Source organism: Microbacterium indicum DSM 19969 (assembly GCF_000422385.1).
Classification (GTDB): domain Bacteria; phylum Actinomycetota; class Actinomycetes; order Actinomycetales; family Microbacteriaceae; genus Microbacterium; species Microbacterium indicum.
Map to the genome: position 1 here is coordinate 171,738 of NZ_AULR01000003.1, position 57,671 is coordinate 229,408.

The window sequence follows — 57,671 nt, forward strand, 5'->3', positions numbered from 1 at the left end:
CTTGAGGGTGTCCTTGCAAAAAGCGGCTTCAGGACGGAGCGCGGTACCTACTCGAAACTTTCATTCCTCAAGCAGGCAGTACGGGACGACCCTGCGCTTGGAGCGGTCCGTGCCTGAACGGATCCTCGTCCTCTGTGATCTTGACGGGACGCTCTACGAGCGCGGTGTCCTCGTTCCCGGCGCCGCAGCTGCGGTCACCGCCCTCCGAGAGCGGGCGACCGTGCGTTTCCTGACGAACACTGACTCAACCGCAACTGCCGTGCTGGTGGATCGACTGCTGCAGCTCGGCCTGACCATCTCGGCTGACGAGGTCTTCACCCCGGTCGTAGCCGCCAGGTCTCGTCTACGTTCGTGCGATAGCGCGGTAGTGCTTGCGAACGAAGCAGTCCGTGCGGAACTCGCTGCAGACGTCGAGATCGTCACGTCCCGTCGCTCAGCCGACGCCGTCGTCGTCGGGGACACCCGGGACGTCCTCGACTACGCCGCGCTCGATGTGGCGTTCCACGCACTGCGCAACGGTGCGGTCCTCATCGCTCTGCAGCGCGGGAAGTACTTCCGGGCAGCGGACGGCGAGCACATCGACACCGGTGCAGTGGTGGCTGCGCTCGAGTACGCGGCGGAGGCGACTGCGGAGACCTTGGGTAAGCCCGCTATAGCGTTCGTGCAGCTTGCGATCGACTCGGCGGGTGGCCGCGACGCGTACGATCGGATCGTCGTTATCGGCGACGACCGCTCCACAGACGTCTTCATGGCGCAGCAGAGCGGGCTCGAATCGATCCAGGTGCTGACGGGCAAAGCTGCCGACCAAACGGGCCGTACCGACATGCCCGAAGCAGACCGCACCGCCGTGAGCATCGTCGAAGCGGCTCGGCTCGTTGGGGCAGGACAGTGAAGGTCCTTTGGCACATCTGGGACGGGGCGGCCGCGTGGATCGTTGACGAGTTGGTGGAACGCGGGCACCTGCCGAACGTTCGGGCACTCCGAGCCCGAGGAGAGTGGGGTGCTGCATCCGCGCCGTTTCCGAACTGTCAGACACCGGCGGGCCTCGCGACGCTCCTCACCGGCACCGACCCGAAGCGACACGGCGTGCACGGCTTCTGGGTTCCCGGCGCTGGGCCACAACGCAAGCGGATGCATCGCGGGTTCGACGACGGCATCCTCCAGACACGTCCAGCGTGGATCGGTCGTACGAGGAGGGCTGTGTCCGTGCATGCTCCGTGGACGCTCACCGCCGATGGTGTTCTCCCGCCGGGAGCGGTACTCGCTGCAGACGGCCTGAACGACCGAGTCGCGCGTGAAGGCGCGCTTGAGATCCCGGAGGTTTGTTCCGAGACGCCCTTCCCCGACGCAGCAAGCCCGGGCGCGGTGATCCGCCGCAACCGAGACGTCGTCGAACTCGTCGAGCGTTCTGAGACCATCCGGCTCGGCCAGTTTTGGACCCCCGTCTGGCGTGAGCAGGGACTTGGTCGTTGGTACCGAGCGATTCCAGATCCTGACACCGGCGCCGTCACTATCGTACGCTCCGGGGCATGGCGCACCCGCATCGTCGGTGCCTCGGACGCAGTTCGAGACGCGCGGCGGAGGGAGCGGACTGTCGGCCCGTTCCTTGGAGAGTCCATGGGCAGCTTCTACCGGAACGGAACGTTCGGACGACGCCTCGCGGACGGTGGAGATGGTGCAGCCGAGGATGTCCTGTTGGAGGTGGCTGAGATCGTGGTCCGAACCATGACGGGCCCCTTCGTTGACTACCTCGACGCGGATCTCGGGCTCTGGTACCTCCCTGTGGTCGATGACATTAGCCACGAGGTCGTCGGTCTGCTCGACTCGGACGACCCTGCGACCGTGGAGGCCGCGTGGGCGGTCATGGCCCGTGCCTATGAACTCGTCGACTCCTGCCTTGGAGAGACGATCGCGGCGCAGCGACCGGACGGTGTCGTCGTGTCGGCGGATCACGGCATGGCCCCGATTCGCAGTACCTTCCTGCCCAATGTCGCCCTTCGCTCTGCCGGGTTGGCGATCGCGGACGAGCATGGGGAGGCCGACACGGGGGCTTCCGACGCGTGGTACCACGAGGCCGGCACGGGGCTCGTGCTCGCCAATGCGCGGCATCTCGAGGGTGGGTACCTCGATACCGCCGCTGCCACACGGGCGCTCCGTACTGCAGTTGAAGCCATCTGCTCGGCGACGGATGAGGAAGGCAGGTCAGCCGTGATTATGGTGCTCGACGCCGACGGAAATATTGTGGAACCGGCAACTGTGTCTGGGGTCGAAGCCACGTTGGTGTTCCGCTCCGACGTACTGCCAGTTGCGGATCTCCCCGTCGACGACCGACCATGGCGGGAACCGCGCCGATCTGCAGCGCACGTTACAAACGATGGTGACACGCGGCTCGCTGCCACCTATGTGATCGCATCACCTGGGCGCAGCGCACGTTGTCTCGACCGAGACAACGGAGAGATCGCCGGTCTCGTGAACGCGATGCTCGAGGGGAAAGTCACGGTATGCGGATCGCGCTGATCGGACATTCTGGCGCTGGGAAGTCAACCGCTGTCGCTCTCCTCGCTGACGCTTTCGCCTCCCGAGGGCTGCGCAGTGAGATTGTCAAGCTGGCAGCCCCGCTGTACGAGCTCCAGCAGCGGTTCCGTTCCGCTGCCGGTGTCGAGCTCCCGCCTCGCGTCCAGGATCAGGTGCTCATGGAGAACATCGCCGCCCAGCTGCGGCGCCTCAACGATCGCGCGCTCGCCGACGATTTCCTCCGGCGGGTTGACAACTCGACCGCCGATGTCGTCATCAATGATGACCTGCGCGACCCTGACGTTGACGCTGCGGCGTTGCGTGCCAATGGCTTCCGGGTCCTGCGTGTGCAGGCACCTGAAGCCGTCCGCCTCCGGCGTCTCGAGGCGCGCGGCAACGTCTCGACATCAGACGAATCCTCGCAAGGAATTCACCGCATCCCCGTCGACGTGACCATCACCAATGGCGGGACAGTCGATGACCTTCGCTCTCAGATCAGAGACCTATTGGAGGTGCTCCTGTGATCCTTACCGGTGCACAGATCGCGTCTGAACGCCGTGAGGGAAGGCTCGTGATCGAACCGTTCGACCTTGCACACGTCGAACCGAACAGCTACGGGTTTACATTGGGCGACCGTGTCCTGACGTATACGGACCAGACGCTCGACCCGAACCGCGCCCCCGATGTCGTCGAGGAGTTCATCGGTGAAGATGGGTACCTGTTCCTGCCCGGCCGAATCTACCTCGCGTCGACGGCGGAACGGATGGGCAGCGACAACTATGCGGCTACGTTGCATGCGCGGCTTTCGACCGCGCTGCTCGGCGTCTGGATCCAGTACTCGGCTCCTCTGGGGCACTCTGGAGCAGTGATCCCATGGACGCTTGAGATCAAGGTGGCACAGCCGGTCCGTCTCTTCGCTGGTATGTTGATTGGGAAGCTCGCCTTCTGGTCGATGTTCGGTGCATCGCTCCCGTACCTGGGGAAGTACAGTGGCTCCACTGACGTCGTCGCATCGAAGATCTGGACCGAGCGGACTCCGGAGGTTGCGCGGTGAGGCCGACACTCGTCGTCCTCGGCACGAATAAGGCGCATGCAGCCGCGGATGCTGTTCGGGAACGTGACACGGTGGTCGTGACGGAGCCGTGGTACGCGGAGGACTTCCGCGCGCACGGCGCAGGGACGGTATTGGTCGTCCCGAACATTGCCGACACCGAAGCCACCCTGGCAGCATTGCAGAACTCCCGGACTGGAGACGCCGCGCTGCGAGGCGGGGCCGAACGGATCCGGATCCTGGCGACCTCGGAACGGACCGTCCAGCCCGCAGCGCTTCTGCGCGCCAGGCTTGGCGTGAGCGGTACGCCCCCGGAGATCGCCGTGGGGTTTGTCGACAAGGGAGTCATGGCAGATCGTCTCCTCGAGGCCGGGGTGCCGATGGCCGCCACTGTCACCGTATCGAACGCGTCGGAGGCGGTGGATGCGTTCCGGCAGATCAGCTTCCCCGCGGTAGTCAAACCAACGATCGGGAGCGGCAACAGCGGTGTGCGTGTGGTCGATAATGCGGACGCCGCGTCACGATTTATCGCAGCTTTCGTGCACGGGTCGCGATGGGTGGTGCAGGAACGCATCCACGCCGACGCGGAATATCATCTCGACTCGCTCGTCTCCGACGGGGGTTTGGTTGCTCCGATCGCGTCTCGGTACTCGGCTCCGTGTCTCGGCTGGCACGAAGAGTCGTTCCACGGATCGGAGACGATCGACTCTCGCGACGACGAGGCGATCGCCGTCCAACGCCTCGGGAGGGCGGCGATACGAGCGCTCGGGCTCCTGCATGGGGTTGTCCATGTCGAGGTACTGCGCGTCGGAGATCGCTTCGTCTGCAACGAGATTGCGTGCCGTCCGGGAGGGGGCGGCATCGGGCTCGCCCTCGATGCGACGCTCGGCCGGTCCTTCTGGTCGGAAGTGGCAGCACACGAGCGCACGGGCGCCACACAGCTGGACGAATACGAGAGGCGACCCGGGTATGGCTGGGTGGCATTGTCGACCCGCCCCGGACGAGTGCTCCAAATGAGCTCCGTAGACGATCTCCTCGCCATCGACGGCGTCGAACGGGTGCAATACACGGCGCAGGTCGGCGACCGTGTTCGCAGGACCGGAGGGGTTTATACAGCCGCGGGCTACTGCCTGACGCGGTCCACCACTGCCGCCGGTCACGCCGCGGTGCGAAGGGCCGTCGAACGGCGGTTCCAGATCGAGGTCGACTATGCCGAGTGAGTCTGCGGTTCATCGGCTTGCGGTGGTCTCCGACATTCACGGCAATGTCGCCGCGCTCGAAGCCGTCGTCAGCGACATCGCCCGCGTCGGGGTGCATGAGGTCCTCAACCTCGGCGATGTCGCGTCGGGGGCGCTCTGGCCGGCTGAGACACTCGAGCTACTGATGCGCGAGGGGTGGCGAAGCGCCCGCGGGAACCACGACCGTGTTGTCGTCGAGGGTCGACGGCTCGGGCCGTCCGATGCGCACGCACGAGCGTCGCTGGGACCCGAACAGCTCGCCTGGATGGCAGCGCTGCCAGAGCGGATCGACGTCACGCCCGGTATCGTGGCCGTGCACGGCTCACCGCGCGCTGATGACGAGTACCTGACGCATTCTGTGCAGGGCGGCACGTTGCGACTGGCGCGGCCAGCTGAGGTGGCACGCCGGCTCGATGGAACCCCGGCCGTCGCCGTCCTGTGTGGACACACGCACCTTCCTGTGTCCATGCAGTCGGACGACGGTACCGCCGTCATCGGGGCGGGGAGCGTTGGACTGCAGGCGTACGAGGACGACGCCCCTCCCAGCCCTCACCTCGTCCAGAATGGCACCCCGGATGCGAGTTACGTGGTCATCGACTTCGAGCGTGCACCGACCGGGGCGCGCATCGTCGGCGTGCAACACCGACGTGTCTCGTACGATCACGAAGCCGCAGCGCGCCGAGCTGAGACCGTCGGCCGTCCCGATGTCGCCGTCGCACTCCGCACGGGCCAGGTGTCCTGACGGCGTCACCAGTGGCGGCGGTCTCGGCTGCCCGAATTAATCGTGGCAGGCGCCCCGAGAGCTGGCTGTCGACGGCCGGGTGGCTGCCCACGCGGCCACTCCTGCTGCGATGAATCCTGCGCCGATGACCGGAGCGCCCCAGAACGTGCCGCTGGCGATCGCAACCGACCAGATTCCTGGTCCGAGCGCCGATCCGACACCGGAGGTCCAGGCGTATACGCCCTGGTAGGAGCCCATGTATCGCTGGTCAGCCAAGTCATAGGACAGGTCAAACGCCCCGGCCACCTGGACGATCTCTCCGAGCGAGTGAACGACGACGAGCGCGAGGATGAGCGCAACGCCGGCACTGCCGCCGCCCATCAGGAGAGCGAGCACGAAGCCGGCGGACGACGTTCCGAGTATCAGCCCCGCGAAGAGCATCGAACGGCCAGCCGCCGGTACACCGTCGACGCGCGCCGACACCGGTGCCTGACAGAGGACAACAATGGCGGTGTTGACCAGCAGTGCGGCCGGCGCGAGCCAATTAGGCAAGTCGGGGCTCGTCGCGACGAGGAGCGGTACTCCGACGGTCAGTGCTGCATACTGGACACCGAGAACGCCGTTCATGCTCATCACGACGACGTAGGTCTTGTCCGTCCAAGCGGCGATGGTGCCGGAGCGATGTGGTGATGCTGCGGCCCGCTGATCCGTGGCCGGCTGCACGTCCCGCAGCTTGGTGAGGTAGACGGCGGCGAGAACCAGGAACGTCAATGCGTTGCCGATCAGGAGCCACCGCAGTTCCGCACCAGGCAGGACGGTAACGGCCAACGCCGCGATCGCGGCCCCAGACGCGATCCCGAGGTTCGCGCACGAGCGGAGCTGCGCCCGGACCTTGCCTCGCTGCCCGGCCGGGGCGATGTGCGCGTTGAGGACGCCACGTGCGACCTTCGAGCCCTGCGCGGCAAACGCGGCGACGAGTGCGCCGATCCCAAATGCCACGATGGAGTCAGCGAAGGCGAGCCAGACCATCGCCGCGGCTTCAACAATGAGGAACGCGGTGCCGACCTTTACGGCGCGATGCCGGTCCAAGGTGCTACCCGCTGCGGGGAGGAACAACAAGCCCCCGACAGCGGCCACTGTCGAGACCACGCCGACCTGCGCAGCCGGCAGGTGGACGCCGCCGACGAAGTAGAGGATCAACACCGCGCCGTAGAGGCCCGTGCCCAACGAGTTGAACAGCAGCCCGAGTGCGAGCCACCTCGCCACCCGTTCGGTCGGTACGAAGGACAGTAACCTCACTCCTGGTCGCCCGCGTCGTTGCCGGAGGTCACGATGCGAACCGCATCACGGAGCGCATCGGCCTTATCGGATGCTTCACAGGCGTCCCGGCCATCGCCGATAACATAGCCAGGCCGGTCCCCGGACCGCCGCACCGGATGCACCGTGTCACCCGCGACGACCCCCACATGGATCTCCTGCGGTGGCGCGACGGTCGGTACCGATACGCTCGACACAGTACCCGGGGAAGCCGAGAGGAACCGCACGGCTGCGCCTCGGAACGCTGTCGGCGCAGGCAGGCCCGAGGCCCGGCCGACCGCTATGTCGACGAACAGCGCGGGGAGATCGATACCAGTGGCGATCCGCAGGAGGACGCGAATCTTGTCCCCGCCGATGCGATCATGCGACTCGATGATTCGTGGCCCTCGCCCGGTGACCTTAACTTCAGTGTGGGTCGGGCCATCGACGACGCCAACCGCATCGAGGAACCGGGTCACGAGCGCCCGCACCTCTGATGTGTCGGTGGTCGACAACCGCGACGGCATGGTGTGACCCATCTCGACGAAGTTGGCGTTGACCTGTTTGTCCGTGACGGCCAGCACATGGTGGATGCCGCCAATGGTGATCGACTCCACGCTGACTTCCGGGCCGTCGAGGAACTCTTCGACGAGGGGCGAGCTGGAGCCCGTCGCTATGAAGTCTCGCCACGCGGCTGGGGCGTCTTCTGGGGAGTCGATCCGGAACACTCCGCGGCTGCCGACGCCGTCGCGCGGCTTCAGGATCACTGGGCCGCCTGCGGTCCTGCAGAAGCGAACCAGGTCTGCGAGGGTCTCAGGAATCGAGGACAGGACCGGGCTTAGCCCCGTCTCTGTTAGTCGCTCCCGCATCGCGCGCTTGTCCTTCAGCGAGCGCACCGTTCGCAGGGAGTTTCCCGGCACCCCGAGATGTTCCCGCGCAGCCGCGGCTGGGATCAGACCGTGTTCCGTGAGGGACATGACTGCGGAGAACGGGTGTGCAGTGTGGAGTGGGAGCAGGACTGCACACACTGCATCGAGATCAGAGAGAGTGACTTCGAGGACCGTCTCGGCCATGGCCGCTTCTGCTAGCGGCGTTGTTCCTGCATCGTGCAAGTAGACGACATCCACGCCTCGCCCGGCGGCCGTCCTGATCAGGTGGCCGGTCCCGCCTATGACTGCGACGCGAGGACGCGAACTGACTGCCTGCGCGGGTAGCGCCTCGAGGTCGTACTTGCTCTGGTGCATGAGGACGCTCCGATTCCGGCCAGATTTGCTTCTCGAATGGAGTCGTGATCGTCCTTCGATGTTGTTGCGATCCTTCCAGACGCTCGGTTGACTCTGCAACTTCCGGAGGGCCGCACGTATGTGACCTCGGGCGTCTGCTTCACGCGTCCGTGCGTGTGGGGAGGATAGCTAGTTGCTGTTCGTCGCCGCAGCTGAAATGTCTGAATCATCATGAGTCGGCTCTCACCTCGACGACCTCTACGGAGAAGAAGCCCCGCATTGTGCATTGCGTGTCATAGGGTTAAATCTCGATCGTTGAGGCCGCCCGCCGTGAGAAGGTGCTGGAGTAGGCGATCGGGAACCTAAAACGCTAGGGGTTTTGATCGCGCTCATCGGCGTCGCGCCAGATGTCGTGCGGAACTCGCAGCCCGCGGCGGGCGAGCCTGGGGGCCCGGATGTCGACGCGTGGTCAGTCGGAGTCACAGCGTTCGGCGCGGTGCTGGTAGTGATGCTCTCGACCGTGTTAGTGAGCAAGAACGCATCACCGCACGACATTGATCAATGAGCTCTCGCCCGGTTGTCTCATGGGACGGAGATGAGACTTCTGGCGGGACGGGGCCTCCGGTCAACCACGGTCGTGCTCTCTCCGTCACACTCCTCGTGCATCATGGCGGGATGAGCCCCCGCATCTGGCGTGAGATCGGCGAGAGCACGACCGTCTGGCCCGGCCGCAACTGGCCGCTCGGCGCGACGTGGACGCCCGAATCGACGAACTTCGCGGTGTACGCGCCCGACGCGACAGGCATGTGGCTGTGCCTGTTCGACGCCGACGGATCCGAGACGCAGCTGCCCCTCACCGAGCACAACCTCGGGATCTGGCACGGTGCTCTGCCGGGCCTCGAGCCCGGGCAGCTGTATGGCTTCCGAGCCGACGGGCCCTGGGATCCCGCGCGGGGCCAGCGCTTCAACTTCCAGAAGCTCCTGCTCGATCCCTACGCCAGGGCGATCGCGGGCGACATCGCGCCCGAGGAGCCGCTCTTCGGCTACACCTTCGGCGACCCCGAGGTTCGCAACGACGACGACTCGGCGCCGTTCCAGGCGCGCAGCGTGCTCGTGGATCCGGCCTACGACTGGGGCGACGACCGCCAGCCGAAGACGGCCTGGCGCGACACCGTGATCTACGAGGCCCACGTCAAGGGCCTCACGAAGCTGCACGACCGGGTCCCCGAGGAGCACCGCGGCACGTACAGCGGCCTCGCCCACCCGCACATCCTCGCCTACCTCCAGGATCTCGGCGTGACGGCGGTCGAGCTGCTGCCGACCCAGCAGTTCTTCTCCGAGCCGGCCCTGACCGAGCGCGGAACCGTCAACTACTGGGGCTACAACACCGCGGGGTTCTTCGCGCCGCATAACGCCTACTCGTCGCGCGGCGACCGGGGCGGGCAGGTGAACGAGTTCCGCGACATGGTGCGCGCGTTCCACGGCGCGGGGATCGAGGTGATCCTCGACGTCGTCTACAACCACACCGCGGAGGCGGGCCCGCTCGGGCCGACGCTGTCGTTCCGCGGGCTCGACGACGAGGGCTGGTACCGCCGCGTGCACCCGCAGGGCGACGCGGGCTTCGACGACACCTACTGGGACGTGACGGGGTGCGGCAACACCGTCAACTCGTCCGAGCCCATGACGCTGCGGCTGATCCTCGACTCGCTCCGCTACTGGGTGACCGAGATGCACGTCGACGGCTTCCGCTTCGACCTCACGAGCGCCCTCACGCGCCGCGACCACGAGGTCGACATGACGAGCGCCTTCCTCACCGCCGTCGACCAGGACCCGGTCCTGCGCCACGTGAAGCTCATCGCCGAGCCGTGGGACGTGTCGATGGACGGCTACCTCGTGGGCCAGATGCCGGCCCCGTGGGTCGAGTGGAACGACCAGTACCGCGGCACGATCCGCGACTTCTGGCGCGGGCACGGCGACATCCGCGAGGTCGCGACCCGGCTTGCGGGATCCTCCGACCTCTACGAGGACGACGGGCGCTGGGCGTACGCGGGCGTCAACTTCATCACGGCGCACGACGGCTTCACGGCGCGCGACCTCGTGACCTACGAACACAAGCACAACGAGGCGAACGGCGAGGACAACCGCGACGGATCCGACGACAACCGCTCGGCGAACTACGGCGTCGAGGGCGAGACGGACGACGAGGCGATCGTCGCCGTGCGGCGCCGGCAGGCCGCGAACCTCATGGTGACGCTCGCCCTCTCGAACGGCGTCCCGATGATCACGGCGGGCGACGAGCGCGGGCGCACGCAGGGCGGCAACAACAACGCCTACTGCCAGGACGACGAGACGAGCTGGGTCGATTGGTCGGCCGACGACGCGTGGCTCGACGTCTACGAGCAGGCGCGGTGCGCCCTCCAGCTGCGGCGCGACCACCCGGCGCTCCGCCAGAAGCACTGGTTCGAGGGCGAGCCCACGATCGTCGACGGGCCCCGCGATCTCGCGTGGCTGCACCCCGACGGCCGCGTCATGACCGACGAGGACTGGGGCGACGGATCCCTGCGCACCTTCGGCATGTTCGTGTCGGGCGGCCCGCTGCGCGAGCCCGACGCGCGGGGCCGGCAGGTGATCGACGACTCCTTCGTCATCTGGTTCAACGCCGCCGATCACGCGGTGACGGTCACGAACCCGTCGACCGACGTCATCGCCGAGGGCGAGGTCGTCCTGTCGACCGACCCCGACGTCGCCGCGGGGACTCGCGCGGCGGGGGGATCCGCGCTGCCGCTCGCGGCCCGGTGCGTCGTCGTCGCGCGCTCGGCCGCGCTGGGGGAAGCCGGCTGATGGCCGCGCGCGCGGCCCTCGGCTTCCGCGCCGCGACGGCGTTCGGCGCCGCGTGGGGCTTCCTCTGGAGCACCGGCCGCGTCGAGCGGTACGGCGAGCTCGTGATCTTCCGCGGGATGCCGCGGTGGACCCACGCGCGCGGCGGCGTGTGCGTGGGGCGGTGCTACCTGACCCATGCCGCGTCGGAGCGCCGGGCGGTCCTCGAGCACGAGCTCGTGCACGTCGCCCAGTGGCGCCGCCACGGGATCCTCATGCCGTTCCTCTACGCGCTCGCGGGGCGCGATCCGCTCCGCAACCGCTTCGAGATCGAGGCGGGCCTCGAGGCGGGCGGGTACGTCAGGCGCGCCTGAACGCGGAGGCGCCCCGGGCGGATCGCGCGGATCCGTCCCGGGGCGCCTCCTGCCGGTCAGCGCAGCCAGACCGTCGTGGCCGCGGGCAGCTCGTCGTCGACGGGGCCGCTCGCCAGCAGGAGCTCGCCGGCCGGGAGCGCGACGGCCTCGTCGCCGAAGTTCGTCACGCACGTCCACCCGTTCGGGCGGCGGAACGCGAGGACGTCGCCGCCCGTGAGCGCCTCGATCCACTCGAGCTCCTCGCCCGTCTGCAGCTCGTGGCGCAGCGCGAGCGCGCGGCGGTAGAGGTTCAGGGTCGACGATGCGTCGTCGTCCTCGGCCTCGACCGACGCGTCGCCGAACCACGCGGGCTGCGGCAGGTGCGCCTCGCCGGATCCGAACCCGAACGACGCTCCTTCGCGCGTCCACGGCAGCGGCACGCGGCAGCCGTCGCGGCCCACGTCGACGCCGGGGCTGTGGAAGAACGTCGGGTCCTGGCGCGCCTCGGGGGCGATGTCGCCGACCTCGTGCAGGCCGAGCTCCTCGCCCTGGTAGAGGTACGCGGATCCCGGGAGCGCGAGCTCGAAGAGCGTCGCGGCCCGCGCGCGGCGCAGCCCGAGGTCGCGGTCGAGCTCGGCCTCGGGGGCGCCGCGCAGCAGCCAGTCGCGCGTCTGCTCGCCCGAGTCGGCGGCGTCGAGGATGAGGGGCAGGCCGTAGCGGGTCGCGTGGCGCACGCGGTCGTGGTTCGAGAACACCCACGTCGTCGACGACTCTGACTCGGCCGAGAGCGCGAGGTTCTCGGTGACGATGTCGCGGAACGGGCCCGCCGCGAACGGCGCCTGCAGCAGGTCGAAGTTGAACGCCTGGCCGAGCCCGTCTGCGCGCGCGTAGCGGGGGCGGCGGGGCGTCGCGACCCACGCCTCGGCGACGGCGATGCGCGGCGGGTCGTACTCGTCGAAGACGCGGCGCCAGTCCTGGTAGATCTCGTGCACCTCGTCGCGGTCCCACAGCGGGTTCCGCCCGGGCTCGGTGATCCGGGCGATCTCGGCGGCGCTCGGCAGCGGGTCCGTCAGGTCCTTCGCGAGCCCGTGCGCGACGTCGATCCGGAACCCGTCGACCCCGCGGTCCGACCAGAAGCGCAGCGTGCGGCGGAAGTCCTCGCGGACCTCCTCGTTCTGCCAGTTGAAGTCGGGCTGCTCCTTCGCGAAGAGGTGCAGGTACCACTGGCCGTCGGGCGTGCGCGTCCAGGCGGGCCCGCCGAAGACGCTCTCCCAGTCGGCGGGCGGCAGCTCGCCGTTCTCGCCGCGGCCGTCGCGGAAGACGTACCGGTCGCGCGCGGGCGAGCCGGCGGGGGCGGCGAGCGCCTCCTGGAACCACGCATGCAGGTCGGACGAGTGGTTCGGCACGATGTCGACGATGAGGCGGATCCCCGCCGCGTGCAGGGCGCGCGACATCTCGTCGAAGTCGTCGAGCGTGCCGATCTTCGGGTCGACGTCGCGGTAGTCGGCGACGTCGTAGCCGCCGTCGGCGAGCGCCGATGGGTAGAACGGGCTGAGCCAGACGGCGTCGATGCCGAGCTCCTGGAGGTAGGGGATCCGCGAGGTGATGCCCGTCAGGTCGCCGATGCCGTCGCCGTTCGCGTCGGCGAAGGATCGGGGATAGATCTGGTAGACCGCGGCCTGGCGCCACCAGTCGGCGCCCTGCAGCAGGCCGGTCTCGGACGGTGCGGTGAGAGAAGTCAACTCTGTCTCTTTCTGTGTGGGGTTTCGGTTGTCAGCCCTTGACGGCGCCCTGCGTGACGCCCTCCATGACCCAGCGCTGCGCGAACAGGTAGGCGATGATCGCGGGCGCCATCGCCATGAGGTACGAGGCGAACGCCACGTTGTAGTCGCTCGAGAACTGGGTCTGGAAGAGGTTCTGCCGCACGGGCAGGGTCTGCAGGTTCGCGTCGGAGATGATGAGCGACGGCATCATGAAGTCGTTCCACGCGTAGAGGAACGCGAAGATGCCGACGGTCGCGCTCATCGGTGCGAGCAGCGGGAACACGAGGCGCCAGAACGTCTGCCACGTCGTCGCCCCATCGATCCGGGCGCTTTCCTCGAGCTCGATGGGGATCGAGCGGAGGAACGCCGTGAACAGCAGGACGCTGAAGCTCAGCTGGAACATCGTCGCGAGCAGGATCACGCCGACGGGGTTGTCGAGGCCGACGCGCCCCGTCAGCTGGATCTGCGGGAGCGCGACGACCGGGAAGGGGATGAACATCGCGCCGAGCAGGTAGAAGAACGACCAGCGGAACGGCTTGCGATCCCAGTTGCGCACGATCGCGTAGGACGCCCACGAGGCGAGGATGATCGTGAGCACGACGGTGCCCGCCGTGACGAAGAGGCTCATCGCGAAGCCCACGGGGAACTTCGTGAGCTGCCACGCCTCGACGAAGCCCGTGATGCTGAACGGCATCGGCAGCGAGAACGCGTTGCCGTCGACCGACTGCCCCGACGTCTTGAACGCCATCGAGATCGTCACGTACAGGGGCAGCACGACCGTCACGGCGCAGAGCAGGAGGATGACCGTCGTCGGCCAGCTGACGCGCTCGCGGTGCGCGCGGCGCGGGCGGCCCGCGGTCAGGATGGTCTCGGTTCGCGTCGTCGTGGACATCAGACGTTCGCCCTTCCTCGGGTCACCGACAGCTGCAGCGCGGCGATGACGATCGTGACGATGAAGAACAGCGTCGCCGTCGCCATCTGGTAGGCGTAGTCGCCCGTCTGGAACCCGCGGATGATCGTCATCGCGATGCTGCGGGTGCTCGTGCCCGGGCCGCCTCCCGTCAGGCCGACGATGATGTCGTAGGCGTTGAGGAAGTTCTTGAAGCCCAGGATCACGTTGATCACGACGTATCCCGCGACGAGGGGGAGCGTGATGCGGCCGAGCTGCTGCCGCTTCGACGCGCCGTCGATCGCCGCCGCCTCGTACACGTCGCCGGGGATCGACAGGATCCCGGCGATGTAGATGAGGAGGGTGCCGGGGATCGCCTGCCACGCTGTCACGATGACGATGCCGAGCCACGCGAGGTCGGGGTTCGCGAGGATCGACTCGCTGAGGAACGGGATGCCGAGCGCCTGGCCCGCCGCGGGGAGCGAGTTCTGGAACAGGAACTGGAAGACGTACGCGATGATCAGGCCCGAGACGACCATGGGGATCACGAAGATCGCCCGGAGGCCCATCTTGAACCGGATCCGCGACGTGAGCCCGACGGCGAGGAGGAACGAGATCACATTCACGACGACGACGGTCGCGAGGGCGAAGCCGAAGGTGAACAGGAAGCTCGAGAGGATCGCCGGGTCGCTGAACGCGGCGATGTAGTTCGTCAGGCCGTTGAACTCCCAGTCGCCGATGCCGATCGAGTCCGTGAAGCTGAAGAAGATGCCGATGACGCCCGGGACCGTGATCGCCAGGGTGAAGAGGATCACCGAGGGCAGCAGGAACAGGTAGTAGATCGGCTCGACCCGCTTCGAGTTGCGCCGCACGCGGCGGTTCCCGCGGGTGACGATGGTCGTGGTCGCGCCGGTCGTCACGGCGTTCCCGGCGCTCATCCCGCGTCCTCCGTCGACGTGGCGGGTTGGCGGAAGGCGAGGCGCGACCAGTCGGCGTCGAGCGTCCTGAGCACGCTCTGCGCGTTCGCGCCGAGAGCGATCGACTGCGCGTAGTTCTCGGCGGGGATCGTGCGGGGGATCAGCACACCGGGACCCTGGTAGACGGCGCCGGAGTCGTAGTAAGGGATCATCCCCTCGACGCGCGGGTCGCTCGGGGCCTCGCCGTCGGTCGTCGGCACGAAGCCGAGCTGCGACTCGTTGTACGCCTGGATGATGTCGGGCTCGAAGAGGTACTCGAGGAAGTCGCGCGCGCCGTCCTTGTGCTGACCGTCCTTCGGGATCAGGACCGCGAGGTCGAGGTTCACTCGCACCTTGAGATCGTCGGGGTCGTCGGTCATCGGGAGCGGGAACGTGCCGAGGTCCGCGTCGGGGTTCGTCTTCGCGATCTCGCCGAACGCCCACGGCCCCTGCATGTACATCGCGCCGTCGCCCTGGGCGAAGCCGACGTTCCCGGCGTCGTAGACGCGGCTCGACGCCCCGTCCTGCGTGTAGTCGGCGGCGAGGGTCTGGAGCTTCTCCATCGGCTCCGCGAAGTCCTTCTCGAACGAGTACTCGCTCGACGCGTTCACCTGGTCGCCCTCGGCGGCGAGGCCGTCGAAGAACTCGAGCATGTCGAGGGATCCGCCCGCCGCGTAGTCGAACCAGCCCTGGTTGACGGTCCAGGCGTCGGCGAAGGTCCCGTAGAACGGGGCGACGCCCGCGTCCTTGAGGGTGTCGCAGACCTGGATCAGCTCGTCCCAGGTGGTCGGGACCTCGAGGCCGTACTCGGCGAAGACGTCCTTGTTGTAGATCACCGACGACGCCATGACCGAGTAGGGGAGCGCGGGGGTCGTGCCCGCGCAGACGCCGTACTGGTCGAGGAGCGGCTGCAGGTCGGGTCGGATCTCAGCCGCCGCGTCGGTGTCCGAGAGGTCGTCGAGCGCGCAGCGGCTGACGAAGCGCGAGACCTCGTGGTTGTAGTTCGAGAGCATGATGTCGGGCGGGTTTCCGCGCACGAAGCTCGCGGCGATGGGGTCGACGCCCGACGTGTCCATCTCGACCCGGTACTGATCCTGCGACGCGTTGTAGTCGGCGACGACCTGCGTCATGAAGTCGATCGCCTCGCGCTTGTTGAACGTGAAGTGGATCTCCTCGGGCCCCTGCGCCCCGCATCCGGTGAGCGCGGCCCCGACGATCACCGCCCCGGCCGCCGCTGCGACGAGGCGCAGCCTTCTTCTTCCAGACATCGTTGTCCTTCCGTGTGATCCGCGCATTGATTAAGAGCGTGAATCTAATGACGCTGGAACTCTGTCAGGTGCACGGGGTGCGCGTCAAGGCCGGGTACGTTCTCGGTATGGATCCCCGTGGCGCGAGTTCGCCGCAGCTGCTGCGACGCCTCAACGCGGGCGCCGTCGTGCGCTTCGCGCTCGGCGTCGGCGAGTTCGCCGCGGCCGAGGCGATGTCGGCGACGGGCCTCACGTGGCCGACGGTCCTCGGGGTGTGCGACGGGCTCGTCGCCGACGGGTGGCTCGAGGAGGTCGCCGATAGCCGCGCGGCCGGCCTCACGAGCAAGGGGCGGCCCGCCCGCCGGTACCGGCTGCGTGAGGCGGCGGGCGTCGTCGCGGGGCTCGACGCGGGGCAGCACCACTTCACGGCGGTCGTCGCGGATCTGCGGGGGCGCGTCCTGGCGCAGCTCGCGGTCGACGCGCCGCCCGTCGACGACGTCGCCGACATGCCGCAGCGGCGCCGGGCGGCCGGTGCGCGGCGCGCACTCGCCGCGTCGCTCCTGCGCGAGGCGCTCGCCGCCGCGGGGCGATCCGAGGGCGACGCGCTCATCGCGGCCGTCGCCGTCCCCGCGCCCGTCGACGCGCGCGGCCTCTCGCCGCGCGGCGAGGACGACTACTGGGCGACGATGAACCCCGGATTCGCGGGCGCGCTGCCGTGCGAGGTCGTCGTCGAGAACGACGCGAACCTCGCGGCCGTGGCCGAGCAGGCGCGCGGCGGGCACCCGTCCGAGGCCGGCGTCGCGACGGTCCTGGCCGGCGAGCGGCTCGGCGCCGGCGTGATCCTCGACGGCCGCCTCCTGCGGGGATCCCGGGGCGGCGTCGGCGAGATGCGCTTCCTCGGGATCGTCGAGGGCGTCGGGACGGCCGAGGGCGTCGGCGCGCTCGCCCGCGACTGGGGGCGCGAGGAGCTCGGCGACGGCGTCGACGTCTTCGCGGCCGCGGCGGAGGGGGATCCCTCGGCCCTCGCGATCGTCGACCGCCTGGGCGATCGCGTCGCCCGGGTCGCCGAGGCCCTCTCGAGCCTCCTCGACATCGACCGCGTCGTGTTCGCGGGCGCGATCGCGCCGGCCCTCGGTCCCGTCCTCGCGCGGGCGCGCGAGGTCATGCGATCCGAGTTCCAGGATCCCGTCCCCGAGCTCGCCGCGAGCGCCCTCGGCCCCGACATCGTCGCGATGGGCGCGGTCGACGCGGCCCTCGCGCGCGTCCGCGCGGAGCCCCTCGCCTTCGCCCCGCGCCGTACCTCGGAGATCTCGCCTACCCGCACATGATCCCGGCGGACCCGTGTGCGGGAAGCCGAGATCTGTGAGGTTGTGCGCGGGAGGGATCCTCGTCCTAGCACCGCCGTCGAACCGGCGTGTGAACACCTGTCGACAGCTCTGCTCCGGGGGTTCCCGCGCGGGGGCGCGCGGACTAATTTGGCGACATGGTCGGTCGCATTCCCGTCGTCGATGTGCACCCCCTCGTCCACGGCGGCGCGCTCCCCGCGAAGGCCGCGGTCGGCGAGGCCCAGCCCGTCCGGGCGACGGTGTTCCGCGAGGGGCACGACAGGCTCGGCGCCGAGGTCGTGCTCATCGCCCCCGACGGATCCCGCCGCGCCCCCGTGCGCATGGGCGAGATCGCGCCGGGGCTCGACCGCTACGAGGCGTGGGTCGCGCCCGACGAGCCGGGGGAGTGGGCGTTCGAGATCCGCGCCTTCAGCGACGCGCTCGCCACCTGGCAGCATGACGCGTCGGTCAAGATCCGCGCGGGCGTCGACGTCGACCTCATGTTCGCCGAGGGCGCGCTGCTCCTCGGCCGGTGGGGCGCCGACCCGCGCATCGTCGACGCCGCGACGGGCCCGACCCACACGGTCGAGAGCCGCCTCGCGTTCCTCGAGAGCCCCCAGCTCATGGCGCTCATGCGCGAGAAGCCGCTGCGCGACCTCGAGACGGTCGCGGGCCCGTTCCCGCTCTTCGCCGACCGCGAGCGCGCGCTCGCCGGATCCTGGTACGAGTTCTTCCCCCGGAGCGAGGGCGCGCGGATCGAGGGCGGCGTCGCGGTGAGCGGCACCTTCCGCACCGCGATCGCGAGCCTCGACCGCGTCGCCGACATGGGCTTCGACGTGCTCTACCTGCCGCCGATCCACCCCATCGGCGCGACGAACCGCAAGGGCGCGAACAACTCGCTCGACCCCTCGCCGACCGACCCCGGATCCCCGTGGGCCATCGGCTCGGCGGCGGGCGGGCACGACGCCGTGAACCCCGAGCTCGGGACGCTCGCCGACTTCGACGCCTTCGTCGCGGCGGCGGCGGCGAGGGGGATCGAGGTCGCGCTCGACCTCGCGCTGCAGGCCTCGCCGGATCACCCGTGGGCGACGGATCACCCCGAGTTCTTCACGACGCGCGCCGACGGCTCGATCGCCTACGCCGAGAACCCGCCCAAGAAGTACCAGGACATCTATCCCATCAACTTCGACAACGATCCCGAGGGGATCTTCGTCGAGGTCGAGCGGGTCGCCCGGCACTGGATGGCGCACGACGTGCGGATCTTCCGCGTCGACAACCCCCACACGAAGCCGCTCGCGTTCTGGGAGCGGCTGCTCGGGGCGATCAGGGCGACGGATCCCGACGTCCTCTTCCTCAGCGAGGCCTTCACGCGCCCCGCGATGATGCGCGGCCTCGGCGCGGTCGGCTTCCACCAGTCGTACACGTACTTCGCCTGGCGCACCGCGAAGGGCGAGATCGAGGACTACCTGCGCGAGGTCTCCTCCGAGACCGACCACACGATGCGCCCCGCGTTCTGGCCCAACACCCCCGACATCCTCCACGAGTTCCTGCAGACGGGCGGTCCCGCGGCGTTCCGGATCCGCGCGACCCTCGCGGCGCTCGGCTCGCCGACCTGGGGCATGTACGCGGGCTTCGAGCTCATGGAGCACGTGCCGGTGCGGCCCGGATCCGAGGAGTACCTCGACAGCGAGAAGTACCAGATCCGCGTGCGCGACTGGGAGGGATCCCCGTCGATCGCGCCGTACATCGCGCGGCTCAACGAGATCCGCCGCGAGCACCCGGCGCTCCGGCGGCTGCGCAACCTGCGCGTGCACTGGGCCGACGACGACCACGTGCTCGTCTTCACGAAGGGCGAGGGCGAGGACACCGTGATCGTCGTCCTGAACCTCGACCCGCGCGGCCAGCGCCACACGACGGTGCACCTCGACTGGCGCGCCCTGGGCCTCGGCGAGCGCTTCGCGGTGCGCGAGCAGCTCACGGGCGAGACGTGGTGGTGGGGCGAGCACAACCACGTCTCGCTCGACCCCGGATCCCAGGTCGCGCACGTCCTCACGGTGCGGGGTGCGCGATGACGAGCGAATCGGCGCCCCTGACGTCGGCGATCCCCGTCATCACCGAGGACCAGTTCCCCGACAGCCCCGGCGCCCTCATCGAGCCCGAGTGGTTCAAGACCGCGGTGTTCTACGAGGTGCTCGTCCGCTCGTTCCACGACGGCGACGGCGACGGGCAGGGCGACTTCCGGGGCCTCACGGCGAAGCTCGACTACCTGCAGTGGCTCGGCGTCGACTGCCTCTGGCTGCCGCCGTTCTTCCCGTCGCCGCTGCGCGACGGCGGCTACGACGTGTCCGACATGACGGGCGTGCACCCCGACGCCGGCACGATCGCCGACTTCGAGCGCTTCGTCGACGAGGCGCACGACCGCGGCATGCGCGTCATCATCGACTTCGTCGTCAACCACACGAGCGACCAGCACCCGTGGTTCCAGGAGTCGCGGCGCGATCCCGACGGGCCGTACGGCAACTTCTACGTGTGGAGCGACGACGACCAGCGCTACGCCGACGCCCGGATCATCTTCGTCGACAGCGAGCCGAGCAACTGGACGTGGGATCCCGTGCGCGGCCAGTACTTCTGGCACCGCTTCTTCCACCACCAGCCCGACCTCAACTACGACGAGCCCGCCGTGCACGAGGCGATGTTCGACGCCATGCGGGTGTGGCTCGACAGAGGCGTCGACGGGTTTCGCCTCGACGCCGTGCCGTACCTGTACGAGCGCGACGGCACGAACGGCGAGAACCTGCCCGAGACGCACGACTTCCTCAAGAAGGTGCGCCGGATGGTCGACGCCGAGTACCCCGGCCGGGTGCTGCTCGCCGAGGCGAACCAGTGGCCCGAGGACGTCGTCGACTACTTCGGGGATCCCGACACGGGCGGCGACGAGTGCCACATGTGCTTCCACTTCCCCGTGATGCCGCGGATCTTCATGGCGGTGCGGCGCGAGTCGCGCTTCCCCGTGACCGAGATCCTGGCCCGCACGCCCGCGATCCCCTCCGGGGCGCAGTGGGGGATCTTCCTCCGCAACCACGACGAGCTGACCCTCGAGATGGTCACGGAGGAGGACCGCGACTACATGTGGCGGGAGTACGCCGCCGACCCGCGCATGAAGGCGAACATCGGGATCCGCCGCCGCCTCGCGCCGCTCCTCGACAACGACATCGATCGGATCGAGCTCTTCACGGCGCTCCTCCTCTCGCTTCCCGGCGCGCCCGTCCTGTACTACGGCGACGAGATCGGCATGGGCGACAACATCTGGCTCGGCGACCGCGACGGCGTGCGCACGCCGATGCAGTGGTCGGGCGACCGCAACGCGGGCTTCTCGACCGCGAACCCCGGCAAGCTCGCGCTGCCGATCGTGCAGGACGCGATCTACGGGCACCAGGCGGTCAACGTCGAGGCGCAGCAGGAGGACCGCTCGAGCCTCCTCAACTGGACCCGCGCGCTCCTCGCGGCCCGCCGCCGGTACCCCGCGTTCGGCCTCGGCGGCTTCGGCGACCTCGGGGGATCCAACCCCTCCGTCCTGTCGTTCACGCGCGAGCACGCGTCGGCCGACGGCACGACCGAGGTCATCGTGTGCGTCAACAACCTCTCGCAGTTCCCGCAGCCCGTCGAGCTCGACCTCAGCCGCTTCGAAGGCCTCGTCCCGGTCGAGGTGCTCGGCGGCGTCCCGTTCCCGCGGATCGGCGAGCTGCCCTACCTCCTGACGCTCGGCGGGTACGGCTTCTTCTGGTTCCGCCTGCAGCAGCCGGCGGCCCCCGCGGAGGGCGGCGTCCTGTGATCGCCGCCGCCGACCTCGAGGCCTACCTCCCGCGCACCCGCTGGTTCGCGGGCAAGGGGAGGGAGTTCGCGGTCGCGACGGCGCCTGGCCTCGAGCCGGGGAGCGCGCCGCGCCCCGGCGAGGTCGAGCTGCGGATCCTGCTCGTGACGGTCGCGTACGAGGGCGGCGGATCCGAGACCTATCAGGTGCCCGTCTCGCTCCACGCCGCGCCGTCGGAGCACCTCGCGCACGCCTTCATCGGGCGCGACGGCGACGCGTGGGCGTACGACGCGGCGCACGACCGCGAGGCGATGGGGGCGCTCCTCGCGGGGTTCGCCGACGCGGCCCCCGGGGCGCCGACCTCGCTCGGGGGCGCGGAGATCCACCGCACCTCGGCGCCGGGATCCGCGATCGACCCGTCCTGGCCGTCGTCGCCGCTCACAGGCGAGCAGTCGAACACGTCGATCCGCTTCGGCGACCACGCGCTGCTCAAGCTCTTCCGCCGCGTCGAGCCCGGGGCGAACCCCGACATCGAGGTGCACCGCGTCCTCACCGAGGCGGGCAGCGGCGACGTCGCCGAGCTGTACGGCTGGGTCGAGGCGGGAGGGCTGCAGCTCGGCATGCTGCAGGAGTTCCTCGCGACGGCGAGCGACGGCTTCGACATGGCGCTCGCCGACGTGCGGGCGTCGTTCGCCGCCGCGGAGCCCGACGCCGCGACCTACGCGGGCGAGGCCGCGGGGCTCGGGCGGGCGCTGGCGCGGATCCACCTGCTCCTCGCCGACGCCTTCGGCACGGCGACGCGCGACGCGCACGCGCTCGCCGCGGCGATGCGCGACCGGCTCGACCGCGCGATCCTCGCGGTCCCCGAGCTCGACGCCCACGCGCCGCGCCTCCGCGCCGTCTACGACGCCGTCGCGGGGCTCGGCGAGATCCCGGTGCAGCGGATCCACGGGGATCTGCACCTGGGCCAGGCGCTGCGCACGGCCGCGGGCTGGACGATCGTCGACTTCGAGGGCGAGCCCGCGAAGACCCTCGCCGAGCGCCGCGAGCCCGACTCGCCGTGGCGCGACGTCGCGGGCATGATCCGCTCGTTCGACTACGCCCCCGCCGTCGTGCGCATGAGCGGATCCACGGGCGACGACGAGCGCTCGCTCGCCTGGTCGCTCGCAGCCGAGCGCGCCTTCGTCTCGGCGTACGAGGAGGAGAGCGGTTCGGACGGGAGCAGCGCGCTGCTCGCCGCCTACCTCGCCGACAAGGCCGCCTACGAGGCGGTCTACGAGGCGCGCAACCGGCCCACCTGGGTCGGGATCCCGCTCGCCGCCGTCGCCCGCATCGGCTCGCCCCGGGAGGAGACCCCGTGACACCCGCCCAGCCCGTCGACCCCCGCGCCCTCGCCCTGATCGCGGCGGGCGAGCACGGCGATCCGCACGCCGTCCTCGGGCCGCACCCGCACGCGGGCGCCGTCACGGTGCGCGTCCTGCGGCCCCTCGCCCGCACGGTCACGGTGCGCTGGCTCGACGGCGAGACGTGGCGCGACGCCCCCGCGGAGCACGTGGCCGAGGGCGTCTGGGCCGCCGTCGTCGAGACGGCGGACGTTCCGGCGTACGAGGTCGTCACGACCTACGACGACGGCGCCGAGCACCTCGCCGACGACCCGTACCGCTTCCTGCCGACGCTCGGCGACGTCGACCTGCACCTCATCGGCGAGGGGCGCCACGAGCAGCTCTGGACGGTGCTCGGATCCCGCGTCATCACGTACCCCGCCGTCGGGGCGGCCCCGGCCGTGACGGGCACGGCGTTCGCGGTGTGGGCGCCGAACGCCCGGGGCGTGCGCCTCAAGAGCGAGGCGTCCGAGTGGGACAGCCGCGAGCACCCCATGCGCCGGCTCGGCACCTCGGGGGTGTGGGAGCTCTTCGTCCCCGGGATCGGACACGGGGTGCGGTACAAGTACGACGTCCTCCAGACGGGCGGGGCGTGGCGCGAGAAGGCCGATCCGCTCGCCCGCTGGGCCGAAGTGCCGCCCGCGAGCGCCAGCCGCGTCTTCGACTCGTCGTACGCGTGGGGCGACGACGCGTGGCTCGCGGAGCGCGCCGCGAAGGGCCACGTCGATCAGCCGATGTCGGTGTACGAGGTGCACCTCGGATCCTGGCGGCAGGGCCGCGGATACGCGCAGCTCGCCGACGAGATCGTCGCCTACGTGCGCGACCTCGGGTTCACGCACGTCGAGTTCATGCCCGTCATGCAGCACCCCTTCGGCGGCTCGTGGGGTTACCACGTCACGGGCTACTACGCGGCTGACAGCCGGTTCGGGGATCCCGACGGCCTGCGCCTCGTCATCGACCGCCTGCACCGCGAGGGGATCGGCGTGATCCTCGACTGGGTGCCCGGCCACTTCGCGACCGACGAGTGGGCGCTGTCGCTCTTCGACGGGACGCCCCTGTACGAGCACCCGGATCCGCAGCGCGGCTGGCACCGCGACTGGGGCTCGTTCATCTTCGACTTCGGGCGCCCCGAGGTGCGCAACTTCCTCGTCGCGAACGCGCTGTTCTGGCTCGAGGAGTTCCACGCCGACGGCCTGCGCGTCGACGGCGTCGCCTCGATGCTCTACCTCGACTACTCGCGCGAGGCGGGGGAGTGGACCCCCAACGTGCACGGCGGGCGCGAGAACCTCGAGGCGATCGCGCTGCTCCAGGAGGTCGACGCGACGGCGTACCGGCGCGTGCCGGGGATCACGATGATCGCCGAGGAGTCGACGTCGTGGCCGGGCGTCACGCGGCCGACCTCGTCGGGCGGCCTCGGCTTCGGCTTCAAGTGGAACATGGGCTGGATGCACGACACGCTCGAGTACGTCTCGCGCGACCCCGCCCACCGGGCCTACCACCACGGGGAGATGTCGTTCGCGACGGCCTACGCGTGGAGCGAGAACTTCATCCTGCCTCTCTCGCACGACGAGGTCGTGCACGGCAAGGGCTCGCTCGTGCAGAAGATCCCTGGCGACCGCTGGCGGCAGCTCGCGACGCTGCGCGCGCTGTACGGCTTCATGTGGGCGCACCCCGGCAAGAACCTCCTGTTCATGGGAGGTGAGTTCGCGCAGGAGGGCGAGTGGGCCGAGTCGCGCGAGCTCGAGTGGTGGCTCCTCGACCTCGCCGACCACCGCGGCGTGCACGCGCTGCTGCGCGACCTCAACCGCTCCTACCGCGCGGCGCCCGCGATCTGGCGGGCCGACGACACCCCGTCGTCGTTCCGCTGGGTCGACCCCGACGACGCCGAGCACAACGTGTTCGCGTTCGTCCGCACCGACGGGGACACGAGCCTCGTGAGCGCGTCGAACTTCGCGGCGGTGCCGCATCACGGGTATCGGATCGGCTTCCCGCACGCGGGCACCTGGCGCGAGGTCGTGAACACCGACGCGGGCGACTACGGCGGATCCGGCGTCGGCAACCAGGGATCCGTCGAGGCGGTCGCGGGCGAGTGGTACGGCTTCCCGGCCTACGCCGACGTGACGCTGCCGCCGCTCGCGACGGTGTGGTTCGCGCCGGCCTGATCGGGCGGCGCGCAGCCGCGCGAGGCGAAACGCGGGGGTACGCCGCCGCGATCGCTCGCAACGCTGTGCCGACGAGCGTTCGCTTCATCCTGTCGAGTCCGGAATGCTCTGAGGGGAAGCTTGACTCCAGATTGCAGCTCGCAGTACGTTTCTCCGGGCAGGTGGTCGCGGAAATAGAGATATTGGTGCGGAGTCGAGGGCATGAAGAAGTCCTCGGAGCTTACGGCGGTCGCTGTCGAGCAGAGCCGCCAGTGCGGGATCGATCAAATTGGTTCAGGAGAGTTCTCGTAACGCCACGCAGAATTTCCTCTGGGGCGGCCATGGGCTGGAAGCAATGCGGTATACCTCGAACTGACCTGCTGGGACATGACGAACTGACGATACATAACCGGTTGGAGATTGCATCATGAATGACGTGACGAGGCGATCCGGGATCACTTCCGCCCCCGTGGTTGCGGGACTCTTGGATTCGGGTGTCGCGGCGCCTGCGGCGCGGGGTCTGCGTTGATGAGACTCGTCGTTTCGGTCGCCGGAGGGTTTCTGTCCGGGGTTCTCTACGCTTTTCTCATTTCTCTGCTGGCTGTGCAGTCCTTGGGGGTTGAAAGCGGTGCGATCTTCGACTTCTGGTCAAATGATGTCGTAGAGATCGCCGCTCCGGGAGTGCCGATTCTTCAGACCGCGTGTATTGGTTTGGCCTCAGCAGTTGTCATCGTCTCGCTCTTCGGAATTGCGATGGGATGGCGGCGTTCTCTGGGAGGTGGATTTGTCGTCGGCTTCGGGGCCTCGGTACTGAGTGCTGCGGTCGTCGGGGTCCTACTTGAATATGCGGCTGACGACGGGTCGTCGGGGCCGCCCGTCGGTCCCGGAATCGTGGGATTGCTGAGGAAGTTCGGTCTGGAAAGCGCAACATATGCGGTGCTCGTCTGCGTCGCTGTGCTGGCTGTGATCGTGCTCCGCAGGCGCGGGCGGGACACGGAGCGATCGAGCTCGTAACGTCGGTCTGATCACCGCGAGGGGCGCTTCAACGGCTGCCCGAGTGCTTCGCCACCGAAGCCGCCCAAGCAGTCGGCGCGCTCGCGTTCTCCGCAAACGCCGCGCTCGAGAGCGATCTCGTCCGTGGTGACTCACCGCGGCGACAGACCATGAGGCCTCGGCTGCTGCCGTTGACCGACTGCGGTTCGCGCCGGCGTGATCAGGCGGCGCGCAGCCGCGCGAGGCCCAGGTAGAGCATGCACCCGAGGCACACGCCGAACGCCGCGTTGAGGAAGGCGGCGACGAGCGCCGCGGCCGCCGCGACGGGCAGCGCCCAGGGCACGCCGACGAGGTGCAGGAGGACGCCGGCCGCCGTGACGACGAGGCCCACGCCCTGGGCGAAGCGCGGGGGTCGCGGATCCTCCCGCTCGGCGGGCGGGGCGAGCCGCGGCGCGACGGCGCGGCGGTAGACGACGCCCCACGGCGCCGTGCGCGGCCAGGCCACGCCCCACAGGAACAGCGCGGCGGCGACGGCGAGCACGACGAAGCCGGGGTCGGACGCGCGCTCCGCGAGCGTCGCGGATCCGAGCGGCCCCGTGGCCACGCCGCCGAGCGCAAGGAAGAGCGCGGCGGCGAGGATGACCGTCGTGATGCCGGCCGCGAAGCGCGGGCCGCGCGGGTCGATTCCGGGATCAGGCATGCGAGTGCTCCAGCGTGTCGAGTGCCGCGATGACGTCCTCGCGCCGCGGGGCGCCGCCGATCCGGGTGCGCGCGACGCCGGCCGCGTCGAGCACGAGGGTCGTCGGCGTCTGCAGCACCTCGAAGGCGCGCGCGATGTCGGGGCGGTGGGTCAGGTCGACGTCGACGTGCGCGACGCCGTCGACCTCGGCGGCGACGCCCGCGAGGACCCGCCGTGCCGCGGGGCAGCGCGAGCACATCTCGGTGCTGAACTGCACGAGCGTCGCGCGTGTGCCGAACGCGCCGGCCGCCTCGCCGATGTCGGCGGGCGCCACGGACCGCGCGCGGGTCGCGCGGGCGCGGCCGTCGCGGCGACGCAGCAGGGCGCCGATCGCGGCGGCGACGGCGAGGACGGCGAGCACGACGGCTCCCGCGAGGGCTGCGGACATGCTGCGACGCTACGTCGCGCGCGCACCCGCCGAGGCGTTCGTGACGCCCCGTGACGGCCTACGCGGGCGGCAGGCGCAGGACGTTCGACTCGCCGAGCTCGACGTCGTCGGCGAAGCGCAGCGAGCGCGCGAGGTGGTCGAGGTCCTCCGCGAAGGTGCCGAAGCGCTCGGGATCCCCCGCGACGGCCTGGAGCGTGATGAGGTGCGTCCCCGTGTCCCAGGTGTAGGTCGCGAAGGGGGCGCGGCCCTGCGGCGGCATGCTCATGACGAGCTTCTCCCCGGCGCCGAGGTACGGGTTCGAGAAATCCTCGGTGTCGTCGAACTCCATCGGCATCATGGCGCGGGCCGCCCGCAGCTGCTGCGTGAGCACCTGGGCCTGCGCCATCACGGTGAGCGCACCGGGGTCGCCCTTCGCCGCCCACGCGAGCGTCATGCCGTCGTCGGATCGCAGGCCCGCGCGGATCATGCGGCCCGCGAGGAAGCCCAGGACGCCTGATCCCGGCTGCCCCGGCACGACGCCTGCGCTCTGCACGAGCGTGTCCACGGCCGCGCGCCTCGCGCCGGCGCCGCGCAGCCCGCGGCCCGTGATCGAGACCCAGCGCTGGGGATCGGCGTCGGCCTGCAGTCGAGCGGTCATGCGCCAACTCTACGATCCGGGCGCCGCGTCACAGCCGTGCCACAGCCGGAGCATCGGGATCGCCCCGGCGGCCGGGCGGCGGCTCAGCGCGGCCGGATACCCTGGGGCCGTGACAACCGCCCTGCAGCGCGCCGAATCCCTCATCAGCGTCACCCCCGACTACCCCGAGCCAGGCGTGATGTTCCGCGACATCTCGCCGCTGCTCGCCGACGCCGAGGCGCTGCGCGCCGCGTGCGACGAGCTCGTCCGCCCCTTCGCCGGATCCTTCGACATCGTCGGCGGCATCGAGGCGCGCGGCTTCCTCCTCGCGGGGTTCATCGCCGCCGCGACGGGCGTCGGCGTCCTGCCGATCCGCAAGGCCGGCAAACTGCCCGAACCCGCGGCCGCCGTCTCGTATGCGCTCGAGTACGGCACCGCGACGATCGAGGCGCCCGGCGTGCTCGAGCCGGGCGAGCGCGTCCTGCTCGTCGACGACGTCCTCGCGACGGGCGGCACGATCGCGGCCGCGCGCGAGATCATCGAGAAGCTCGGCGCCGAGACGGTCGGCGCCGCGGCGATCCTCGAGCTCGACGGCCTCGACGGGCGCGCCCACGCGGGCGACGTGCACACGCTGTTCCACGCGCCCGCCTGAGCCGCGTTTTTTCGTTCACGCGTGGGGATCGATGCTATCCTCGAGGAAGCAAGGGGCATTAGCCCTGCGAAGTAGGCCTGGCAGTCTTCCGGACGGTACGACGAGCCGGGCCTGCGCCTTTTCTGACTACCTCAGCTGACGGCTTTTCGTGATGAGCGGACTGGCTGCTGCACGCCAAGTGGTACCCGCTTGTACACACCACGCAACTGCATCGCTGATCCACAGCAGTGGTTCTTCATACGGCGACAGGTGTTCATAGCGCAGGCTCTCGCGGTAGTCGATCCTGTCCAGAGCATCGCGTAAAATGCGCCGGTCTGCGGCCATGAGAGACTCATCACGTTCGAGCGAAACAGCCCTGACGTGGTGTGTCTGGGCGTCCTCAATCAATGCCTGCAGGCACATGCGCCGAGCGGTCGCGTCCTTCTCCCCATGGACGGAATACACCAGAGCGGCGACCGGCAGCCTGCGAATCTCCGCCATGAGCTTTCGGCGCGAGGCCGGGCTCTCGGCCTTGAAATGTAGTCGTCGCTGGCCGCTTCGCACGAGTGCGCGCATGCTCTTTCGTACGTGTTCAGCGTCTTCCGGACGGACCATCGTCGCCACGACGTGATAGCCACGCGCCTTCGTTTCGTCGATGAACCACGCTGTTCCGTCGTGACTCGACAACATCATTGGGCGTGAAGTCTCTCGCCACGCTTGGTGATGAGCCCGCGCGTCAACGCACGTCCGATCGCAGTGTTGAGGGCATTTCGTGGGTTCTCCCACCATGAGTCGCCCCACCGCTTGACGAACGAGGTATGGATCTCTTCGCGGGTCAGGCCGTGAGGTGCGTCACGCACCAACGTTACGACCATGTCCACGGTGCGAATGCCGCGTCCGGCCCGAAGCGGCTCGTCCGGCTTCTGACCGTCTGCTGGAGAGGAGTTGCTCTGCATGCCGAGGCTCGCAAGCGCCTCGAGGACTTTGGAGATCTGTGAGTGCCGAGCACGATGGGCATTGAGTTGAGACTCGAGGGTTGCCATCTCCGCCTCGAGGTGATTCCGCTGTTGTTCCAGGTCATCGACTCGAATTACGCGCTCGGTGGGTTCCATGTGTCGAACCGTACCACCAATTCGAGACTAGTGGGGATTTGTGGGGCGGAATGCGTCCTTGCGGTGTGTGATTTGTGTGTGTCGTGAGTGTAAGGTGCGTGTCGGTCACGGCGCGCAGCGGCGTTGTCATGTGCTCCGTGTGAGAGGCGGACAATCTCGCAGAGAGGTAGCTGTGCCCCCCCCGATCAGCGCGCAAGGGATCCGACGCGGCGCCGATGCGATAGGCAGGCCTGACCGCTTTCATGACGAAGGCCGTACTCGCGTGTGCGCACCTGACCGCGATCGACGAGGACCCTCACTCGGTGGACGTTCGGCGAAGACCTGATGAAGCCACGCGCCCGCCTGATCCCTCACCCCCGCACGAGCCAGAGCGGATCCTCGAGGTAGCGCGCCGCGACCTCGACGGTGCCGGGCTGGTTCTCGTCCCAGAGATCCGGCGGCAGGGCGTCGGATCGGTGCGTCGTCTGCCAGCCGAGCATCGTGAGCCGCCGCAGCATCGACAGAGCCGCGGCCCTCGCGATCTCGTCGGCGCCGAGGGCACGGACCTCGCGGTACCCGCCGAGCCAGTCGGCCGCCATCCCCGCGGCCTCGGGGCGGTGCTCGTAGAACGTCAGCGCCGCGGCGAAGTCGTAGAGATAGAACCCGTAGCCGCAGTCGTCGAAGTCGATGATCGACATCCGCGACCCGTCGGACATGACGTTCGACGGCCGCAGGTCGGCATGGATGAGGCCCCAGTGGCGGGCGTCGCGGGCCGAGATCCCCGCCGCGTCGAGCGCCTCGAGCGCGCGCAGCTGCGCGCGGCCGAGCAGCGCGGCGTCGGGACCTGCGAGCGGCGCACGCGACCAGTCGCCCCAGCGCGCCGACGGGCCGACCATGTCGGACGTCGCCCACGCGAAGCGCGTGAACCCGGCGGGCGGGCGCCACGCGCGCGCGTGCTCGTGCAGCCGCGCCGTGAGCGCGCCGATCTCGCGGAAGTGCGCCGCGACGTCGGGGCGGTCCTCGAGGGCCGAACCCGCGACGAAGTCGAACGCGACGGCCGTCCAGTCGCGGCCGTCGGGGTCGCCCAGGAGCTGGACGAGGTCGCCGTCGGCCCCGCGGATCGGCGCGGGCGTCGGGGCCCCGATGTCGCGGCGCAGCGCGTCGACCCACACCAGCTCGCTGCGGATGTGGTCGGTCGTCGCCGCGTATCCGGGCCGGCCGAGGCGCACGATCATCCGGGCGGATCCGCCGATCCGCACCGCGAAGGTGACGTTCTCGCTCAGCACGACGAGGGCGACCTCGGCGCCGGGATCGAGGCCCCACGCGCCCACGACGCCGTCGCGGATCCACGCGGGCGCGGCGTCGCCGCGGGCGAGGCCGTCGAACGACGAGAGGGCGGAGACGGCCTCGGCCTGAGGCGTGCCGACAGCGGGGATCATGGGCAGGACGCTAGCCGCGCGGGAGGGGCGCGCACGCCCCCGGCGGGCGAGGTTTCACACGCCATTCACACACGGGGCCAGACCGTTGCACGACGGAAACGCGGGCGGCCCGCGGCGTCGTGTTCACTGGCGGGAGACGACGCCCGACGAGCGCGCCGGGAGGCGCGCGAGCCACGAAGGAGCCCCCGATGACCCTGAGCGAGAGCACCACGACGCGGCGGGGCACGGGCGGCGCCTCGATCCTCGACGGCAACAGCTTCTCGGCCGCGAGCGCCGAGGCCCTCGCCCCGCGCGAACGGGAGCTCGTCGCGCGGCGGACGCGCGCGCTCGGCCCCGCGTACCGGCTCTTCTACCAGCGCCCCGTCGAGCTCGTCCGCGGGAGCGGGGCGCACATCGAGGACGCCGACGGCCGCGACTATCTCGACCTGTACAACAACGTCGCCTCGCTGGGCCACGCGCACCCCGCCGTCGTCGACGCCGTCACGCGGCAGATGAGCGCGCTCAACACCCACACGCGCTACCTGCACGAGAACATCGTCGACTACGCGGACGACCTGCTCTCGACGATGCCCGCCGCGCTCGACCAGGTCATGTTCGTGTGCACGGGATCCGAGGCGAACGACCTCGCGCTGCGCGTCGGCCGCGAGCACACGGGCGGGCTCGCGTACATCGCGACGAGCGAGGCGTATCACGGCAACACGGCCCTCGTCTCGGCGCACTCGCCCTCGCTCGCCGGGGCCGAGCGGATGGATCCGGCCCTGCGGGTCATCGATCCGCCCGACACCTATCGGCACGCCTCGGTCGCCGAGGCGGGCGCGGCGTTCCTCGCCCGGGTCGCGCACGCGATCGACGAGATCGAGGCCTCGGGCGACGGCCTCGCCGGGATCATCCTCGACACCTCGTTCTCGTCCGACGGGATCTACACGGGCGGCCCCGGCTTCATCACGGCGGCCCTCGAACTCGTGCACGCACGCGGCGGCGTGATCATCGCCGACGAGGTGCAGCCCGGCTTCGGCCGCACGGGCGACGCGTTCTGGGGCTTCGAGCGCCACGGCGTCGTGCCCGACCTCGTGACGATGGGCAAGCCGATGGGCAACGGGTTCCCCGTCGCGGGCATGGCGGCGCGGTCCGACGTGCTCGCGGCCTTCGCGTCGGCGCGCCCCTACTTCAACACCTTCGGCGGCAACCCCGTCGCGATGGCGGCGGCGCAGGCGGTGCTCGACACGATCCGCTCGGAGGGGCTGCAGGAGCACGCGCGCGTGACGGGCGACGCGTTCCGCGCGGCGCTGCGGGAGCTCGCGGGGCGGCACGACGCGATCGGCGACGTGCGCGGCGCGGGGCTGTACACGGGGCTCGAGCTCGTGACCGACCGCCGGGCGAAGGAGCCCGCGACGGATCTCGCCCTCGCCGTGCTCGAGGAGCTGCGGGAGCGGCGCGTCCTCACGAGCGTGTGCGGCCCGACCAACAGCGTCCTCAAGCTGCGCCCTCCGCTCGCCTTCGCCGAGGGCGACATCCCGCGCTTCGTCGAGGCGCTCGACGCGTCGCTCACGGCGCTCGGCGCGTGATCGGGCCATGGGCGGGGATCCGTCGCAGGCGGACCGCGACGAGCTCGCCGAGCGGGTGCGCTGGATCATCCGGCGCGACGGGTTCGCGCCCGGCGAGCGGCTCGGGAGCGAGCGCGGGCTGAGCGAGGCGCTCGGCGTCCCGCGCTCGGCGCTGCGGCACGCGCTCGAGGCGCTCGAGCGCCGCGGCGAGGTGCGCCGCGCGATGGGGCGCGCGGGCGGGGTCTTCGTCGACGACGGAAAGATCGACCGCCACCTCAACACGATCGAGGGCGTGCCCCGCATGCTCCAGCAGCAGGGACACCGGCCCGGGACGGTCGTGCTGCACTCCGAGATCGGCATCGCGACGCCGGGGGAGAGGCGCCGGCTCGCGCTCGGGCCCGACGCGCACGTCTTCCGGCTCGTGAGGCGGCGCGACGCCGACGACGCTCCCCTCTCGATCGACCGGATGACGCTTCCGTGCGACCGCCTGCCCGGGATCCAGCGGCTCGACCTGACGGGCAGCGTGTACGAGCTGATCCGCGAGCGGTACGGCATCGAGCTCTCCCACGCCGACGAGACGATCGACGTCGTCGCCGCGTCGGCCGAGCAGGCGGGCGTGCTCGGGATCGCGGCGGGCGACGCGCTCCTGGCGCTGCGACGCGTCTCCTTCGACGCCGCCGGTCGGCCGATCGAGGCGTCGGACGACGTCTTCCGCGCCGACCGCACGCGCATATCGATGCGCCGCGTCGGGGCGAGCTGGAAGCGCCTCCCGCGGCGCTGATTCACACGCCATTTACGTGCGGGGCCGCGGTGTAACAGACGCTTCACACCCGGGGATGGCGCGGTGTCCGGCGCCGGCGGGATTCTGAGGGGAGCCCCGGACCCACGCGGACGGGCCGAACGCTCTCGACAACGATCAGCTCGACCCGAAGGGGATCCCATGTCCGAATCCAGGAAAGCCGGCGTGACCTACACCCGGGCAGACGACGGGTACTTCGAGAAGCGCCGCCTCAAGCGCAGCGCCGGGGTGTGGGGGCTCTGGGCCCTCGCCGTCGCGGCCGTGATCTCGGGCGACTTCTCGGGGTGGACCTTCGGCATCGACTTCGCGGGCTTCGGCGGCATGCTCATCGCCTTCGTCGTCCTGACCGTCATGTACTACGGCCTCACCTTCTCGATCGGCGAGATGGCCGCCGCGATGCCGCACACGGGAGGCGCGTACTCGTTCGCGCGATCCGCGATGGGCCCGTGGGGCGGCCTCGCGACGGGCCTCGCCGAGACGATCGAGTACGTCGCGACGACCGCCGTCGTCGTGTACTTCTCGGCGAGCTACGCCGACGCCGTGACGAGCGAGCTCCTCGGCATCAGCCTCCCGGGCCCCGTGTGGTGGGCCCTCCTCTACGCCGTGTTCGTGGCGCTCAACGCGGCGGGCGCGAACGTGTCGTTCGGCTTCGCGATCGTCGTCTCGATCATCTCGATCGGCATCCTCGTCGTCTTCGGCGTCATGACGCTCCTGACCGGCGCGTTCTCGTGGGACGCGCTGTGGGACATGGTCCCGAACGCCGACGCCGTCGGCGCGTCGACCTTCCTGCCCGAGGGGATCATGCCCGTCCTGTTCGCGCTGCCCTTCGCGATGTGGTTCTTCCTCGGCATCGAGGAGCTCCCCCTCGCGGCCGAGGAGGCGCACGCGCCCGAGCGCGACATCCCGCGCGCCGGCCTCTGGGCCCGCGGGACGCTCATCGTGACGGGCCTCATCGTCCTGATCTTCAACACGGGCGTCCTCGGCGCCGACGCGACCGGCGTCTCCGAGGAGCCGCTGCTCGACGGCTTCCGCGCGATGGTGGGTGATCAGGCCGCCGCCGTCCTGGCGCTCCTCGCCCTCATCGGCCTCCTCGCGTCGCTCATGGGGATCATGTTCGCGTACGGCCGCAACATGTACTCGCTCTCGCGTGCCGGCTACTACCCGAAGGTCCTCTCGGTGACGGGCAGGCGGCAGACGCCGTGGGCGGCCCTCGTGTTCGGCGCCGTCATCGGGTTCGTCGCGCTCGTCGTCGTCGACGCGATGGGCGGGTCGTCGAGCCCCGCCGGCGCGATCGTGCTGAACATCGCCTGCTGGGGCGCCGTAGTCTCGTACTTCCTGCAGATGGTCTCGTTCATCGTGCTGCGGAAGCGCTTCCCGAACGCCGCGCGGCCCTACCGGTCGCCGTGGGGCCTCTTCGGGGCGTACTCCGCCGCGATCATCTCGGCCGCGGTCTTCGTCGGCTTCCTCCTCAACCCCGCCTACCTCCCGGCCATCGCCGCGATCATCGTGGTCTACGTCGTGATCTTCGTCGCGTTCGCCCTCTACGGCCGCCACCACCTCGTGCTCTCGCCCGAGGAGGAGTACGCGATGTCCGGCGGGCTTCACGGCGAGGCGCCCGCCGAGCCCGAAGCGGCCGCGACCGGCGCGCGAAACACCGCCGCAACGCAGGGCAGCTAGCGTTCCGGCCCATGAGCACCACCGAGCGCCCCTCACGCGACAGCAACACCGTCGATTCGATCCCGCCGCTCGCGCGGCTGTTCCCCCTCGGGCTGCAGCACGTGCTCGCGATGTACGCGGGAGCCGTCGCGGTGCCGCTGATCGTGGGAGGGGCGTTCGGGTACTCGGGCGCCGACCTCGCGTTCCTCATCAGCGCCGACCTCTTCGTCGCGGGACTCGCGACGATCCTGCAGTCGGTCGGGTTCTGGCGCTTCGGCGTGCGCCTGCCGCTCATGCAGGGCGTCACGTTCGCGGCCGTCGGGCCCATGATCGCGATCGGGCAGAGCTACCCGATCACGGCCGTCTTCGGGGCGACGATCGCGTGCGGCGTCTTCATGGTCATCGCGGCCCCGTTCTTCTCGCAGCTGCTGCGCTTCTTCCCGCCGATCGTGACGGGCACCGTGATCCTCATCATCGGCCTGACGCTCATGGGCGTCGCCGCCGGGTGGATCACGACGGGGACGGAGGACGGATCCGCGACCCCCGTGAGCCTGTCGTTCGCCGCCGGAACGCTCCTGCTCATCGTCCTCGTCGAGCGCTTCGCGCCGCGCGCCCTCGCCCGCGTCTCGGTCCTGCTGGGCCTCGTCGTCGGCACCGTCGCGGCGCTCTTCGTCCCCGGTATGGTCGACTGGTCGGGCGTCGCGGACGCCGCGTGGTTCGGCCTCGCGACGCCGTTCCACTTCGGCGCCCCGACCTTCGAGGTCGTCCCGATCGTGTCGATGATCATCGTGGGCCTCGTGATCATGACCGAGACGACGGGCGACATGATCGCGGTCGGCGAGATCGTCGACAAGCCCGTCGGGCGGCGCCAGCTCGCCGACGGCCTGCGCGCCGATGGCCTCGGCACGATCCTCGGCGGCCTGTTCAACACGTTCCCGTACACGGCGTTCGCGCAGAACGTCGGCCTCGTCTCGCTCACGGGCGTGCGCTCGCGCTTCGTCGCGACGGCCGCGGGCGTGATCCTCGTGATCCTGGGCCTCCTGCCCAAGGTGTCGGCGATCGTCGAGGGCGTCCCCCGCGCGGTGCTCGGCGGCGCCGGGATCGCGCTCTTCGGCATGGTCGCGGCGAGCGGCATCCGCACCCTCTCGAAGGTGAAGTTCGACAACCGCAACATCCTCGTCGTCGCGCTGTCGGTCGGCATCGCGCTGCTGCCCACCGTGAGCCCCGACATCTACGCGCAGATGCCCGACTGGTTCCAGCTGATCTTCGACTCGGGGATCTCGGCGGGCGCGATCGCGGCGATCCTCCTGAACCTCCTGCTCGGCGGCGCGGGCGCGAAGAAGCGCTTCGGGAAGGATCCGGCCGTCCCGACCTACGACGGCATGCGCGGGCCAGCCCCGGCCGCGCTGGTGCACCCCGAGGCGACGGGCACGGGCCTCATCCCGGTCCAGATGCTCGACGACCACGGCGAACCGCTCGACCTCGTCGACGCCGACGGCAGGCCCGTCGCGGCCCACGTCGTGATCCCGGAGAAGGACGCGCCGTAGGCCCCGGCCCCGACGCTCTGACGATGTGCCGGCTCCCGCCGAGACGGGGCCCGGATCGTCAGGGCCTCGCGCGATCGTCAGAGTCTCAGCGACGCGGGATCCGCGAGGAGCGGCGCGAAGGCGAGCTCGGCCGGGCCGATCTGCATGAGCTGTGATCGCATGCGCGAGCGCTCGAGGCGGATCTGGCGGCCCTCGGATCCCATGGGCTGCACCGTGACGGCGTCGGAGAGCCGCTCGCGGCTCGTCGAGAGCAGCACGCCGAGGTAGCCCGCGAGGACGACGGTCTGCGGTGCGAACGCGTTGACGAAGTTCGTGAGCGCCGTCGAGAGCAGGTCGACCTGCCGCTCGAGCTCGGCCGTGATCCGGGCGTCGCGCATGACGCCGAGCTCGATGTCGAGCTCGTCCTCGTCGAGCTTCTTCCTGCCCAGCATGTCGAGGACGCGGTTCGGGGTGACTTCGGCCGCGAGGCAGCCGCGGCGGCCGCACTCGCACCGCGCGCCGCCCGGGTTGACGACCGTGTGGCCCAGCTCGCCCGCGAACCCGTTCGTGCCGCGCAGGAGGTTGCCGTCGAAGATGAGCCCGCCGCCGATCCCGTGCCGGGACCCCGACAGGTAGAGCATGTTGTCGATGCCGCGGCCCATGCCGAACCGCGCCTCCGCGAACGCGCCGACGCCCGCGAGGTTGCCGACCGACGTCGGCACGCCGAGGGCGTTCGTGAGCCGCGCCGCGATGCCCTCGCGCTTCCAGCCGAGCGACGGCGCGACGAGGACGAGGCCGGACGGATCCACGAGCCCCGGCACCGCGAGGCCCGCGCCGACGAGGCGGTAGTGGCGTTCGATGTCGGCGCGCATGCCGTCGACGAGCGAGGCCGCGATGGACGCGAACCGGCGCGGGCTCGGCGCCGACGCGAGGTCGTGCCGCACGCGCGAGTGCACGGCGCCGCCGAGGCCCACGAGGCCGAGCTGCACGCCGTCGGGCTCGACCGAGATGCTCAGCGCGACGACGCTGTCGTCGGCCTCGACGCGCACCGAAGGACGCCCGACGCGGCCCGTCGGCGCCGAGGACGTCTCGCGCACGAGCCCGAGCTCGAGCAGCTCGGCCACGAGCGCCGCGACGGTCGAGCGGTTGAGGCCGACGGCCTCGCCGATCGCGGCGCGCGAGAGCGCCCCCTCGGAGTGCACGAGCCGCAGCACCGTCGAGAGGTTCTGCTGGCGCACCTGGTCGTTCGCGGATCGGGCCCCGAGGGTGCGCGGCGGCTCAGACGCCCATGGCGCCTGCGGAGCGGCGGACTCGGGCATCTCAGCCAACGCTACCCGCCGCTCCGATGAGGCTCATGAGCAGTTCCTGCGTGGCGTCGCGGCGCAGCGTCTCGCCCGTGATCCGGCCGCCCGCGACGGCGTAGATCCGGTCGGAGAGGCCCAGGATCTCGGGCAGGTCGGACGAGATCACGACGATCCCCTTGCCCTGCGCCGCGAGCTCGTTGATGATCCCGTAGATCTCGTAGCGCGCGCCCACGTCGATGCCGCGCGTCGGTTCGTCGAGGATGATCACGTCGGCGCTCGTGAAGAGCCACTTGGCGAGGACGATCTTCTGCTGGTTGCCGCCCGAGAGGCTGCCCGTGACGGCCCGGACCGACGGCGCCTTGATGTTCATCTTGTACCGGTAGGCGTCGGCCACCTTGTGCTCGCGCAGCTCGTCGACGAGTCCGACTCGGGTGAGGCGCTCGAGCGCCGCCGCCGACACGTTCTTCTGGATGTCGCCGATGAGGTTGAGGCCCAGGCGCCGCCTGTCCTCCGTCGCGTAGGCGAGCCCGTGGCGGATCGCGTCGTCGATCGTGCGCAGCCGCACCTCGACCCCGTTCTTGAACACGCGGCCCGACGCCGAGGATCCGTACGAGCGGCCGAAGAGGCTCAGCGCGAGCTCGGTGCGGCCGGCCCCGACGAGCCCCGCGAGGCCCACGATCTCTCCCGCCCGCACCGAGATGTCGGCGTGGTCGACCACGACGCGGTCGTGATCCGAGGGGTGCCGCACCGTCCACCCCTCGACCCGGAGGAGCTCCTCGCCGATGTCGCGCTCGCGCGGCGGGAAGAGGCTCGCGATGTCGCGGCCGACCATGGCGCGGATGATCCGCCCCTCGCTGCGATCGGCGTCGTCGCGCCGGATCGTGTCGGCCGTGCGCCCATCGCGCAGCACCGTGATCGTGTCGGCGAGATCCAGGACCTCGCGGAGCTTGTGCGAGATCACGATGCAGGTCATGCCCTGGTCGCGCAGGTGGCGCACGAGGGCGATGAGGCGGTCGGAGTCGGCGCCGCCGAGCGCCGCCGTCGGCTCGTCGAGGATCAGCAGGCGCACGGGCTTCGCGAGCGCCTTCGCGATCTCGACGAGCTGCTGCTGGCCGATCCCGAGGTCGCGCACCTTCGTCGCGGGGCTCTCGGAGAGCCCGACGCGCTCGAGGAGCTCGGCGGCGTGCTGGTTCGTGCGCTCCCAGTCGATGACGCCCATTCGGGTGATCTCGGACCCCAGGTGGATGTTCTCCGCGATCGACAGGTGGGGGACGAGCGAGAGCTCCTGGTGGATGATCGCGATGCCCGCGCGCTCGCTGTCGGGCACGGACCGGAAGGCCACGGTACGGCCGTCGAACTCGAGGGAACCCTCGTACGACGACGCGGGGTGGACGCCCGAGAGGACGTTCATGAGCGTCGACTTCCCGGCGCCGTTCTCGCCGCAGATCGCGTGGATCTCGCCGCGCTCGACGGCGAGCGACACGTCGGCGAGCGCGGGGATCCCGTGGAAGGCCTTCGTGACCCCGCGCGTGCGGAGGATGGGATCGGGCAATCGCGTTCCTCTCTGAACGGCGGGCGACGAGTAGACGATACGCGATTGTAATTTGTCCGCAGGCCCCGCAATATGTAATCTTCCACACGGCGGATCCCTTCCGCACCCGACAGAGCAGTCACCCGACGCCTTCACCCGAGGCGTCGCCAGGGGGATCGCTCGCACTCAATGAAGAGGACACAGCAATGAAGCGAACCAGCATGCGCATCGCGGCCGTCACCGGCGCCGTGGCGCTCGGCCTCAGCCTCGCGGCCTGCTCGGGCAGCAGCTCGGACGGCGGCTCGGACGGCGCGGCCGCCGAGGACATCACCGTCGGCGTCGCGATGCCGACCGAGACGAGCGAGCGGTGGATCGCCGACGGCGACGCCGTGCAGTCGCAGCTCGAGGACGCCGGCTACGACGTCGACCTCCAGTTCGCCAACGACGACATCCCCACGCAGCAGCAGCAGATCGAGCAGATGGTCACGAACGGCGCCGACATCCTCGTCGTCGCGTCGATCGACGGCACGGCGCTCGCGAGCCAGCTCGAGGCGGCCAAGGAGAAGGGGATCCCCGTGATCGCCTACGACCGCCTCATCAACGGAACCGACGCCGTCGACTTCTACGTGACGTTCGACAACTACCAGGTCGGCGTGCAGCAGGCGCAGTCGCTGCTCCGCGGCCTCGGCTACCTCGACGAGAACTACGAGGAGACGGGCCTGACCGACGAGAAGGTCATCGAGCTCTTCGGCGGATCGCCCGACGACAACAACGCGACGTTCTTCTGGAACGGCGCGATGGACACGCTCCAGCCCTACCTCGACGACGGCCGCCTCACGGTGGGCTCGGGCCAGACCGAGTTCGACCAGGCCGCGACGCTGCGCTGGGACCAGGCCACGGCCCAGAAGCGCATGGAAGACCTCATCACGTCGACCTACAGCGGCGGATCCGGCCAGCTCGACGGCGTGCTCTCGCCCTTCGACGGCATCTCGCGCGGCATCATCACGGCGCTGCAGAACGCGGGCTACGGCGACGACATCGAGGCCGGTCTCCCCGTCGTCAGCGGCCAGGACAGCGAGATCGCCTCGGTCAAGCTGATCAACGACGGCGTGCAGTTCGCGTCGATCTTCAAGGACACGCGCTCGCTCGCGTCCGAGGCCGTCACGGCCGCGTCGGCGTACGCCGAGGGCGACGAGCCCGAGGCCAACGACACCGAGTCGTACGACAACGGCAACAAGGTCGTCCCGTCGTTCCTGCTGCAGTCCGACATCGTCGTGCAGGACAACATCCAGTCGCTCCTCGTCGACTCGGGCTACTGGACCGAGGACGAGGTCGCGTCGGGCATCGCCGACTGACCCACCCCACCGTCGGCACGACCCTCTCGGCCGCCCCTCACCGGGCGGCCGAGAGGCGGCGTGCCGCTATGAAAGGAGAACGATGTCTGACGCGATCCTCGAGATGCGCGACATCACGAAGGACTTCCCCGGCGTCAAGGTGCTGAAGGGCGTCAACCTCAGCGTCGAGCGCGGGTCGATCCACGCGATCTGCGGCGAGAACGGCGCGGGCAAGTCGACGCTGATGAAGGTGCTGTCGGGCGTGTACCCCCACGGCTCGTACGGCGGACAGATCCTGTTCGACGGCGAGGAGGCGAAGTACTCGTCGATCAGCGACTCCGAGAAGCACGGCATCGTGATCATCCACCAGGAGCTCGCCCTCATCCCCTACCTCTCGGTGGGCGAGAACATCTTCCTCGGCAACGAGCAGAAGTCCGGCGGCCTCGTCGACTGGAACCGCACCAACGTCGAGGCGATGAAGTACATGAAGCGCGTGGGGCTCGACGAGAACCCCACGACGCCCGTCGAGCAGCTCGGCGTCGGCAAGCAGCAGCTCATCGAGATCGCCAAGGCGATGACGAAGGACGTCAAGCTCCTCATCCTCGACGAGCCGACCGCCGCCCTCAACGACAACGACTCGGAGCACCTGCTCGACCTCCTGCGCCAGCTGCGCAGCGAGGGGATCACGTGCATCATCATCAGCCACAAGCTCGGCGAGATCGTCGACATCGCCGACGAGACGACGATCATCCGCGACGGCGAGTCGATCGAGACGATCGACATGTCGGAGCCCGACGCCACGCAGGAGCGGATCATCCGCGGCATGGTCGGGCGCTCGCTCGACAACCGCTTCCCCGATCACGAACCCGAGATCGGCGAGGAGATCTTCCGCGTCGAGAACTGGTCCGTGCAGCACCCGACGCAGGCCGGCCGCACCGTCGTCGACAACGCGTCGATCTCGGTCCGCGCGGGCGAGATCGTCGGCATCGCGGGCCTCATGGGCGCGGGCCGCACCGAGTTCATGATGAGCATCTTCGGCCGCTCGTACGGCCGGGACATCGAGGGCAAGGTCTTCCTGCACGGCAAGGAGATCCAGACCCGCACGGTGCAGGAGGCGATCGACAACCACATCGCCTACGTGTCCGAGGACCGCAAGCAGTACGGCCTCAACCTCGTCGCCGACACCCGCACGAACATCACGGGCGCGGCGCTCCGCAAGCTCGCCAACAAGGCCTCGTTCATCAACGGCAACGAGGAGATCAAGGTCAGCGAGCAGTACCGGCAGAGCCTGCGCATCAAGACCCCCACCGTCATGCAGAACGTGGGCAACCTCTCCGGCGGCAACCAGCAGAAGGTCGTCCTGTCGAAGTGGCTGTTCTCGGATCCCGAGGTCCTGATCCTCGACGAGCCGACGCGCGGCATCGACGTCGGAGCCAAGTACGAGATCTACGAGATCATCAACCGCCTCGCCGACGAGGGCAAGGCCGTCATCGTCGTGTCGAGCGAGCTGCCCGAGCTGCTCGGCATCAGCGACCGCATCTACACCCTCGCCTACGGCCGGATCACGGGGCAGATGCCCGCCGCCGAGGCCACCCAGGAGAACCTCATGAACCTCATGACCATCGAGAACGACAAGGAGGTCGCGGCGTGACCAACGTCTTCTCCGAGACCTGGAGCCTGCTGACGCGCAACCTCCGCACGTCGGGCATCTACATCGCGTTCGTCGCGATCGTCGTGCTGTTCACGATCCTCACCGGCGGAACGCTGCTGGGGGCCGAGAACCTCACGAACCTCATCCTGCAGAACGCGCACATCCTCATCATGGTGCTCGGAATGCTCATGGTGATCGTGGCCGGCCACATCGACCTGTCGATCGGCTCGGTCCTCGCGTTCGCCTCGGCCGTCTCGGCCGTGTTCGTGATCCGCATGGGCATGCCCTGGTGGGTCGGCATCATCGCCGCCATCGTGACGGGCATCGTCGTCGGCGCCTGGCAGGGCTTCTGGGTCGCGTTCGTCGGCATCCCGGCGTTCATCGTGACGCTCGCGGGCATGCTCGTGTTCCGCGGCCTCACCCTGACGGTTCTGCAGAACGTCTCGCTGTCGCCGTTCCCGAGCCAGTACCAGCGCGTCGCGTCGGGCTTCCTCGACGGGCTCTTCGGATCCATCCCGCTCGGCCAGGGCGAGGGCCTCCTCGCGGTGCCGCAGACGCTCGACGTCTTCACGATGGTGATCGGCCTCCTCGCCGTCGTCGGCTTCATCGTGTCGCAGGCGCGCAGCCGCCGGGCGCGCATCGAGTACAACCAGCAGGTCGAGTCGACCCCGCTGTTCATCGGCAAGCTCGTCATCGTCGCGATCGTCATCCTCGCGTTCGCGTTCGCGCTCGCCTACAACCGCGGCTTCCCGATCGTGCTCGTGATCCTCGGCGTGCTCGTGCTCGCGTACCAGATGATCACCAACCGCACGGTGTTCGGCCGCCGCGTCTACGCGGTCGGCGGCAACCTCGAGGCGGCGAAGCTCTCGGGCGTCAACGTCCGGAACATGAACTTCTGGATCTTCGTCAACATGGGCTTCCTGACGGGCATCGCGGCCGCGGTGTTCTCGGCCCGGTCGAACGGCGCGCAGCCGAACATGGGCAACATGTTCGAGCTCGACGTCATCGCGGCCGTGTTCATCGGCGGCGCCTCGACGACGGGCGGCATCGGCCGCGTCACGGGCGCCCTCGTCGGCGGTCTCGTCATGGCGGTCATGTCGAACGGCATGAGCCTCATGGGCGTCCCGCAGTCGTACCAGTCGATCGTCAAGGGCCTCGTGCTGCTCCTCGCCGTCGCCTTCGACGTCTACAACAAGCGCCGCGCCGGCGCGCGGTAGCCACCGTTCAGAAGGGCGCTTCCCCCGCGGGGGAGGCGCCCTTCTGCGTTCAGGCGACGGGCGACGATCAGCCACCAATGACGGTCGGCGACCCTGTCCGCTGCGGCGTCGATGTCCACCCAGGCCCCGGAGACGGTCGGCGGGAGCGGAGCGAGCGGCTCGAATACGGGCACGTACGCGTACGGCGCTGGGTGCGGATAGTCGGAGCCGGGCACCGGCACGACGTTGCGGATCCAGCCGATGCAGCGGTGGACCGCATCGACTTCGCCGTGGGTCCTCGCCGCCAGCCGACGGAGTCCGTCGGCAGGCGTCGCTCCGTCGAGACGCAGCGACGGCAGATCCGGCCCTCGTTCCGTCTCGACCAGGAAGAGGCGTCGTTCGCCGCGGGTCAGCAGGATCCGGACGAGGATGCACGGGTCCGGGACGACGAGGTCGTCGCCGGCCCAGGCCTCGGCGCGGCCTCCGCGGGGAAGCCACGGCGCCGGGTCGACGACGCCGATCAGCCGAGGGGCCCGCGAGGGGACATCTTCCTTCCCGGAGGACATCGAATCGGATGTCCGCACGGCAGGAAGATGTCCTTTCGGCGTCACGGGAGGTCGGCCGACAGGCCCGTCGGGCTCTCGAGGATGTTGCCGACGATGCCCTTGATGATCCGCGATCCGTCGGCGCCGCGGAGGCCCGCGTACCAGCCCTCCGTGTATTCGGGATCGAACGCGTGCGTCTCGTGCGCGCGGGCGCGGCCGCGCTCGACGAGGTCGCCGGCGCGCTCGGCGCGGGCGCGCTCGTAGCGCTTCAGCGTGTCCTGCGGGCTGAGGGTCGTCATCGAGAAGAGCAGGCCGAGGACGAACGAGTCCTCGAGCGCCGAGCACGCGCCCTGGCCCACGTCGGGCGCCGTGTTGTGGGCGGCGTCGCCGAGGATCGCGACGCGGCCGCGGACCCAGGTGGTGAAGGGATCCAGATCCCAGATCTCGACGCGGTTGAGCGACGCGTCAGGGTCGATCGAGTCGATGATCGACGCGACGCCCGGCGCCCATCCCGCGAACGCCTCGCGCAGGGCGCCGTGCTTCGACTCCGGCTCCTCGCCCGAGGGTCCGGGGACGTCGGCGAAGAAGTAGAACCGGTCGCCCGCGACGGGCATCGCGGCGAAGCGCTTGCCCGCGGCGACGTAGGTCGTCCACTGGTCGGCGGGGCCGAACGCGGCGTTCGCGGGGACGAGGCCGTTGTAGTTGACGTAGCCGCGGTAGCTGCGCTCGAAGGTCTCGCCCACGACGTAGTCGCGCACGATCGACCGCGCGCCGTCGGCCCCGATCACGATGTCGGCCGAGTCGGTGGATCCGTCCTCGAAGGTGACGGTCGCGGCGTCGTCGTCCTGGTCGACCGACACGGCCTTCATGCCGAGGCGGATGGATCCCTCGCCGACGCGGTCCATGAGCAGCTGCTGCAGGTCGGCCCGCGCGACGGGGTAGGGGCGCTGGCCCGTCTTCTCGGTGATGGGGGCGAGGCTGAACTCGGTCATGGTCTCGCCCGTGAGGCCCTCGAAGTAAGCCATGGAGTCCATGCGGCCGCCGAGATCCGCGACCTCGCGCTCGAGGCCCAGCCAGTTGAGGACCTTGATGCCGTTCGACCAGAGCGACAGAGCCGCGCCGACGGGCTTGTTCTCGCGGATCCGGTCGTAGACGACGACCTCGTGGCCGAGGCGCTGGAGGGCGATCGCGGCGCTCGTGCCGCCGACGCCGGCGCCGATGATGATGACCTTCATGTCACGACCCCCGGTAGGTGGAGTAGGCGAACGGGCTGAGCAGGATCGGCACGTGGTAGTGCCGTCGGTCGGCGACCGTGAACGTCACGGTGACGAACGGGTAGAACGCCTCGACCCGCTTCGCCGCGAAGTGGTCGCCCGTCTCGAAGCGGAGCGTGTAGTCGCCGGGCGCGAGCTCGTCGGGGCCGAGGCCCGCGCGGCCGTCGGCGTCGGTCGTGCCCTCGGCGACGGGTTCGCCCGCGGCCGTCGTGAGGGCGAGGCGGATCCCAGGGGCCGGCGTCCCGGACGCGGCGTCGAGGACGTGGGTCGTGAGGTGGGGCATCAGTCCTCCAGGGTCTGGGAGATGCGGAGGAGGGCGATCTCGGCGAGCTGGGCCGCCGCCTCGCGCCACTCGTCGGAGGGGTCGTTCTCGAGGCGCCGCTCGAGCTCGGCGAGCATCTCCTCGGGGGAGCGGCCCGCGGCGCGGATCAGGAAGACGCGGCCGAAGCGCTCCTCGTAGGCGGCGTTGCCGGCGGCCATGCGCGCGGCGACGTCGCCCGACGCCGAGGCCATCGCGGCCTGCTCGCGGCGGGAGTGGTCGGCCTCGGCAGAGGTCTCGGCCACGCGGGCGCCGATCCGCGGGTGCTGCGCGAGGGCGGCGTCGAGATCCGCCTCGCTCCACTCCCGGGCGGCATCCGCCGCGAGGTCCGTCACCGCCTCGACGGAGGGGAAGGGGCGGGCGTCGACGATCCGCGACACCCAGGCGGGCACGTCGGCCCATACCGTCACGACCGCGCGCGCCTCTTCGGGCGGCAGGCCGTGGAACTCGCTCAGCTGCACCCCGCCAGAGTAACGGCGCCGCATTTCGGCCCCGTTGCGGGCCGCCCGCGGGGCAGGACTACGGCAGAATTCGCCGGGATCTGCCGTAGGGCCCCGAATCGGGGGCTGCGGGTCGGTTCTGCCGTAGTCGTGCGCGGCGGTCGGCGGAGCCCGGGGTGGGCGACGCCCCGCGGCCGGCTCGGGCCCCGCCGGCCCGCGCCGGGCCATCTGCCTGGCCTGCCCCGCGCAGGAGCACGGCAGATCTCGCCGCAACCTGCCGGAGGAACCCCGATCGGGGGCCGCGGGTCAGTCCTGCCGTCGTTGTGCCGGGCGGCGGCGTCGCGGTGCCGGCGCCTCGGCGGGCAGCCGGTCGGCCAGCAGTGGCAGCGACTCGACGGCGGCGCGCTCCACGTGCGCCGAGGCGAGCATCATCGCGAGGTCGCGGCGACCGGCGACGATCGCGTCGACGAGGTCCTTGTGCTCGCGCCACATGCCCGGGGTGTCGCGCTCGGGGGTCAGCCGGAACAGCCACCTGACGCGCCCGCTCATGAGGCTCGACATCCGCCGCAGCAGCGCGTGGCCCGACACGATGAGGATCTCGTCGTGCAGGTCGGAGTTGCGGGTCGAGGGCGGGGTGTCGCCGGCGTCGACGTGCGCCGTCTCGAGCGCCCGGACGAGCGGGCTCGTGTCGGCCCCTGCCGCGGCCCGATCGGCCGCGAATCCGGCGGCGAGCGGCTCGAGCTGGCGACGCAGGTCGAAGACCTCGCGCGCGTCGGTGAGCGTGAAGGTGTGCACGACGGACCCGCGCCGCGGTCGCGACTCGATGAAGCCCTCGGCCTCGAGGATCGGGAGCGCCTCGCGGACCGGGATCCGCGACACCCCCAGCTGGGCAGCGATCTCGCGCTCGCCCAGTCGCTCGCCCATCGCGATCTCGCCCGTGATGATCTGCTCGCGCAGGTGATGCGCGATGCGCGTGGGCATGCCCTCGTCGGAGTCGGGTGTCATGGTCACATCCTCTCAGGTGGGTGCGCCGGATCACCGAGTTGGCATGCCAAATGCGGCCGAAGAGAGGGGCAATCGAAACAAAGCACGACATTTGGTATGCCAAAGTGACGGCGACGTAAGGCTTCTGTGACGAGTGGATTACGCGGCCCGGATCGGGGGAAGCGCGCCCCTAACGTCGCTTCCCGTGATCGTCTTCCTCCTCCGCAGGCTCGGCCTGGCGCTCGTCACGGTGTTCCTCGTCGTGACGATCGCCTTCGTGCTCGGGCGCGCCACCGGCGAGCCCGGCGCGCTGCTGCTCCCCGACAGCGCGTCGGCCGACGACATCGCCGCGCTCAACGCATCCCTCGGCTTCGACCGCCCGCTCGTCGTCCAGTACCTCTCGTATCTCGGCGGCCTCGTGACGGGCGACTTCGGCGACTCCTACCGACAGCGGGTCCCGGCCATCGGGCTCGTCCTCGAACGGATCCCCGCGACCTTCGAGCTCGCCATCTGGTCGTTCGTCTTCGGCTTCGCGCTCGCGCTCGTCGTCGCCCTGCTGATCCAGCTGACGGGCAGCCGTGCCCTCCGCGCCGTCGCGAACGCGCTCGGAGCCGTCCGCCAGTCGATCCCCGACTTCTTCTTCGGCCTCCTGCTCGTCCTCGTCTTCTCGGTGCTCCTCGGGGTCCTCCCGTCCCTCGGCCGGACGAGCCCCGAGAGCCTCGTGCTCCCGGTGCTCACCCTCACAACGGGGCAGTTCGTGATGTACCTGCGGCTGCTCGACGCGTCGCTGAGCTCCGAGGCCGGTCTCGACTACGTGCGCACGGCATTCGCGCAGGGGCAGCGGCGGTCGGCGATCCTCGTCGCCCAGATGCTGCCGAACGCGATCCTCCCCGTGCTCGGCATGGCGGGCCTCAACCTCGGGGGCCTCCTCGGCGGCACCGTCGTCGTCGAGGTCGTCTTCGCCTGGCCCGGCCTGGGGCAGCTGCTGACCGAGGCGGTGAGCCAGCGCGACTTCCCGATCGTCCAGACGGGCCTGCTCTTCGTCGCGCTCATGTTCATCGTCGTGAACACCGCGGTCGACGTGATCGTCGCGCGCATCGACCCGAGGACGGCCTCCGCATGACCTCCCAGACACTCGCGCCGCGTGCGGCCGTCGCCGCGCGCCGCCGCCTCCGACCGGCCGCTGTCGCCGGGATCGCGATGCTCGCCGGAGCCGTCGCGCTCGCCGCGATCCCGCCCCTGCTCCCCGGCTTCGACCCGCTCGGACAGGACCTGCCTTCGGCGCTCCTCGCCCCGTTCGCCGACCCCGCGCACCCGCTCGGCACCGACGCGCTCGGGCGCGACATGCTCGACCGCCTGTCGCTCGCGACGAGCGTCACGGCGGGCATCACGCTCGCGATCGTCTGCCTGAACGCCCTGATCGGGACGGCCGTCGGGATCCTCTCGGGATACTTCGGCGGCCGCGTCGAGGCCGTCGTCGGCGTCGTGAGCAACGTCATGCTCGCGATGCCGGTCGTCCTGCTGCTCATCGCGATCTGCGCGGTCCTGCGCCCGAGCGCGGGGCTCACGGTCGCGGTCCTCGGCCTGACCTGGTGGGTCGGATACGCCCGCGTGACGCGCGGGATCGCGGCCTCGCTGCGCCGACAGGACTTCGTGATCTCCCCGCTCACGCAGGGCGCCGACACGACGTGGGTCCTCGTGCGCCACATCGTGCCGAACGTGTGGCCGCACACCCTCATCATCGCCGTGACCGACATCTCGACGATCGTCCTGCTCGAGTCGTCGCTCGAGTTCCTCGGCCTCGGAGTGCAGCCGCCGATCCCCAGCTGGGGAGGCATGATCTTCGACGGCCAGCGCTATCTCGGGACGGATCCGTGGATCGCGATCCTCCCCGGGGCCGTCATGTTCCTGGCCGTCGCGGGCGCGCAGCTCCTCAGCCAGCAGTTCACCTCCGAGGGCCGCGGCGTCCTCCTGCGCCGGGGAGGAATGCGATGAGCGTTCTCAGCATCACGGATCTCGTCGTCGAGACGACGGCGGACGAGCCCGTCGAGCTCGTGCACGGCGTCTCGCTCGACGTCGCGCCCGGCGAAGCCCTCGGCGTCGTGGGGGAGTCGGGTTCGGGCAAGAGCCTCACCGTGCTCTCCTCGATGGGACTGCTGCCCGCCGGCGTGCGCCGGGCGTCCGGATCCATCCGCCTCGACGGCGTCGAGATCACGGGGCACGACGAGCGTGCGATGCGGGGGATCCGCGGGCGCACGGCCGCGATGGTGTTCCAGGACCCGATGTCGTCGCTCAACCCGCTGCGGTCGGTCGGCGCCCAGGTCGCGACGGCCGTGCGGGTGCACCGGCCCGACCTGTCGCGCAGGCGGGCGCGGGAGCGCGCCGTCGAGCTGCTCCGCTCGGTCGGGATCCGCGACGCGGCCGAGCGCGCGGCGACCCGGCCGCACCAGTGGTCGGGCGGCATGCGGCAGCGCGCCATGATCGCGATGGCGATCGCCCACGACCCGCTTCTGCTCATCGCCGACGAGCCGACGACGGCGCTCGACGTCACGGTCCAGGCGCAGGTCATGGGCCTCATCGACGAGGTGCGCGAGCGGACGGGGAGCGCCCTCGTCCTCATCACGCACGACCTCGGTCTCGTCGCCGAGCACACCGACCGGATCGCGGTGATGAACGCGGGCCGGGTCGTCGAGACGGGGCCCACGCTCGGCCTGCTGCGCGGGCCGGAGCATCCCTACACGCGGCACCTGCTCGCCGCGCGGCCCGAGGCGATCGAGCCCTCGCGCCCGTCGGCCGAGGGGGCCGGCGCCCTCGCGCTGGACGCCCAGAACATCGTCGTCGAGTACGCCGTGCCCGGGCAGGAGCCCGTGCGCGCCGTCGACGACGTCTCGGTGCAGGTGCGGCCGGGGGAGACCGTGGCGATCGTCGGAGAATCCGGGTGCGGGAAGTCGTCGCTCGCCCGCGCGATCCTCGGGATCCAGCGCGCGACGTCCGGCGTCGTGCGGCTGGGCGACGAGGAGGTCCCGGCGTCGCTCGCGGCGCGCAGCGCCGCCCAGCGCGAGGGCGCCCAGCTCGTCTTCCAGGACCCGTATTCTGCGCTCGATCCCCGGCTCACGGTGGGAGAGATCGTCGCCGAGCCGCTCAGGATCCGCCGCTCGTACCGCCGGGACCGGGTCGAGGACCTGCTCGCCGACGTCGGGCTCGACGCGGCCTTCGCTTCGCGTCTGCCCGGCGAGCTGTCGGGCGGTCAGCGCCAGCGCGTGGGCATCGCGCGTGCACTCGCCCTCCGGCCGAAGCTCCTGATCCTCGACGAGCCGGTGTCGGCGCTCGACGTCTCGATCCAGGCCCAGGTGCTCGAGCTCCTCGACGATCTGCAGCGCCGTCACGCGCTCGGCTACCTCTTCATCTCGCACGATCTCGGCGTCGTCCGCAATGTCGCCGACCGGGTCGTCGTCATGCAGGAGGGCCGCGTCGTCGAGGAGGCACCCGCCGCCGAGGTCTTCTCCGCTCCGCGGCACCCGTACACGCGCGTCCTCCTCGACGCCGTGCCCCGCATCCCCGATGCGCTCTGATCCCGATCCACGCACCGTCCCGAACGCACCTCATCGAAAGGCATGACCATGACCACGACCAGACGCCGCGTCCTCGCGGCAGGATCCGCGCTCGCCGCGGGAACCCTCGCCCTCGCGGGCTGCGCGGGCGGCTTCGCCGACGACGCAGCCGCCGGAGGCGAGGCCGCCCCGACCTCGATCACGGCCGCGCTCGCGACCGACCCGACCTCGATGGACCCGATCAAGGCCGGCGCCCTCGTCGTCCTGTCGGTCTTCTTCCACACCTTCGACCAGCTGACGTCGATCTCGGCCGACGGCGAGCTCGAGCCCGGGCTCGCGCAGTCGTGGACCGCGAACGACGACGTGACCGAATGGGACTTTGCGCTCGCCCCCGACGTCACCGCGAGCAACGGCGAGGCCATCACGGCCGACGACGTCGTGTTCACCTACGAGACGATCCTCGCCGACCCCACGGGCGAGAACTACGCGTACCTGAGCGCCGTCGACTCGGTCGAGAAGATCGACGACCTCACGGTGCGCTTCCACCTGAACGCGCCGTTCTCGGCGTTCCCGCGCAACACCTCGCTGATCTCCATCGTCCCTGCCGACACCTACCAGGAGATGGGCGCCGACGCGTTCGCGGCCGCACCCGTCGGATCCGGCCCCTACGTCTTCGACAGCATCCAGCGCGGCGTCGGGTACGACCTGAAGCGGAACGACGACTACTGGGGCGACGCGCCGGCATACGACGAGATCACCTTCCAGCCCGTGACGTCGGACGAGTCGCGCGCCAACGGCGTGCTCTCGGGCAGCCTCGACGTCGCCCAGATCGGCCCGACCCAGGTGGAGAGCGTCGACGCGAGCGGCCAGGCGCAGGTCTCGTCCGGTCTCTCGAACGGCGTCGTCTTCCTCGGCGTCAACTCGACGAGCGGTGTCCTCGCGGACCAGCGGGTGCGGGAGGCGGTGTCGCTCGCGATCGACAAGCAGGCCATCACCGACAACCTGCTCATGGGGCTCGCGGAGCCGGCGTCCTCGATGCTCGCCCCCGCGGTCGAGGGATCCTCGGACGACGTCACCGACGCGGGCTACGACCCCGAGCGGGCGAAGGAGCTGCTGGCCGAGGCCGGGTACGCGGGCGAGGCGATCCCGTTCGACTACGCGACCGACGGGCGCATCCCCCTGTCCTCCGAGGTCGCGCAGACGATCCAGGGCTATCTGCAGGACGTCGGCATCTCCGTCGAGATGAACGGCGCCGACCAGGCGAGCCACACCCTCAAGGTGAAGAACAAGGAGTTCGGCGGCATCTACCTGAACACGTGGGCGCCGTCCACGCTCGACGGCGACCTGCCGCTCACGTCGCTCTACGAGCCGGCCGGCGAGAACAACTACGCGCAGGATCCGAAGACCGAGGAGCTCGCGATCGAGCAGCGCGGAGTCGTCGGCGACGATCGCGAGGCGGCGTTCGCCGAGCTGCTGCAGTACAGCAACGACGAGGGATACTTCGTTCCGCTGTACGTGCCCATGAACAGCTTCGCGGCCGCGCCGGCGCTCGACTTCACGCCGCGCGCCGACGGCCTCTACGACTTCACCGAGACGAGCGAATGATGAGCCAGACGATCCTCGCCGACGTCCGCCCCTGGGGCGGAGCACCCTCCGACGTCGTCCTCGACGGAGACCGGATCGATCGGATCCTGCCCGCCGGATCCGGCGAGCCCGGCGCCCGGGTCGGGGGGCGCGGTCGGATCCTCCTGCCCTCGTTCAGCGACGTGCACGTGCACCTCGACTCGACCCGCATCGGGCTTCCGTTCCGCCCGCACACGGGGTCGCCCGGGGTCTGGAACATGATGCTCAACGACCGGGACAACTGGCGCGGCGCCGAGGAGTCGCTGGCGTGGCGCACGACCGAGACGCTCGGACGGATGATCGCCCGCGGCACGACGACGGTGCGCACCTACGCGCAGGTCGACGTCGATGCGGGGCTCGAGAAGCTCGACGCGGTCCTCGCCGCGAAGGAGACCCACGCGGGCCGCGCCGAGGTCCAGATCATGGCGTTCCCGCAGGCGGGGCTGCTGCGGGAGGACGGGTCGGCGGAGGTCCTCGACCGCGCGATGGCGAACGGCGCCGACGTCGTCGGCGGCATCGATCCGTGCGCCCTCGACCGAGACCCCGTGCGCCACCTCGACATCGTGTTCGGCCTCGCCGAGAAGCACGGAGCGCAGATCGACATCCACCTGCACGAGCCCGACCAGCTCGCGCGCTTCTCGGCCGAGCTGATCGTCGAGCGCACGCGCGCCCTCGACATGCGCGGCCGCGTCACGGTCTCCCACGGGTACGGTCTCGGCCGGCTGCCCGAGGGCGAGCTGCGGGCGCTCCTCGAGCAGTTCCGCGAGCTCGACATCGCGATGGCGACCGTCGCGCCGCCGACCCCGCTCCCGACGCTTCTCCTCGCCGAGTACGGGATCCGCCTCGGCCTCGGCGAGGACGGCCAGCGCGACTACTGGTCGCCCTACGGGAACTGCGACATGCTCGACCGCGCGTGGCAGATGGCCTTCACCAACGGCTTCCGCCACGATCGCGACATCGAGCACGTCGCGGCCGTCGCGACGATGGGCGGCAGGTCGGTGTTCGGATCCGCGCCCGCGCTCGCGGGAGCGGACGACCGGCCGGGGCTCGCCTCGGGCGACCCCGCCGACCTCGTCCTCGTGCCCGGCGACACCGTGGCGGCGGCCGTCATGGACCGCGGCGCCGACCGCACCGTGCTCTTCCGCGGCGCCGTCGTCGCCGACGGGCTCGCCCTCGCGGGGGCCGCCGCGTGACGCTGATCCTCACCGCGTCCGAGCTCGAGGGACTCGTCGACCGCCGCGCGACGATCGAGGCCGTCGCGAACGTCTTCGCCGAGATCGCGCGGGGCGAGGCGGATCAGCCCGCCCCGACCTCGATGGCGACGGCCGCGGCGACGGGCCGCTACGTCCTCATGTCGGCGCTCTCCGACAGCTCGGGCTCCGCGGCCGTCAAGCTGCTCGCCGACGTTCCGGACAACGCGGCGCGCGGGCTGCCGACGCAGCGATCGGTCATCGCGCTCGTCGACCGCGTCGACGGCGGCGTGCGGGCGATCCTGCACGGCGGCGTGCCCACGCGCGTGCGCACCGCGGCGGCGAGTGCCGTCGCGACCCGGGCGCTCGCCCGCGAGGACTCGCGCGTGCTCGGCCTCGTCGGCGCGGGCAACCTCGCCCGCGAGCACATCCTGCAGCTGCGGGAGGTGCGCGCGTTCGACCGGGTCGTCGTCTGGTCGCGCACGCGGGAGCGGGCCGAGGCGCTCGCGGCGGAGGACCTCGGCGCCCCGGCGGAGGCCGTCGCCGACGTCGCCTCGGTGTTCGCCGCCGCCGACGTCGTGTGCACCCTGACGCCGTCGGTCGAGCCGATCGTGCGCGGCGAGTGGCTGCGCCCCGGCCAGCACGTGAACATCGTCGGCGCGCGGCCGCGTCCGACGGAGCGCGAGGTCGACGCCGCGACCATGGCGCGCGGCCCGATCTGGGTCGACGACCTCGCGACGGCCGAGACCAAGTCGGGCGATCTCCTGCTCGCGATCGCCGAGGGATCCGTCGCCCTCTCCGACGTCGCGGGCTCGGTCGGGCAGGCGATCGTCGGGGCCGCGCCCGGCCGGTCGAGCGACGAGGAGATCACACTCTTCGACTCGGTCGGGATCGGGGCGCAAGACCTCGCGATCGCCGACGTCCTGGTCGCCGCGGCGCGGGATCGCGGCGTCGGCACCGAGATCGACCTCACGTCGTGACGCGCCCCGCGAAACTCGGCCGAAACACCCCGCTTCTAGGGTGGGGCGACACTTCCCCCGCACGCACGGAGAGCGCCATGTCCGTTTCGCAGCCCGCGACCGCCTCCCGGTCCGACGCCGCATTCCAGTTCGACACCGAGGTGGGCTCCGACACGAGCCCGCTGCTCATCAACGACGACCTCGCGCCGCTGCCGCGCGAGCGGCGCCGCTGGGGCGCGGCCTCGATCTTCAACGTCTGGACCAACGACGTGCAGTCGCTCGCGGGTTACACACTCGCGGCGAGCCTGTTCATCACGAGCGGCATCAACGGGTGGTGGGTCTTCGCGGCGATCGTCCTCGCGGGCTTCGTCATCAACTTCCTCGTCGACCTCACGGGCCGGCCGAGCGTGAAGTACGGCATCCCGTACGCCGTCATGGCGCGCTCGGCGATGGGCGTGCGGGGCGCCCAGTTCCCGGCGCTGATCCGCGGCATCGTCGCCATCTTCTGGTACGGCGCGCAGACGTACTTCGCCTCGCAGGCGGTCGCGCTCGCGCTCGACGCCGTATTCGGATCCCCGGATCTCCCGCTCTTCCTCGGCATGGACGCGATCGACTGGGTCTCCTACGTGCTCGTCGTCGCGCTCCAGCTCGCGCTCTTCATCCGCGGCATCGCGTGGATCGAGCGCTTCCTGAACTTCGCGGGGCCTGCGGTCTACGTCGTGATGATCGCGCTGCTCGTGATGATCTGGGTCGCGGCGGGCGACGAGATGCTGCCCGCCGTCGCGTCGATCTTCTCGTCGAACGACGTCACCGGCTGGGCTGCGGTCGGTGCCTTCGTCGGGGTGGTGGGCTCGATGATCGCGTACTTCTCCGCCGTCGTCATCAACTACGGCGACTTCTCGCGCTTCGCGCGGTCGCGGCGATCCATGCGGCTCGGGAACTTCCTGGGCCTGCCCGTGAGCCTCGCGCTCTTCAGCTTCCTGACCCTCTTCATCACGGCCGGCTCCTACGTCGTTTTCCAGGGCGGAAAGGGCGACCCCATCGACAGCCCCGCCGAGATCGTGGGCCTGACGGGATCCGTCGCACTCTCGATCCTCGCCGCGATCGTGTTCGTCGTCGCGACCGTCGGCGTCAACCTCGTCGCGAACTTCATCCCCCCGGCCTTCGACGTGTCGAACCTCGCGCCGCACCGCATCAGCTTCCGCACGGGAGGGTGGATCACGGGCGCGATCGGCTTCGTGATCGGCGCACTGTGGGTGTCGACCATCGACCGCGTGGGCTTCCCGGTCTTCGTCGACACGCTCGGCGCGGTCCTCGCGCCCCTCTACGGCGTCCTCGTCGCCGACTACTACATCGTGCAGAAGCGCACTCTCGTCGTGCCGGACCTGTACTCGATGGATCCGCGCGGGCGCTACTGGTACCGCGGGGGCTGGAACGTGCGCGCCGTCGTGGCGGTGCTCGTGGCCGCGGTGTTCTCGGTCTCGGCGGTGTGGATCCCCGCGCTGGCCTTCCTCAGCGGCTTCGCCTGGATCATCGGCGCCCTGCTCGGCGGCGCGCTGTACGTCACGGCGATGGCCGCCCGCCGGTGATCGCGTGACAGGCCATCGCATTACCCTCGAACCCGTGACCCCCGACGTGCAGAACCCCAGCTCCATCGCGGCCCGCCGCACCTTCGTGAACGGCTCGTTCCGGCCGGCGACCGTGCGCATCTCGGGCGGCCGCATCAGCGGGATCGGGCGCTTCGATCCGTCGGCCGACGTCGTGCTCGACGAGGGCCAGGCGCTCCTGCCCGGTCTCGTCGACAGCCACGTGCACTTCAACGAGCCGGGCCGCACCGACTGGGAAGGCTTCGAGACCGGGTCCGCCGCCGCGGCGGCCGGCGGCGTCACGACTGTCGTCGAGATGCCGCTCAACTCCGTGCCCGTCACGACGACCCCCGAGGCGCTCGCCGAGAAGCGCGCGGCGATCGCCGGCAAGCTCGCGGTCGACGTCGCCTACTGGGGCGGCGCCGTCCCCGAGAACCTCGGATCCCTCGGCGGCCTCCTCGACGCGGGCGTCGTCGGCGTCAAGTGCTTCCTCGCCCCGAGCGGCATCGACGAGTTCGGCTACCTCACGGCGGCGCAGCTCGAGCAGGCCCTCGCCGAGCTCGCCGAGCGCGACGGCCTGCTGATCGCGCACGCCGAGCTCGAGCACCTCCTCGGGCCGTCGTCCGGCCCCGTGTTCACCGACTTCGTCGCGTCGCGCCCCGCCGAGAGCGAGATCGAGGCCGTGCGCCTCGTCGTCGAGGCGGCGCGGAAGACGGGCGCCCGCGCGCACATCGTGCACGTCTCGTCGGCCGGCGCCGTCGAGCTCGTGCGCCGCGCGAAGGCCGACGGCGTGCGGATCACGATCGAGACCTGCCCGCACTACCTCGTGCTCGACCCCGCCGAGCTTCCCGACGGCGAGGGGCGCTTCAAGTGCTGCCCGCCCGTGCGCGGCGGCGACGACCGCGACGCGCTGTGGGCCGGCGTGCTCGACGGCACGATCGACGCGATCGTCAGCGACCACTCGCCCGCGACCGCCGAGCTCAAGAACGAGTCGGATCTCGGCGTCGCCTGGGGCGGCCTCTCGGGCGTCCAGACGGGGCTCCGCGCCGTGTGGGGCGAGGCCCGCCGCCGCGGTATCGAGCTCGCCGAGATCCTCCCGGCGTTCACGACGGGCCCCGCCGCGATCGTCCGCCTCGCGCGCGGCGAGATCGAGCGCGAGGCGCCCGCGCACCTCGTCGTCTTCGAGCCCGACGGCGAGGCCGTCCTCGCCGCCGACGAGCTCGCGTACCGCAACAGGATCTCCGCCTGGGTGGGCCAGCCGCTCGCGGGCCGCGTCGTCGCGACGTACCTGCACGGATCCCTCATCTTCTCCGCAGACGCGGGGCTCACGCAGCGCGCGGGCCGCGAGGTCTTCCCGACCGACCACGAGCAGCTCGAGGGCGTCGTCGAATACGGCACGGGGCTGGGCCGGTGAACCGCTTCGGCGTGGGCGACGCGGTTCTCGCCGACCTGCCAATCCTCCAGCCGGGATCGGGCCTGCCCGAGGGCGTCGCCTACCTGAGCGCCGAGCCCGCGAACGTCCTCTGGGGCCGCCTGCCGTCGCGCGCCGACGCGCCCGTCCTGACGATCGCGTCGGGTCAGCGGGTCGTCGTCGACACGGTCAGCCACGAGGGGATCCTCCCCGATCAGGGCCAGGATCCCGTCGCCTTCTTCGGCCGACACGGCGTCGCGCCCGAGCAGGTCCTCGACGACGCGAAGGCCATCGCCGCGACGAGCCCGCGCGACGCCGCGGCCGACGGCCCGCACGTCGTCACGGGCCCGATCTTCGTCGATGGCGCCGAGCCGGGCGACCTCCTGCGGATCACGGTCGACGGCCTGCAGCCGCGCGTTCCGTACGGCGCGATCAGCAACCGCCACGGCAAGGGCGCGCTCCCGGGCGTGCTGCCGCGATCGGGCGACACGGTGAGCGTCTTCGCGCCGGTCGAGGAGCGGGGCGGGAAGCTCGTCGGCACGCTCCCGCGCCAGGAGGGATCCGTGCGCGACGTGGCCTTCCCGCTCGCGCCCTTCCTCGGCACCATGGGCGTCGCACCCGACG

At 70.5% G+C, this 57,671-nt stretch carries 51 protein-coding genes (2 of these 51 cut by a window edge); 32 read left to right on the forward strand and 19 right to left on the reverse strand.

The genetic code is table 11. The annotated features are described in order from the left end of the window. The 7 genes from H576_RS16865 to H576_RS0105960 all read left to right on the forward strand — a co-directional run. Nucleotides 1-117, forward strand: partial view of a hypothetical protein gene (locus H576_RS16865; RefSeq protein ID WP_051172245.1) — the 3' portion only. 1,092 nt of this gene lie to the left of the window's left edge; only the last 117 of its 1,209 coding nucleotides appear in the window; its start codon lies off the left edge, out of view; its stop codon occupies nt 115-117. Then, entirely contained in the window at nt 110-892 is a 783-nt protein-coding gene (locus tag H576_RS14540) for an HAD-IIA family hydrolase (RefSeq protein ID WP_051172247.1), read from the forward strand. The genes H576_RS16865 and H576_RS14540 overlap by 8 nt, the downstream gene beginning before the upstream one ends. Beyond that, nucleotides 889-2,517, forward strand: a complete 1,629-nt coding sequence (locus tag H576_RS16305; protein WP_169564310.1) for an alkaline phosphatase family protein — start codon at nt 889-891, stop codon at nt 2,515-2,517. Before H576_RS14540 ends, H576_RS16305 begins: the two co-directional genes overlap by 4 nt. 176 nt (nt 2,518-2,693) lie before the next feature. Continuing rightward, nucleotides 2,694-3,038 (forward strand): nucleoside/nucleotide kinase family protein, encoded by a 345-nt coding sequence (locus H576_RS17090; protein ID WP_156888142.1) that lies wholly within the window; start codon nt 2,694-2,696, stop codon nt 3,036-3,038. Continuing rightward, nucleotides 3,035-3,568 (forward strand): dCTP deaminase, encoded by a 534-nt coding sequence (locus H576_RS0105950; protein WP_029150181.1) that lies wholly within the window; start codon nt 3,035-3,037, stop codon nt 3,566-3,568. Before H576_RS17090 ends, H576_RS0105950 begins: the two co-directional genes overlap by 4 nt. Continuing rightward, complete coding sequence (locus H576_RS0105955) at nt 3,565-4,785, forward strand: ATP-grasp domain-containing protein (protein WP_156888143.1); 1,221 nt, start codon at nt 3,565-3,567, stop codon at nt 4,783-4,785. Before H576_RS0105950 ends, H576_RS0105955 begins: the two co-directional genes overlap by 4 nt. Nucleotides 4,786-4,807: 22 nt before the next feature. Then, nucleotides 4,808-5,545 carry a metallophosphoesterase family protein gene (locus H576_RS0105960; protein ID WP_211215775.1) on the forward strand — a complete coding sequence of 246 codons (738 nt, stop codon included), beginning with the start codon at nt 4,808-4,810 and terminating at the stop codon, nt 5,543-5,545. 36 nt (nt 5,546-5,581) lie between these two features. On the opposite strand, the gene H576_RS0105965 is transcribed toward H576_RS0105960, so the two are convergent. Both H576_RS0105965 and H576_RS14545 read right to left on the reverse strand, forming a co-directional pair. Next, a complete protein-coding gene (locus tag H576_RS0105965; RefSeq protein ID WP_029150184.1) occupies nt 5,582-6,790 on the reverse strand; it encodes an MFS transporter in 1,209 nt (402 codons plus the stop codon). Nucleotides 6,791-6,819: 29 nt separating this feature from the next. Beyond that, nucleotides 6,820-8,064 (reverse strand): ATP-grasp domain-containing protein, encoded by a 1,245-nt coding sequence (locus tag H576_RS14545; RefSeq protein ID WP_051172249.1) that lies wholly within the window; start codon nt 8,062-8,064, stop codon nt 6,820-6,822. Nucleotides 8,065-8,718: 654 nt separating this feature from the next. Between H576_RS14545 and glgX the strand changes: the two genes are divergently transcribed. Both glgX and H576_RS0105980 read left to right on the forward strand, forming a co-directional pair. After that, nucleotides 8,719-10,884 carry a glycogen debranching protein GlgX gene (glgX, locus tag H576_RS0105975; protein ID WP_029150185.1) on the forward strand — a complete coding sequence of 722 codons (2,166 nt, stop codon included), beginning with the start codon at nt 8,719-8,721 and terminating at the stop codon, nt 10,882-10,884. Then, on the forward strand, nt 10,884-11,234 hold the full coding sequence (locus tag H576_RS0105980; protein ID WP_036319489.1) for a hypothetical protein: 351 nt from the start codon (nt 10,884-10,886) through the stop codon (nt 11,232-11,234). The genes glgX and H576_RS0105980 overlap by 1 nt, the downstream gene beginning before the upstream one ends. Nucleotides 11,235-11,290: 56 nt before the next feature. On the opposite strand, the gene H576_RS0105985 is transcribed toward H576_RS0105980, so the two are convergent. Genes H576_RS0105985 through H576_RS0106000 form a run of 4 tightly spaced genes read right to left on the reverse strand, consistent with a single transcriptional unit; the run spans nt 11,291 to nt 16,089 of the window. After that, nucleotides 11,291-12,955 carry a glycoside hydrolase family 13 protein gene (locus H576_RS0105985; RefSeq protein ID WP_029150187.1) on the reverse strand — a complete coding sequence of 555 codons (1,665 nt, stop codon included), beginning with the start codon at nt 12,953-12,955 and terminating at the stop codon, nt 11,291-11,293. Between the two features lie 31 nt (nt 12,956-12,986). After that, the gene (locus tag H576_RS0105990) at nt 12,987-13,868 is read right to left on the reverse strand and encodes a carbohydrate ABC transporter permease (protein ID WP_029150188.1); all 882 of its coding nucleotides are present in this window, start codon (nt 13,866-13,868) and stop codon (nt 12,987-12,989) included. After that, nucleotides 13,868-14,803, reverse strand: coding sequence for a carbohydrate ABC transporter permease (locus tag H576_RS0105995; RefSeq protein WP_029150189.1), 936 nt, complete (start codon nt 14,801-14,803; stop codon nt 13,868-13,870). The genes H576_RS0105990 and H576_RS0105995 overlap by 1 nt, the downstream gene beginning before the upstream one ends. After that, nucleotides 14,800-16,089, reverse strand: coding sequence for an ABC transporter substrate-binding protein (locus H576_RS0106000; RefSeq protein ID WP_036319492.1), 1,290 nt, complete (start codon nt 16,087-16,089; stop codon nt 14,800-14,802). The genes H576_RS0105995 and H576_RS0106000 overlap by 4 nt, the downstream gene beginning before the upstream one ends. A 47-nt stretch (nt 16,090-16,136) precedes the next feature. Between H576_RS0106000 and H576_RS0106005 the strand changes: the two genes are divergently transcribed. The 6 genes from H576_RS0106005 to H576_RS16605 all read left to right on the forward strand — a co-directional run bounded on the left by H576_RS0106005 (nt 16,137) and on the right by H576_RS16605 (nt 25,741). Then, nucleotides 16,137-17,396, forward strand: a complete 1,260-nt coding sequence (locus H576_RS0106005; RefSeq protein WP_245559119.1) for an ROK family protein — start codon at nt 16,137-16,139, stop codon at nt 17,394-17,396. A gap of 155 nt (nt 17,397-17,551) precedes the next feature. Further along, nucleotides 17,552-19,465 (forward strand): maltotransferase domain-containing protein, encoded by a 1,914-nt coding sequence (locus tag H576_RS0106010; RefSeq protein WP_029150192.1) that lies wholly within the window; start codon nt 17,552-17,554, stop codon nt 19,463-19,465. Next, the gene (treS, locus tag H576_RS0106015; protein ID WP_084502484.1) at nt 19,462-21,225 is read left to right on the forward strand and encodes a maltose alpha-D-glucosyltransferase; all 1,764 of its coding nucleotides are present in this window, start codon (nt 19,462-19,464) and stop codon (nt 21,223-21,225) included. Before H576_RS0106010 ends, treS begins: the two co-directional genes overlap by 4 nt. Further along, nucleotides 21,222-22,565 (forward strand): maltokinase N-terminal cap-like domain-containing protein, encoded by a 1,344-nt coding sequence (locus H576_RS0106020; protein WP_029150194.1) that lies wholly within the window; start codon nt 21,222-21,224, stop codon nt 22,563-22,565. Before treS ends, H576_RS0106020 begins: the two co-directional genes overlap by 4 nt. Then, entirely contained in the window at nt 22,562-24,748 is a 2,187-nt protein-coding gene (glgB, locus tag H576_RS0106025) for a 1,4-alpha-glucan branching protein GlgB (protein ID WP_029150195.1), read from the forward strand. Before H576_RS0106020 ends, glgB begins: the two co-directional genes overlap by 4 nt. A gap of 507 nt (nt 24,749-25,255) precedes the next feature. Further along, on the forward strand, nt 25,256-25,741 hold the full coding sequence (locus H576_RS16605; RefSeq protein ID WP_156888144.1) for a hypothetical protein: 486 nt from the start codon (nt 25,256-25,258) through the stop codon (nt 25,739-25,741). Between the two features lie 199 nt (nt 25,742-25,940). On the opposite strand, the gene H576_RS0106030 is transcribed toward H576_RS16605, so the two are convergent. From H576_RS0106030 to H576_RS0106040, 3 genes are read right to left on the reverse strand one after another with little or no spacing between them, the layout of a single operon-like run. Beyond that, the gene (locus H576_RS0106030; protein WP_029150196.1) at nt 25,941-26,420 is read right to left on the reverse strand and encodes a DUF4395 domain-containing protein; all 480 of its coding nucleotides are present in this window, start codon (nt 26,418-26,420) and stop codon (nt 25,941-25,943) included. Then, the gene (locus H576_RS0106035) at nt 26,413-26,847 is read right to left on the reverse strand and encodes a thioredoxin family protein (protein ID WP_029150197.1); all 435 of its coding nucleotides are present in this window, start codon (nt 26,845-26,847) and stop codon (nt 26,413-26,415) included. The genes H576_RS0106030 and H576_RS0106035 overlap by 8 nt, the downstream gene beginning before the upstream one ends. Nucleotides 26,848-26,905: 58 nt before the next feature. Further along, complete coding sequence (locus tag H576_RS0106040; RefSeq protein WP_029150198.1) at nt 26,906-27,484, reverse strand: hypothetical protein; 579 nt, start codon at nt 27,482-27,484, stop codon at nt 26,906-26,908. A gap of 109 nt (nt 27,485-27,593) precedes the next feature. On the opposite strand from H576_RS0106040, the gene H576_RS0106045 reads away from it, so the two are divergent. After that, nucleotides 27,594-28,115 (forward strand): adenine phosphoribosyltransferase, encoded by a 522-nt coding sequence (locus tag H576_RS0106045; protein ID WP_029150199.1) that lies wholly within the window; start codon nt 27,594-27,596, stop codon nt 28,113-28,115. Between the two features lie 126 nt (nt 28,116-28,241). Here the strand turns inward: H576_RS0106045 and H576_RS16610 are convergent, their stop codons facing one another. The 3 genes from H576_RS16610 to H576_RS0106050 form a co-directional block, all read right to left on the reverse strand. Beyond that, nucleotides 28,242-28,787 carry a hypothetical protein gene (locus tag H576_RS16610; protein WP_156888145.1) on the reverse strand — a complete coding sequence of 182 codons (546 nt, stop codon included), beginning with the start codon at nt 28,785-28,787 and terminating at the stop codon, nt 28,242-28,244. Beyond that, complete coding sequence (locus tag H576_RS16615) at nt 28,784-29,206, reverse strand: hypothetical protein (RefSeq protein WP_156888146.1); 423 nt, start codon at nt 29,204-29,206, stop codon at nt 28,784-28,786. The genes H576_RS16610 and H576_RS16615 overlap by 4 nt, the downstream gene beginning before the upstream one ends. Before the next feature lie 350 nt (nt 29,207-29,556). Beyond that, nucleotides 29,557-30,624, reverse strand: coding sequence for a phosphotransferase enzyme family protein (locus H576_RS0106050; protein ID WP_036319494.1), 1,068 nt, complete (start codon nt 30,622-30,624; stop codon nt 29,557-29,559). Nucleotides 30,625-30,812: 188 nt separating this feature from the next. On the opposite strand from H576_RS0106050, the gene H576_RS0106055 reads away from it, so the two are divergent. The 4 genes from H576_RS0106055 (at nt 30,813) to H576_RS14555 (ending at nt 36,170) form a co-directional block, all read left to right on the forward strand. Beyond that, nucleotides 30,813-32,189 (forward strand): aspartate aminotransferase family protein, encoded by a 1,377-nt coding sequence (locus tag H576_RS0106055; RefSeq protein WP_051172252.1) that lies wholly within the window; start codon nt 30,813-30,815, stop codon nt 32,187-32,189. Nucleotides 32,190-32,196: 7 nt separating this feature from the next. Next, the gene (locus H576_RS0106060; protein ID WP_029150202.1) at nt 32,197-32,949 is read left to right on the forward strand and encodes a GntR family transcriptional regulator; all 753 of its coding nucleotides are present in this window, start codon (nt 32,197-32,199) and stop codon (nt 32,947-32,949) included. Nucleotides 32,950-33,108: 159 nt separating this feature from the next. Then, on the forward strand, nt 33,109-34,644 hold the full coding sequence (locus tag H576_RS14550) for an amino acid permease (RefSeq protein WP_051172254.1): 1,536 nt from the start codon (nt 33,109-33,111) through the stop codon (nt 34,642-34,644). Between the two features lie 11 nt (nt 34,645-34,655). Then, nucleotides 34,656-36,170 (forward strand): nucleobase:cation symporter-2 family protein, encoded by a 1,515-nt coding sequence (locus H576_RS14555; protein ID WP_084502488.1) that lies wholly within the window; start codon nt 34,656-34,658, stop codon nt 36,168-36,170. 77 nt (nt 36,171-36,247) lie between these two features. On the opposite strand, the gene H576_RS14560 is transcribed toward H576_RS14555, so the two are convergent. Both H576_RS14560 and H576_RS0106080 read right to left on the reverse strand, forming a co-directional pair. Further along, nucleotides 36,248-37,468, reverse strand: coding sequence for an ROK family transcriptional regulator (locus H576_RS14560; RefSeq protein WP_036319496.1), 1,221 nt, complete (start codon nt 37,466-37,468; stop codon nt 36,248-36,250). A 1-nt stretch (nt 37,469) separates the two neighbouring features. Further along, nucleotides 37,470-39,005, reverse strand: a complete 1,536-nt coding sequence (locus H576_RS0106080) for a sugar ABC transporter ATP-binding protein (protein WP_029150203.1) — start codon at nt 39,003-39,005, stop codon at nt 37,470-37,472. 185 nt (nt 39,006-39,190) lie between these two features. Between H576_RS0106080 and chvE the strand changes: the two genes are divergently transcribed. The 3 genes from chvE (at nt 39,191) to mmsB (ending at nt 43,186) form a co-directional block, all read left to right on the forward strand. After that, on the forward strand, nt 39,191-40,339 hold the full coding sequence (gene chvE / locus H576_RS0106085) for a multiple monosaccharide ABC transporter substrate-binding protein (RefSeq protein WP_029150204.1): 1,149 nt from the start codon (nt 39,191-39,193) through the stop codon (nt 40,337-40,339). An 82-nt stretch (nt 40,340-40,421) separates the two neighbouring features. Next, complete coding sequence (gene mmsA, locus H576_RS0106090; protein WP_029150205.1) at nt 40,422-41,969, forward strand: multiple monosaccharide ABC transporter ATP-binding protein; 1,548 nt, start codon at nt 40,422-40,424, stop codon at nt 41,967-41,969. Then, the gene (gene mmsB, locus H576_RS0106095) at nt 41,966-43,186 is read left to right on the forward strand and encodes a multiple monosaccharide ABC transporter permease (protein ID WP_029150206.1); all 1,221 of its coding nucleotides are present in this window, start codon (nt 41,966-41,968) and stop codon (nt 43,184-43,186) included. The genes mmsA and mmsB overlap by 4 nt, the downstream gene beginning before the upstream one ends. On the opposite strand, the gene H576_RS0106100 is transcribed toward mmsB, so the two are convergent. The 5 genes from H576_RS0106100 to H576_RS14565 all read right to left on the reverse strand — a co-directional run bounded on the left by H576_RS0106100 (nt 43,156) and on the right by H576_RS14565 (nt 46,748). Beyond that, nucleotides 43,156-43,749 (reverse strand): hypothetical protein, encoded by a 594-nt coding sequence (locus tag H576_RS0106100; protein WP_156888147.1) that lies wholly within the window; start codon nt 43,747-43,749, stop codon nt 43,156-43,158. The two genes, mmsB and H576_RS0106100, sit on opposite strands and share 31 nt — an antisense overlap. Nucleotides 43,750-43,772: 23 nt before the next feature. Further along, entirely contained in the window at nt 43,773-44,945 is a 1,173-nt protein-coding gene (hpxO, locus tag H576_RS0106105) for an FAD-dependent urate hydroxylase HpxO (RefSeq protein WP_029150208.1), read from the reverse strand. Nucleotide 44,946: 1 nt separating this feature from the next. Continuing rightward, the gene (gene uraH / locus H576_RS0106110) at nt 44,947-45,267 is read right to left on the reverse strand and encodes a hydroxyisourate hydrolase (protein ID WP_029150209.1); all 321 of its coding nucleotides are present in this window, start codon (nt 45,265-45,267) and stop codon (nt 44,947-44,949) included. Further along, nucleotides 45,267-45,764, reverse strand: coding sequence for a 2-oxo-4-hydroxy-4-carboxy-5-ureidoimidazoline decarboxylase (gene uraD, locus H576_RS0106115; RefSeq protein ID WP_029150210.1), 498 nt, complete (start codon nt 45,762-45,764; stop codon nt 45,267-45,269). The genes uraH and uraD overlap by 1 nt, the downstream gene beginning before the upstream one ends. 285 nt (nt 45,765-46,049) lie before the next feature. Beyond that, nucleotides 46,050-46,748 carry a GntR family transcriptional regulator gene (locus tag H576_RS14565; RefSeq protein WP_051172258.1) on the reverse strand — a complete coding sequence of 233 codons (699 nt, stop codon included), beginning with the start codon at nt 46,746-46,748 and terminating at the stop codon, nt 46,050-46,052. Between the two features lie 184 nt (nt 46,749-46,932). Here H576_RS14565 and H576_RS14570 point away from each other — a divergent pair, with 184 nt between their 5' ends. From H576_RS14570 to H576_RS0106165, 9 genes are all read left to right on the forward strand, one after another. Next, on the forward strand, nt 46,933-47,850 hold the full coding sequence (locus H576_RS14570) for an ABC transporter permease (protein WP_036319500.1): 918 nt from the start codon (nt 46,933-46,935) through the stop codon (nt 47,848-47,850). Next, nucleotides 47,847-48,722, forward strand: a complete 876-nt coding sequence (locus H576_RS14575; protein WP_051172260.1) for an ABC transporter permease — start codon at nt 47,847-47,849, stop codon at nt 48,720-48,722. Before H576_RS14570 ends, H576_RS14575 begins: the two co-directional genes overlap by 4 nt. After that, complete coding sequence (locus tag H576_RS0106135; protein ID WP_029150211.1) at nt 48,719-50,299, forward strand: dipeptide ABC transporter ATP-binding protein; 1,581 nt, start codon at nt 48,719-48,721, stop codon at nt 50,297-50,299. Before H576_RS14575 ends, H576_RS0106135 begins: the two co-directional genes overlap by 4 nt. A 48-nt stretch (nt 50,300-50,347) precedes the next feature. Continuing rightward, nucleotides 50,348-51,883, forward strand: coding sequence for an ABC transporter substrate-binding protein (locus tag H576_RS0106140; protein ID WP_169564312.1), 1,536 nt, complete (start codon nt 50,348-50,350; stop codon nt 51,881-51,883). Beyond that, a complete protein-coding gene (locus H576_RS0106145; protein ID WP_036319503.1) occupies nt 51,883-53,094 on the forward strand; it encodes an amidohydrolase family protein in 1,212 nt (403 codons plus the stop codon). Before H576_RS0106140 ends, H576_RS0106145 begins: the two co-directional genes overlap by 1 nt. Next, complete coding sequence (locus H576_RS0106150; protein WP_029150214.1) at nt 53,091-54,071, forward strand: ornithine cyclodeaminase family protein; 981 nt, start codon at nt 53,091-53,093, stop codon at nt 54,069-54,071. The genes H576_RS0106145 and H576_RS0106150 overlap by 4 nt, the downstream gene beginning before the upstream one ends. 77 nt (nt 54,072-54,148) lie before the next feature. Continuing rightward, nucleotides 54,149-55,639: an NCS1 family nucleobase:cation symporter-1 gene (locus H576_RS0106155; RefSeq protein WP_036319505.1), complete on the forward strand. Its 1,491-nt coding sequence runs from the start codon at nt 54,149-54,151 to the stop codon at nt 55,637-55,639. Nucleotides 55,640-55,673: 34 nt separating this feature from the next. After that, entirely contained in the window at nt 55,674-57,050 is a 1,377-nt protein-coding gene (allB, locus tag H576_RS14580) for an allantoinase AllB (protein WP_245559120.1), read from the forward strand. Further along, a protein-coding gene (locus H576_RS0106165; RefSeq protein WP_245559121.1) for an acetamidase/formamidase family protein crosses the window boundary here: on the forward strand, nt 57,047-57,671 show its 5' portion. It continues 485 nt past the right edge of the window; 625 of the gene's 1,110 nt are visible here — the first part of the coding sequence; its start codon is at nt 57,047-57,049; the stop codon falls past the right edge of the window. The genes allB and H576_RS0106165 overlap by 4 nt, the downstream gene beginning before the upstream one ends.

Excerpts from the sequence above, each read along its gene's own strand:
- glgX (WP_029150185.1), top strand. The coding sequence starts at position 8,719 with ATGAGCCCCCGCATCTGGCGTGAGATCGGCGAGAGCACGACCGTCTGG.
- H576_RS14575 (WP_051172260.1), top strand. The coding sequence starts at position 47,847 with ATGACCTCCCAGACACTCGCGCCGCGTGCGGCCGTCGCCGCGCGCCGC.
- H576_RS14550 (WP_051172254.1), top strand. The coding sequence starts at position 33,109 with ATGTCCGAATCCAGGAAAGCCGGCGTGACCTACACCCGGGCAGACGAC.
- treS (WP_084502484.1), top strand. The coding sequence starts at position 19,462 with ATGACGAGCGAATCGGCGCCCCTGACGTCGGCGATCCCCGTCATCACC.
- H576_RS16610 (WP_156888145.1), bottom strand. The coding sequence starts at position 28,787 with ATGATGTTGTCGAGTCACGACGGAACAGCGTGGTTCATCGACGAAACG.
- H576_RS0105995 (WP_029150189.1), bottom strand. The coding sequence starts at position 14,803 with ATGAGCGCCGGGAACGCCGTGACGACCGGCGCGACCACGACCATCGTC.
- H576_RS0106140 (WP_169564312.1), top strand. The coding sequence starts at position 50,348 with ATGACCACGACCAGACGCCGCGTCCTCGCGGCAGGATCCGCGCTCGCC.
- H576_RS14565 (WP_051172258.1), bottom strand. The coding sequence starts at position 46,748 with ATGACACCCGACTCCGACGAGGGCATGCCCACGCGCATCGCGCATCAC.
- H576_RS0106000 (WP_036319492.1), bottom strand. The coding sequence starts at position 16,089 with ATGTCTGGAAGAAGAAGGCTGCGCCTCGTCGCAGCGGCGGCCGGGGCG.
- H576_RS0106030 (WP_029150196.1), bottom strand. The coding sequence starts at position 26,420 with ATGCCTGATCCCGGAATCGACCCGCGCGGCCCGCGCTTCGCGGCCGGC.
- H576_RS14555 (WP_084502488.1), top strand. The coding sequence starts at position 34,656 with ATGAGCACCACCGAGCGCCCCTCACGCGACAGCAACACCGTCGATTCG.
- H576_RS0105990 (WP_029150188.1), bottom strand. The coding sequence starts at position 13,868 with ATGTCCACGACGACGCGAACCGAGACCATCCTGACCGCGGGCCGCCCG.
- H576_RS16615 (WP_156888146.1), bottom strand. The coding sequence starts at position 29,206 with ATGGAACCCACCGAGCGCGTAATTCGAGTCGATGACCTGGAACAACAG.
- uraH (WP_029150209.1), bottom strand. The coding sequence starts at position 45,267 with ATGCCCCACCTCACGACCCACGTCCTCGACGCCGCGTCCGGGACGCCG.
- H576_RS0106135 (WP_029150211.1), top strand. The coding sequence starts at position 48,719 with ATGAGCGTTCTCAGCATCACGGATCTCGTCGTCGAGACGACGGCGGAC.
- hpxO (WP_029150208.1), bottom strand. The coding sequence starts at position 44,945 with ATGAAGGTCATCATCATCGGCGCCGGCGTCGGCGGCACGAGCGCCGCG.
- mmsA (WP_029150205.1), top strand. The coding sequence starts at position 40,422 with ATGTCTGACGCGATCCTCGAGATGCGCGACATCACGAAGGACTTCCCC.
- H576_RS0105980 (WP_036319489.1), top strand. The coding sequence starts at position 10,884 with ATGGCCGCGCGCGCGGCCCTCGGCTTCCGCGCCGCGACGGCGTTCGGC.
- H576_RS0106005 (WP_245559119.1), top strand. The coding sequence starts at position 16,137 with ATGACGCTGGAACTCTGTCAGGTGCACGGGGTGCGCGTCAAGGCCGGG.
- H576_RS16605 (WP_156888144.1), top strand. The coding sequence starts at position 25,256 with ATGAGACTCGTCGTTTCGGTCGCCGGAGGGTTTCTGTCCGGGGTTCTC.
- H576_RS0106035 (WP_029150197.1), bottom strand. The coding sequence starts at position 26,847 with ATGTCCGCAGCCCTCGCGGGAGCCGTCGTGCTCGCCGTCCTCGCCGTC.
- H576_RS14560 (WP_036319496.1), bottom strand. The coding sequence starts at position 37,468 with ATGCCCGAGTCCGCCGCTCCGCAGGCGCCATGGGCGTCTGAGCCGCCG.
- H576_RS0106040 (WP_029150198.1), bottom strand. The coding sequence starts at position 27,484 with ATGACCGCTCGACTGCAGGCCGACGCCGATCCCCAGCGCTGGGTCTCG.
- H576_RS0106055 (WP_051172252.1), top strand. The coding sequence starts at position 30,813 with ATGACCCTGAGCGAGAGCACCACGACGCGGCGGGGCACGGGCGGCGCC.
- H576_RS0106010 (WP_029150192.1), top strand. The coding sequence starts at position 17,552 with ATGGTCGGTCGCATTCCCGTCGTCGATGTGCACCCCCTCGTCCACGGC.
- chvE (WP_029150204.1), top strand. The coding sequence starts at position 39,191 with ATGAAGCGAACCAGCATGCGCATCGCGGCCGTCACCGGCGCCGTGGCG.
- H576_RS0106050 (WP_036319494.1), bottom strand. The coding sequence starts at position 30,624 with ATGATCCCCGCTGTCGGCACGCCTCAGGCCGAGGCCGTCTCCGCCCTC.
- H576_RS17090 (WP_156888142.1), top strand. The coding sequence starts at position 2,694 with ATGGAGAACATCGCCGCCCAGCTGCGGCGCCTCAACGATCGCGCGCTC.
- H576_RS0106145 (WP_036319503.1), top strand. The coding sequence starts at position 51,883 with ATGAGCCAGACGATCCTCGCCGACGTCCGCCCCTGGGGCGGAGCACCC.
- H576_RS14545 (WP_051172249.1), bottom strand. The coding sequence starts at position 8,064 with ATGCACCAGAGCAAGTACGACCTCGAGGCGCTACCCGCGCAGGCAGTC.
- H576_RS0106155 (WP_036319505.1), top strand. The coding sequence starts at position 54,149 with ATGTCCGTTTCGCAGCCCGCGACCGCCTCCCGGTCCGACGCCGCATTC.
- H576_RS0106060 (WP_029150202.1), top strand. The coding sequence starts at position 32,197 with ATGGGCGGGGATCCGTCGCAGGCGGACCGCGACGAGCTCGCCGAGCGG.